General features: G+C 37.7%; 65 protein-coding genes, 1 pseudogene, 1 riboswitch and 1 other annotated feature (1 of these 68 only partly in view). Of the genes and pseudogenes, 46 read left to right on the top strand and 20 right to left on the bottom strand.

The annotated features are described in order from the left end of the window. Both metG and BR72_RS11550 read left to right on the top strand, forming a co-directional pair. A protein-coding gene (metG, locus tag BR72_RS11555; RefSeq protein ID WP_035433168.1) for a methionine--tRNA ligase crosses the window boundary here: on the top strand, positions 1-1,266 show its 3' portion. Its footprint begins 375 nt before the window's first position; only the last 1,266 of its 1,641 coding nucleotides appear in the window; its start codon lies off the left edge, out of view; the stop codon is at positions 1,264-1,266. A gap of 149 nt (positions 1,267-1,415) precedes the next feature. After that, the gene (locus BR72_RS11550) at positions 1,416-2,030 is read left to right on the top strand and encodes a DedA family protein (protein ID WP_035433166.1); all 615 of its coding nucleotides are present in this window, start codon (positions 1,416-1,418) and stop codon (positions 2,028-2,030) included. Positions 2,031-2,086: 56 nt separating this feature from the next. Here BR72_RS11550 and BR72_RS11545 read toward each other — a convergent pair whose 3' ends face one another. After that, positions 2,087-2,464, bottom strand: a complete 378-nt coding sequence (locus BR72_RS11545) for a DUF3938 domain-containing protein (RefSeq protein ID WP_035433249.1) — start codon at positions 2,462-2,464, stop codon at positions 2,087-2,089. Positions 2,465-2,798: 334 nt separating this feature from the next. Next, the gene (locus BR72_RS11540; RefSeq protein ID WP_035433165.1) at positions 2,799-3,692 is read right to left on the bottom strand and encodes a YitT family protein; all 894 of its coding nucleotides are present in this window, start codon (positions 3,690-3,692) and stop codon (positions 2,799-2,801) included. Between the two features lie 204 nt (positions 3,693-3,896). On the opposite strand from BR72_RS11540, the gene BR72_RS11535 reads away from it, so the two are divergent. The 4 genes from BR72_RS11535 (at position 3,897) to BR72_RS26720 (ending at position 7,546) form a co-directional block, all read left to right on the top strand. After that, a complete protein-coding gene (locus tag BR72_RS11535; protein ID WP_035433163.1) occupies positions 3,897-4,181 on the top strand; it encodes a hypothetical protein in 285 nt (94 codons plus the stop codon). Between the two features lie 28 nt (positions 4,182-4,209). Continuing rightward, positions 4,210-5,007: a membrane protein insertase YidC gene (yidC, locus tag BR72_RS11530; protein ID WP_035433161.1), complete on the top strand. Its 798-nt coding sequence runs from the start codon at positions 4,210-4,212 to the stop codon at positions 5,005-5,007. A gap of 483 nt (positions 5,008-5,490) precedes the next feature. Continuing rightward, positions 5,491-5,728, top strand: a binding site (T-box leader). Between the two features lie 58 nt (positions 5,729-5,786). Then, a complete protein-coding gene (locus tag BR72_RS11525) occupies positions 5,787-7,097 on the top strand; it encodes an APC family permease (RefSeq protein WP_035433159.1) in 1,311 nt (436 codons plus the stop codon). A gap of 275 nt (positions 7,098-7,372) precedes the next feature. Next, positions 7,373-7,546, top strand: a complete 174-nt coding sequence (locus BR72_RS26720; RefSeq protein ID WP_090998956.1) for a hypothetical protein — start codon at positions 7,373-7,375, stop codon at positions 7,544-7,546. A gap of 21 nt (positions 7,547-7,567) precedes the next feature. Here the strand turns inward: BR72_RS26720 and BR72_RS11520 are convergent, their stop codons facing one another. Then, positions 7,568-8,326, bottom strand: coding sequence for a TrmB family transcriptional regulator (locus tag BR72_RS11520; protein WP_035433157.1), 759 nt, complete (start codon positions 8,324-8,326; stop codon positions 7,568-7,570). 228 nt (positions 8,327-8,554) lie between these two features. On the opposite strand from BR72_RS11520, the gene BR72_RS11515 reads away from it, so the two are divergent. The 3 genes from BR72_RS11515 (at position 8,555) to BR72_RS11505 (ending at position 10,805) form a co-directional block, all read left to right on the top strand. Further along, entirely contained in the window at positions 8,555-8,857 is a 303-nt protein-coding gene (locus tag BR72_RS11515; RefSeq protein ID WP_035433155.1) for an MTH1187 family thiamine-binding protein, read from the top strand. A gap of 225 nt (positions 8,858-9,082) precedes the next feature. Further along, entirely contained in the window at positions 9,083-9,328 is a 246-nt protein-coding gene (locus BR72_RS11510; protein ID WP_035433153.1) for a YusU family protein, read from the top strand. 559 nt (positions 9,329-9,887) lie between these two features. Next, positions 9,888-10,805 (top strand): proline dehydrogenase family protein, encoded by a 918-nt coding sequence (locus tag BR72_RS11505; protein WP_035433151.1) that lies wholly within the window; start codon positions 9,888-9,890, stop codon positions 10,803-10,805. Between the two features lie 24 nt (positions 10,806-10,829). On the opposite strand, the gene BR72_RS11500 is transcribed toward BR72_RS11505, so the two are convergent. Both BR72_RS11500 and BR72_RS25585 read right to left on the bottom strand, forming a co-directional pair. Next, a complete protein-coding gene (locus BR72_RS11500) occupies positions 10,830-11,666 on the bottom strand; it encodes a D-alanyl-D-alanine carboxypeptidase family protein (RefSeq protein ID WP_035433149.1) in 837 nt (278 codons plus the stop codon). Positions 11,667-11,749: 83 nt separating this feature from the next. Next, positions 11,750-11,896, bottom strand: coding sequence for a YuzL family protein (locus BR72_RS25585; protein ID WP_020062328.1), 147 nt, complete (start codon positions 11,894-11,896; stop codon positions 11,750-11,752). Between the two features lie 220 nt (positions 11,897-12,116). Between BR72_RS25585 and BR72_RS11495 the strand changes: the two genes are divergently transcribed. From BR72_RS11495 to BR72_RS11440, 12 genes and pseudogenes are all read left to right on the top strand, one after another. Then, positions 12,117-14,498, top strand: coding sequence for a 3-hydroxyacyl-CoA dehydrogenase/enoyl-CoA hydratase family protein (locus tag BR72_RS11495; protein ID WP_035433147.1), 2,382 nt, complete (start codon positions 12,117-12,119; stop codon positions 14,496-14,498). Between the two features lie 15 nt (positions 14,499-14,513). Further along, positions 14,514-15,689, top strand: a complete 1,176-nt coding sequence (locus BR72_RS11490; RefSeq protein WP_035433144.1) for an acetyl-CoA C-acetyltransferase — start codon at positions 14,514-14,516, stop codon at positions 15,687-15,689. 240 nt (positions 15,690-15,929) lie between these two features. Beyond that, positions 15,930-17,714: an acyl-CoA dehydrogenase family protein gene (locus BR72_RS11485; RefSeq protein ID WP_035433141.1), complete on the top strand. Its 1,785-nt coding sequence runs from the start codon at positions 15,930-15,932 to the stop codon at positions 17,712-17,714. A gap of 253 nt (positions 17,715-17,967) precedes the next feature. Continuing rightward, a pseudogene (locus BR72_RS27095) lies at positions 17,968-18,621 on the top strand (MFS transporter); the annotation flags it as partial. Next, complete coding sequence (locus tag BR72_RS25580) at positions 18,540-19,229, top strand: MFS transporter (protein WP_231559710.1); 690 nt, start codon at positions 18,540-18,542, stop codon at positions 19,227-19,229. The pseudogene BR72_RS27095 and the gene BR72_RS25580, both read left to right, overlap by 82 nt. Positions 19,230-19,233: 4 nt before the next feature. After that, a complete protein-coding gene (locus tag BR72_RS11470; RefSeq protein ID WP_035433137.1) occupies positions 19,234-19,644 on the top strand; it encodes a cytidine deaminase in 411 nt (136 codons plus the stop codon). A 142-nt stretch (positions 19,645-19,786) separates the two neighbouring features. After that, a complete protein-coding gene (locus tag BR72_RS11465; protein WP_035433136.1) occupies positions 19,787-20,509 on the top strand; it encodes an MBL fold metallo-hydrolase in 723 nt (240 codons plus the stop codon). 3 nt (positions 20,510-20,512) lie between these two features. Beyond that, positions 20,513-21,070 carry a TetR/AcrR family transcriptional regulator gene (locus BR72_RS11460; RefSeq protein ID WP_035433135.1) on the top strand — a complete coding sequence of 186 codons (558 nt, stop codon included), beginning with the start codon at positions 20,513-20,515 and terminating at the stop codon, positions 21,068-21,070. A 96-nt stretch (positions 21,071-21,166) separates the two neighbouring features. Beyond that, positions 21,167-21,352, top strand: coding sequence for a hypothetical protein (locus BR72_RS11455; RefSeq protein WP_035433134.1), 186 nt, complete (start codon positions 21,167-21,169; stop codon positions 21,350-21,352). Between the two features lie 13 nt (positions 21,353-21,365). After that, a complete protein-coding gene (locus tag BR72_RS11450; protein WP_035433132.1) occupies positions 21,366-21,614 on the top strand; it encodes a spore coat protein in 249 nt (82 codons plus the stop codon). Positions 21,615-21,934: 320 nt separating this feature from the next. After that, positions 21,935-22,885 (top strand): L-lactate dehydrogenase, encoded by a 951-nt coding sequence (locus BR72_RS11445; RefSeq protein WP_035433130.1) that lies wholly within the window; start codon positions 21,935-21,937, stop codon positions 22,883-22,885. 20 nt (positions 22,886-22,905) lie between these two features. Next, the gene (locus tag BR72_RS11440) at positions 22,906-23,919 is read left to right on the top strand and encodes a PTS sugar transporter subunit IIC (protein WP_035433128.1); all 1,014 of its coding nucleotides are present in this window, start codon (positions 22,906-22,908) and stop codon (positions 23,917-23,919) included. 98 nt (positions 23,920-24,017) lie between these two features. Here BR72_RS11440 and BR72_RS11435 read toward each other — a convergent pair whose 3' ends face one another. Then, positions 24,018-24,659 (bottom strand): phosphatase PAP2 family protein, encoded by a 642-nt coding sequence (locus BR72_RS11435; protein ID WP_035433126.1) that lies wholly within the window; start codon positions 24,657-24,659, stop codon positions 24,018-24,020. 657 nt (positions 24,660-25,316) lie between these two features. Here BR72_RS11435 and BR72_RS11430 point away from each other — a divergent pair. The 14 genes from BR72_RS11430 to BR72_RS11360 all read left to right on the top strand — a co-directional run bounded on the left by BR72_RS11430 (position 25,317) and on the right by BR72_RS11360 (position 37,997). Further along, positions 25,317-25,682, top strand: a complete 366-nt coding sequence (locus tag BR72_RS11430) for an arsenate reductase family protein (RefSeq protein ID WP_035433125.1) — start codon at positions 25,317-25,319, stop codon at positions 25,680-25,682. Positions 25,683-25,723: 41 nt separating this feature from the next. Further along, a complete protein-coding gene (gene gcvH / locus BR72_RS11425; protein ID WP_035433123.1) occupies positions 25,724-26,107 on the top strand; it encodes a glycine cleavage system protein GcvH in 384 nt (127 codons plus the stop codon). 442 nt (positions 26,108-26,549) lie between these two features. Then, complete coding sequence (locus BR72_RS11415) at positions 26,550-26,894, top strand: toprim domain-containing protein (RefSeq protein ID WP_035433119.1); 345 nt, start codon at positions 26,550-26,552, stop codon at positions 26,892-26,894. Positions 26,895-26,905: 11 nt separating this feature from the next. Then, the gene (locus BR72_RS11410) at positions 26,906-27,205 is read left to right on the top strand and encodes a thioredoxin family protein (RefSeq protein WP_035433117.1); all 300 of its coding nucleotides are present in this window, start codon (positions 26,906-26,908) and stop codon (positions 27,203-27,205) included. Positions 27,206-27,359: 154 nt separating this feature from the next. Continuing rightward, entirely contained in the window at positions 27,360-27,704 is a 345-nt protein-coding gene (locus BR72_RS11405) for a hypothetical protein (RefSeq protein WP_035433115.1), read from the top strand. A 126-nt stretch (positions 27,705-27,830) separates the two neighbouring features. Further along, a riboswitch (SAM riboswitch) is annotated at positions 27,831-27,938 on the top strand. 264 nt (positions 27,939-28,202) lie between these two features. Next, positions 28,203-29,228, top strand: a complete 1,026-nt coding sequence (locus BR72_RS11400; protein WP_035433112.1) for a methionine ABC transporter ATP-binding protein — start codon at positions 28,203-28,205, stop codon at positions 29,226-29,228. Continuing rightward, on the top strand, positions 29,221-29,886 hold the full coding sequence (locus tag BR72_RS11395; protein WP_035433110.1) for a methionine ABC transporter permease: 666 nt from the start codon (positions 29,221-29,223) through the stop codon (positions 29,884-29,886). The genes BR72_RS11400 and BR72_RS11395 overlap by 8 nt, the downstream gene beginning before the upstream one ends. Before the next feature lie 78 nt (positions 29,887-29,964). After that, positions 29,965-30,777, top strand: coding sequence for a methionine ABC transporter substrate-binding lipoprotein MetQ (gene metQ, locus BR72_RS11390; RefSeq protein ID WP_035433108.1), 813 nt, complete (start codon positions 29,965-29,967; stop codon positions 30,775-30,777). A 236-nt stretch (positions 30,778-31,013) separates the two neighbouring features. After that, positions 31,014-31,799: a Fe-S cluster assembly ATPase SufC gene (sufC, locus tag BR72_RS11385; protein WP_035433106.1), complete on the top strand. Its 786-nt coding sequence runs from the start codon at positions 31,014-31,016 to the stop codon at positions 31,797-31,799. Positions 31,800-31,814: 15 nt separating this feature from the next. Then, on the top strand, positions 31,815-33,107 hold the full coding sequence (gene sufD / locus BR72_RS11380; RefSeq protein WP_035433104.1) for a Fe-S cluster assembly protein SufD: 1,293 nt from the start codon (positions 31,815-31,817) through the stop codon (positions 33,105-33,107). Next, complete coding sequence (sufS, locus tag BR72_RS11375) at positions 33,107-34,327, top strand: cysteine desulfurase SufS (RefSeq protein WP_035433102.1); 1,221 nt, start codon at positions 33,107-33,109, stop codon at positions 34,325-34,327. Before sufD ends, sufS begins: the two co-directional genes overlap by 1 nt. Then, positions 34,317-34,748, top strand: coding sequence for a Fe-S cluster assembly sulfur transfer protein SufU (gene sufU / locus BR72_RS11370; protein ID WP_035433100.1), 432 nt, complete (start codon positions 34,317-34,319; stop codon positions 34,746-34,748). The genes sufS and sufU overlap by 11 nt, the downstream gene beginning before the upstream one ends. Before the next feature lie 49 nt (positions 34,749-34,797). After that, positions 34,798-36,195, top strand: a complete 1,398-nt coding sequence (sufB, locus tag BR72_RS11365; RefSeq protein ID WP_020063240.1) for a Fe-S cluster assembly protein SufB — start codon at positions 34,798-34,800, stop codon at positions 36,193-36,195. A gap of 299 nt (positions 36,196-36,494) precedes the next feature. Next, complete coding sequence (locus tag BR72_RS11360; RefSeq protein WP_051957304.1) at positions 36,495-37,997, top strand: thiol-activated cytolysin family protein; 1,503 nt, start codon at positions 36,495-36,497, stop codon at positions 37,995-37,997. 118 nt (positions 37,998-38,115) lie between these two features. Here BR72_RS11360 and BR72_RS25575 read toward each other — a convergent pair whose 3' ends face one another. The 4 genes from BR72_RS25575 to BR72_RS11345 form a co-directional block, all read right to left on the bottom strand. Further along, positions 38,116-38,340, bottom strand: coding sequence for a VanZ family protein (locus BR72_RS25575; protein WP_231559709.1), 225 nt, complete (start codon positions 38,338-38,340; stop codon positions 38,116-38,118). A gap of 83 nt (positions 38,341-38,423) precedes the next feature. Next, positions 38,424-39,029: an ABC-2 transporter permease gene (locus BR72_RS11355; protein WP_035433095.1), complete on the bottom strand. Its 606-nt coding sequence runs from the start codon at positions 39,027-39,029 to the stop codon at positions 38,424-38,426. Then, the gene (locus BR72_RS11350) at positions 39,022-39,888 is read right to left on the bottom strand and encodes an ABC transporter ATP-binding protein (protein ID WP_035433093.1); all 867 of its coding nucleotides are present in this window, start codon (positions 39,886-39,888) and stop codon (positions 39,022-39,024) included. The genes BR72_RS11355 and BR72_RS11350 overlap by 8 nt, the downstream gene beginning before the upstream one ends. A gap of 5 nt (positions 39,889-39,893) precedes the next feature. Beyond that, positions 39,894-40,265, bottom strand: a complete 372-nt coding sequence (locus BR72_RS11345; protein ID WP_035433092.1) for a GntR family transcriptional regulator — start codon at positions 40,263-40,265, stop codon at positions 39,894-39,896. A 226-nt stretch (positions 40,266-40,491) separates the two neighbouring features. On the opposite strand from BR72_RS11345, the gene BR72_RS11340 reads away from it, so the two are divergent. The 3 genes from BR72_RS11340 (at position 40,492) to yunB (ending at position 43,058) form a co-directional block, all read left to right on the top strand. Beyond that, positions 40,492-41,898, top strand: a complete 1,407-nt coding sequence (locus tag BR72_RS11340) for a bifunctional metallophosphatase/5'-nucleotidase (RefSeq protein WP_331280394.1) — start codon at positions 40,492-40,494, stop codon at positions 41,896-41,898. A 67-nt stretch (positions 41,899-41,965) separates the two neighbouring features. Further along, complete coding sequence (locus BR72_RS11335) at positions 41,966-42,268, top strand: YunC family protein (RefSeq protein WP_035433091.1); 303 nt, start codon at positions 41,966-41,968, stop codon at positions 42,266-42,268. 52 nt (positions 42,269-42,320) lie between these two features. Beyond that, on the top strand, positions 42,321-43,058 hold the full coding sequence (gene yunB / locus BR72_RS11330; RefSeq protein ID WP_035433089.1) for a sporulation protein YunB: 738 nt from the start codon (positions 42,321-42,323) through the stop codon (positions 43,056-43,058). A gap of 23 nt (positions 43,059-43,081) precedes the next feature. Here yunB and BR72_RS11325 read toward each other — a convergent pair whose 3' ends face one another. Then, positions 43,082-44,071 (bottom strand): M23 family metallopeptidase, encoded by a 990-nt coding sequence (locus tag BR72_RS11325; RefSeq protein WP_035433087.1) that lies wholly within the window; start codon positions 44,069-44,071, stop codon positions 43,082-43,084. A gap of 189 nt (positions 44,072-44,260) precedes the next feature. Here BR72_RS11325 and lipA point away from each other — a divergent pair, with 189 nt between their 5' ends. After that, complete coding sequence (gene lipA, locus BR72_RS11320; RefSeq protein WP_035433085.1) at positions 44,261-45,157, top strand: lipoyl synthase; 897 nt, start codon at positions 44,261-44,263, stop codon at positions 45,155-45,157. A 77-nt stretch (positions 45,158-45,234) separates the two neighbouring features. Beyond that, on the top strand, positions 45,235-45,567 hold the full coding sequence (locus tag BR72_RS11315; RefSeq protein ID WP_035433083.1) for a DMT family transporter: 333 nt from the start codon (positions 45,235-45,237) through the stop codon (positions 45,565-45,567). A 29-nt stretch (positions 45,568-45,596) separates the two neighbouring features. Here BR72_RS11315 and BR72_RS11310 read toward each other — a convergent pair whose 3' ends face one another. The 5 genes from BR72_RS11310 to BR72_RS11290 form a co-directional block, all read right to left on the bottom strand. Next, entirely contained in the window at positions 45,597-46,064 is a 468-nt protein-coding gene (locus BR72_RS11310; protein WP_035433081.1) for a YbaK/EbsC family protein, read from the bottom strand. Between the two features lie 22 nt (positions 46,065-46,086). Next, entirely contained in the window at positions 46,087-46,779 is a 693-nt protein-coding gene (locus tag BR72_RS11305) for an N-acetyltransferase (protein WP_081904868.1), read from the bottom strand. Between the two features lie 58 nt (positions 46,780-46,837). Continuing rightward, positions 46,838-47,404 (bottom strand): histidine phosphatase family protein, encoded by a 567-nt coding sequence (locus BR72_RS11300; protein WP_035433079.1) that lies wholly within the window; start codon positions 47,402-47,404, stop codon positions 46,838-46,840. Between the two features lie 137 nt (positions 47,405-47,541). Continuing rightward, the gene (locus BR72_RS11295; RefSeq protein ID WP_035433077.1) at positions 47,542-48,318 is read right to left on the bottom strand and encodes a YhfC family intramembrane metalloprotease; all 777 of its coding nucleotides are present in this window, start codon (positions 48,316-48,318) and stop codon (positions 47,542-47,544) included. A 124-nt stretch (positions 48,319-48,442) separates the two neighbouring features. Continuing rightward, positions 48,443-49,015 carry a YhcN/YlaJ family sporulation lipoprotein gene (locus tag BR72_RS11290; RefSeq protein WP_035433075.1) on the bottom strand — a complete coding sequence of 191 codons (573 nt, stop codon included), beginning with the start codon at positions 49,013-49,015 and terminating at the stop codon, positions 48,443-48,445. Positions 49,016-49,318: 303 nt separating this feature from the next. On the opposite strand from BR72_RS11290, the gene BR72_RS11285 reads away from it, so the two are divergent. Then, positions 49,319-49,621 (top strand): YutD family protein, encoded by a 303-nt coding sequence (locus tag BR72_RS11285; RefSeq protein ID WP_035433073.1) that lies wholly within the window; start codon positions 49,319-49,321, stop codon positions 49,619-49,621. A 55-nt stretch (positions 49,622-49,676) separates the two neighbouring features. Here the strand turns inward: BR72_RS11285 and BR72_RS11280 are convergent, their stop codons facing one another. The 3 genes from BR72_RS11280 to glpX all read right to left on the bottom strand — a co-directional run bounded on the left by BR72_RS11280 (position 49,677) and on the right by glpX (position 51,800). Next, positions 49,677-50,177 carry an Hsp15 family protein gene (locus BR72_RS11280; RefSeq protein ID WP_035433071.1) on the bottom strand — a complete coding sequence of 167 codons (501 nt, stop codon included), beginning with the start codon at positions 50,175-50,177 and terminating at the stop codon, positions 49,677-49,679. Positions 50,178-50,546: 369 nt separating this feature from the next. Then, entirely contained in the window at positions 50,547-50,813 is a 267-nt protein-coding gene (locus tag BR72_RS11275) for a DUF3055 domain-containing protein (protein ID WP_020063086.1), read from the bottom strand. A gap of 15 nt (positions 50,814-50,828) precedes the next feature. Continuing rightward, on the bottom strand, positions 50,829-51,800 hold the full coding sequence (glpX, locus tag BR72_RS11270; RefSeq protein ID WP_035433069.1) for a class II fructose-bisphosphatase: 972 nt from the start codon (positions 51,798-51,800) through the stop codon (positions 50,829-50,831). Positions 51,801-51,948: 148 nt separating this feature from the next. Here glpX and hepT point away from each other — a divergent pair, with 148 nt between their 5' ends. The 5 genes from hepT to BR72_RS11250 all read left to right on the top strand — a co-directional run bounded on the left by hepT (position 51,949) and on the right by BR72_RS11250 (position 55,568). After that, positions 51,949-52,389 carry a type VII toxin-antitoxin system HepT family RNase toxin gene (hepT, locus tag BR72_RS11265; protein ID WP_035433066.1) on the top strand — a complete coding sequence of 147 codons (441 nt, stop codon included), beginning with the start codon at positions 51,949-51,951 and terminating at the stop codon, positions 52,387-52,389. A gap of 67 nt (positions 52,390-52,456) precedes the next feature. Further along, on the top strand, positions 52,457-53,092 hold the full coding sequence (locus BR72_RS11260; protein ID WP_035433064.1) for a helix-turn-helix transcriptional regulator: 636 nt from the start codon (positions 52,457-52,459) through the stop codon (positions 53,090-53,092). A 92-nt stretch (positions 53,093-53,184) separates the two neighbouring features. Then, on the top strand, positions 53,185-53,949 hold the full coding sequence (locus BR72_RS11255; protein ID WP_035433244.1) for a TIGR01457 family HAD-type hydrolase: 765 nt from the start codon (positions 53,185-53,187) through the stop codon (positions 53,947-53,949). Positions 53,950-54,090: 141 nt separating this feature from the next. After that, complete coding sequence (locus tag BR72_RS27660) at positions 54,091-54,153, top strand: tetracycline resistance efflux system leader peptide (protein WP_141771655.1); 63 nt, start codon at positions 54,091-54,093, stop codon at positions 54,151-54,153. Positions 54,154-54,227: 74 nt separating this feature from the next. Then, positions 54,228-55,568, top strand: coding sequence for an MFS transporter (locus tag BR72_RS11250; protein ID WP_442852845.1), 1,341 nt, complete (start codon positions 54,228-54,230; stop codon positions 55,566-55,568). Between the two features lie 298 nt (positions 55,569-55,866). On the opposite strand, the gene BR72_RS11245 is transcribed toward BR72_RS11250, so the two are convergent. Next, the coding region (locus tag BR72_RS11245) for an IS4 family transposase (protein WP_035433060.1) at positions 55,867-56,757 on the bottom strand (891 nt) is incomplete at its 5' end.

Genomic DNA, 56,757 nt, shown 5'->3' with positions numbered 1-56,757 from the left:
GAGACTTGTGTACAGTTTTTGCCAGATCGTTATGTGGAAGGAACTTGTCCACATTGCGGTGTAGGTGCGCGTGGTGATCAGTGCGATGCGTGTTCTGCTATTTTAGATCCGATAGATTTGCTCGGGAAAACATGTAAACTGTGCGGCAAGGCGCCGACAATTAAGGAAACAGAGCATTTTTATTTTGCATTAACTTCATTACAAAAGCAGTTAGAAGAGTATGTAGAAGCGGTGAAACAAAATGGAACGTGGCGTGAGAATGCAGTGCAATTAACGCTTCGCTACTTACAAGAAGGTTTACAAGACCGCGCTGTTTCAAGAGATTTACCAATTGGCGTGAGCGTTCCCGTTTCTGGATATGAGGATAAGAAGGTGTATGTGTGGATTGAGGCTGTGTCTGGTTATTATTCAGCAAGTAAGCAATGGGCGCAAGAAACAAACGGTGATGATTCACCATTTTGGCGAGAGGATACACGGACGTATTATGTGCATGGTAAAGATAATATTCCGTTCCATACAATTATTTGGTCAGCTATTTTGCAGGGGGTACAAGCAGAAGCATTGCCTCAATATATTGTTTCGAATGAATATTTAACAATTGAAAAAAGAAAGTTATCAACAAGTAAAAACTGGGCTGTTTGGGTTCCAGACATATTGAAGGAATATCATCCGGATTCAATTCGTTATTTTTTAACTGTAAACGCACCTGAAAATCGAGATACGGATTTTTCGTGGCGGGAGTTCATTTATAGCCATAATAGTGAATTGTTAGGAGCGTACGGAAATTTTGTAAACAGGACGCTGAAGTTTCTTGAAAAATATTATGAGAATGCTGTGCCGACTGGTCAAATAAATAAGGAATTGGATGAAAAGCTAAAGGGAATATACGTTGAAGTAGGAGAGTCTATTGAAAAAGCGCATTTTAAACAAGCGCTGGAGACAATTTTTGAACATATTCGCTATGCGAATAAATATTTCGATGAAAGGAAGCCGTGGACACAAATAAAAGAAGATAAGACAGCGTGTGATGACACGATGAGAAACTGTATTCACCTCATCGTGAATTTTGCACAAGTGTTGGCACCGTTTCTTCCATTTTCGTCTGTACAAGTAGAGCAAATGTTAGGAGTTTCAAAGAGAGGTTGGTCTTATACGACTGAATGCCCAGTTCGTATTTCAAATGTGTCACCGTTATTTGAACGTGTTGATGTGAAGAAGATTAAGGAAGAAGTGGAAAAACTGAATGAGTCTATGAGCGGTATATGAGAAGTGGGGGAAACAGCCAGTCTCCTTACAAAAATGTAAGCTTATTGTAAGTAATTAAGATAGTACTTCTCGTGTAATTTTTATACAATTAAAATACGAGATAAGAACGTTTAGAAGATTGCATATCAGCAAGAAAAGGAGAGATCAACATGGAATGGGTTCACGAATTATTTCAACAGTACGGCTACTACGTTGTACTTGTTGGACTGCTGTTAGAATATATTGCACTTCCGTTTCCGGGAGAGCCAACATTAGCTTATGCAGGATATTTAGCACACACAGGTGAGTTACACTTACCATTATTAATCCTTTTCTCTTTCTTAGGGACAAGCGTTGGGATGACAATTCAATATTTGGTAGGAAACAAGCTTGGGATGCCATTTATTCAAAGGTACGGAAAATATGTCTTTTTAACGCAACGTAAAATTGATTTAACGCGAAAATGGTTTGATAAGTATGGGCATTCTTTAATCTTTATCGCCTTTTTTATTCCTGGTGTACGTCATTTTACAGGATATTTTGCGGGTATCATTAATTTGCCATTTCGCCGCTTTGCGATAACAGTTTATTGCGGGGCGTTATTTTGGGTATCGTTCTTCTTAGTAGGCGGTTATTGGTTAGGTGGCAACATAGATGCTATTTTTGGATTGCTTGAAGATCATATCGGGAAGATTATTATCGGTGTTGTTGTGATTGTGGCGGTAAGTGTAGCTGTACGATTCCGTAAAGAAATTAAACGTGTGTTTGTACAATCAGTAAATTAAAATGATCCATTTCATGTTGAAAAAGGCAGTGCTTAAAGAGAAGCACTGCCTTTTTATTATGAATTACTTTCCACCTGAACATGACTGTCATCTTGTAGTAACTGAAAGATATCTGCCATGCAAAATGCGATAAACCAAGTCCAAAGACCGTGAAAGAAAGCTGTGCTAAGTTGCAGTGGTAAGTCATAATTTGTTGTTGAAAATGAGATACAAGCACCGACGATGCCGATCATTGTTAAAAGCGTCGTTTTTCGAGTGTTTTCTGTCCGGTTGAAAAAGAAGAAAATAAACGAACCTAAAACGGAAGCGCTTACAATGGAATCAATTCCATTAATATATAAATTTTCACCAATAAGAGTATTTGTCCAAAAGCATAAGAGACCGCCTGCTATGGAAAATAACGTTGCGATAATAAGTCTAATATTCTTGTTCATATGTTTTGCTCCTTTATCACTATAATTTGAATAGGAGAACCAATATATAAATCCATTTTGATTTTCCGACATCTTTGTCGAGCTCCACCGACTGTTCTGAGCGAGCCGCCTCCGCTTTTCTTTATAAGTCGCTGCTATGCAGAATACAACGTGACTTGCACGTGCTTTCTCCTTTTGTTTTAAACCTTTTCTGTCGTATATATATTTATTTCTTATTTTTATAATACATAGTATAACATGTTTTAGATTCGAATAAAAATAATTATCAGATATTTTGAATTTTGGAGGATGTTATCTAAAAATAAAAACGCAAGGACATCATCCTTGCGTTTTGTTATATACGTTTAAATCGTCCGACTACTTCTACTGTTTCTGTGATGTTAATAAAAGCGTGCCTATCAACATGCCTTACCAGACGTTTAATTTCTCCTAGTTCATAGCGCGTAACAACTGTGTAAATCATTTTTTTCTTATGGTTTGTATATCCACCGACAGCATCAACCATTGTTACACCGCGAATTCCGTGTTGAAGCAAAGCTCTTTTCACGATATCTCCTTTTTCTGTAACTGTCATCACTGTTAATTTAATGTGCTTTGTATGAATGGAATCGATTACTTTACTTGCTACAAATCGGCTAATCAGTGTGTAAAGTGTAATATCCCATCCAAAAATAAAACCAGCGATTACAAGGAGAATAAGGTTAAAGACAAAGATGATAGATCCAATTGAAATATCCCGATGTTTTGCAACAAGTAACCCAATAATATCGAATCCGCCTGTTGAAGAAGCGAACCGGAAAATGATTCCTGTCGCAGCCCCGCACAGCACACCACCAAAGACAGAAGATAATAAAATATCATCTGAAATTTGATGAACGGGAACAACGTTCATAGCAAACGTCGATACAGTAACGAAATATGCTGTTAAAAAAGTTGTTTTCTTTCCTAAGTAAAAATAACTAAGAAAGAGAAGTGGAATGTTTAATAAAAAGATGAGTGCACCAATGTTGTAGTGCATTAAATAACCGATAATCATCCCAACACCAGTAAAGCCGCCACTAATCATGTGATGTGGAATAAAAAACATATTCATTGAAACTGCATAGAAAATTGAAGCAACTAAAATAACAATCAGTTGAATTACAAATTCTAAATGCCATGTTTTTGCAGCTGGGAATGATAAAAAGGCGGTATCGGGAACGAAATCGGCGTCTCCTAGTTGGCCCATGTCTGTTTTCATCTCCATATTCATTTTTGATTACAAGAAGAGGATAATGCTTTTTTCAACAACTGACAATAGTTTTATTATTATGCAAAAATTTTATAAAATTTCTACAACTTAAACGCATGTATAATAACATGAATATGTCAAATATAAGGAATTTACATGTTGAAGCATTATGATATAATCCTGTCATAAGGATGTGAAGAGATGGAATTTCTGTTGCAAGATGCAATGTTGTATATATCTGTTGTAACAACGGCACTTTGTTTATTAGAAGTTTTGTTTCTCACTAATGTTTCGCGTTTTGTACGCCAACAAACATATAGAGGGAGACAGAAAGCTTTCGCATTTGTGGAAACGTGCGAGAAGCATGTAGGGAATATTTCGTTTTTCTCTATTTTTTATAAACATGGAATGGCCCACTCAGTCCGCAGGCAAGAAGCAAGTGGAGAGAGTGATGATGTAGGTCCGTATATACCAATGTTTCGCTAACGAATTATGAAACATTGGAGGAAGATATATGTTGAAATCATACCGAGCTTGGCTCATAAGTTTATCATTATTATTTGTTGTTGTTTTATCAGGGTGTGCTAATGCAAATGCGAGTGCAAATGCAGCACCAATTGATGCGACTAGTCCTGGATTTTGGAATCACTATATTGTATATCCAATTTCTGTTATGCTGCAGTTTGTGGCACACCATTTGCCGAATCATAGCTTTGGGATTGCCATTATTATTATTACGATTGTAGTTCGTACGATATTATTGCCACTGACGATTACGCAATATCGCAGTCAATTAAAAACAAAGAAAATGCAGCCAGAGCTTCAGAAGTTGAAGGAAAAGTATGGCGATACGACGAAAAATCCGGAGAAACAAAAGCAATATCAGCAAGAAATGATGATTTTAATGAGAACGAACGGTGTGAACCCGGTGATGGGTTGTTTACCATTGTTACTTCAAATGCCAGTCTTTTCGGCATTGTACTATGCTATTAGTCATACGGAAGAGATTCGTTCAGCTTCTTTCTTATGGGTAAATTTGGGACATGCAGATCCATATCACATTTTACCTGCCCTTGCTGCTATGGCAACATTTCTACAGATGAAAATATTGCAGTCCAATATGACAGGAGAACAAAGTCAAGCATTGAAAATCCAGCAATTTATGATGCCGGCAATGATTTTATTTATGGGATTTGCCGCACCGTCAGGACTTGTCTTGTACTGGATTACAAGTAACTTATTTACTGTCGTTCAAACTGTGCTATTAAAGAAAGTAATGGATCGTGAAGGTGGACAGTTGCAAGAGGCGTAGGAGAGAAGATTGTTGTTATAATATAATTAAGGAGTTAACCTGAAATACTGCTTTAGCGGGGTTTTGGTTAACTCTTTTTCTTTGTGAATAACCCCTTCTTTTTTAGATGGGCGAGAGCGGCTGGTCATGTGTAGGAGCGGTCAGTGCCCTTTACTGCCACAGGCGAGGTTTAAAACAAAGAGAGGGAGCGAGTGAAGAGCATATTATGTTTAGCGTTGCGTTGGTGTGCGCGTTGAAAAAGTAAACTTAGTTTCTATATAAAGAAAAGCGGAAAGTGCAAAATGAAAAATGATAAAAAAGCGCTTTTTTAGATGGGCGAGAGCGGCTGGATATGTGTGGGGGTAAGAGAAGTATTTGCTATATTTGTTTTATTTTTATATAACTGTTATATTATAGTATGATAGTTTTATTATGTACTATAAAACAAGCTTGATTTTTTTGAAAAATTCAATATAATGAACATTAATAGTAAATTTCGACATTATAAAAGTATTGATAAGGACATGATCTATTTTTTACGATTTTCAGAGAGGGAAACCTTTGGCTGTGAGTTTCCTAATACGAAAGAATAGTTTACCACCTTTGAACTGCAGCAGTGAACGAGTATCTAGTAATTGTTTGCCGGTAATCGCCGTTATCTGAAACTTGAGCAATTGGTGCTTTATGTCTTCATGCCAATTGGAACAAGGGTGGAACCACGAATATAACACTCGTCCCTTTTATAGGGATGAGTGTTTTTTATTTAAATCAAACTAGGGTTAGAGGGAGGACACATAGTTATGCATCACGATGACAAAAACAAAATTGGCTTAACGATCGCATTATCAATCGTTGTTGGAACAATTATTGGATCTGGCGTGTTTATGAAGCCAGGTAAGGTATTGGATTATGCCGGAAGTTCTAACATGGCAATCTTAGCTTGGGTAATAGGGGGGATTTTAACCTTAGCAAGTGGCTTAACGGTTGCAGAAATTGGAGCACAAATTCCGAAAAATGGTGGTTTGTATACATATCTAGAGGAGATTTATGGTAAGTTTTGGGGCTATTTATCTGGATGGATGCAAACACTTGTATATGGACCAGCAATTATTGGGACGTTGGGATTGTATTTTAGTTCATTAATGTTAAACTTTTTCCACATTGATAAAGTATGGAATTTACCAATTGCGATTGGAACAGTTGTGTTCCTTGGTGCTATAAATAGTGTGGGAACAAAGTATGGGGGCATTGTTCAAACGATAACAACAATTGGAAAAATGATTCCAATTATACTTATTGTTGTAATGGGATTTTGGAAAGGAAATAGCGATGTATTTAACGTTATTGTACCAGAGTCTGCAAATCAAAGCATGGGGATGGCAATTTTAGCAACATTATTTGCATATGATGGCTGGATTCTACTCGCGTCTATCGGCGGTGAAATGAAAAATCCGACAAAGCTATTACCAAAAGCAATGACAGTTGGGATCCTTATTGTAACAGCAGCATATGTATTAATTAACATGGCTCTATTAAAAGTTTTACCGGCACCACAAATTGTTACCTTAAGTGAGAATGCAACAGCAACAGCAGCTGATATGTTATTAGGCCAATATGGCGGAAAATTGATTAGTATAGGTGTTATTGTTTCGATATTCGGATGTTTAAATGGAAAGATTTTAACATTCCCACGTATCCCAGTATCAATGGCAGAGCGTGGTCAGCTTCCGTTCTCAAAATTTATTTCAAAAATTAACGATAAGTTTCAAACGCCAGCAAACGCAATCTTTGTTGAGATTTTACTCGGTATTATTTTAATGTTGATTAGTGATCCGAATGAACTGTCTGAGATTTCCGTATTTATTATTTATATTTTCTATGTTATGACATTTATCGGCGTGTTCATTTTAAGAAAGCGTAATGCAGGACAAAAACGTGAATATAGCGTACCTTTATATCCAATCGTACCGGCATTAGCAATTTTAGGATCATTATTTGTAATTGGAAGTGCGATTATTAATGAGCCAACTAGATGTTTCCTATCAATTGGTATCGTGTTAACAGGATTACCAGTGTATTGGTATTTAAATAAGAAGCAAGTGAATAAATAGAGGTTTGGAAAATAGGCATCTTTTGAAGGTGTCTATTTTTTGTGCAAGGATATGGGAAGAGATTGTGGAATGTGTATATATAAGTAAAAAAACGATATAACCCCCCTTTTTTTAGGTGGGAGACGAGAGCATCCGGCCGTGTATGGAAGCGGTCAGTGCCTATTTCTGCCACGGTCGGTGTTTGAAACAAAGGGAGTAAGCAAGTAGCGGGCATGTGGTATTCTTCATAGCAGTGACAAAATAGATCTATATAAAAAGAGGAGGTGGTAGTTAGGATGGTAGGATCTATGATTGGTGCTCTATTTACTATGCTTCCTATATTTGTGCTTGTCTTTGTACTTCGCTGGATTCGATTTATTTATTTAAACTCAGAGGAACAAATCAAACAAAATGAGCAAATCATCTCATTATTATCGGATATTAAGAAGCAAAATGAAGAACGGACATGAGTAGGAGTACATGTCCGTTTTTTAATAGCGTAGTTTCATTAAGAGGTTTCGGATTTCCTCATCATTCATAAATAAATCATGATGTTTCTCAGTAATTTTCGCAAGGGCAACGTCATGATAGAAAAATTCAGTGAAAAATTTAACGAATGGCTGGGACATTGTTTTCATTGCTTGCCATGCGTTTTGCTCAGCACCCGCAAATAAAATTTCACGATCATCAATAATGATGAGTAAAAAGCGCTCAAGTGCATGGTGCTCTTCTGTTGGGATGAGAAGGTGGATGTTTTCTAATGTTGTATCAAGTCCTCCGACAATAAGTGCTTCTATCTCTACGCCTTGTTTTTTCTTTTCTTCTAGAAACGGCACATAGTCTAAAAATGTATCATTCCACGCTGACATCCGAATCGATTTTTTTGCGCTTTGCACAAGTTGTTTACATTGTGCGTGAATAGAAGATTGTACTTTTAAGCTCCATACACGGTCATCTGTAAATCTTTTTTTCGATACGTTGTTTTGTAACTCTTCAATATTCGCTTGAAATTCTGTCGTTAATTTTTCGATAGCAAGTTGCAGTGGCAGAGCTGTATATAGCTTTTTCTTTTCTGAAACAGAATCCATTACCATGCCTTTGTCAACAAGGCGTACTAATACCTCGTATATTTTTGCCTTTGGAACACCGGAATACTTTACGATGCTCGTTGCATCAAGCGGTTCCTCGCTTGAAACGAGAACTTCATATGCTTGACTTTCATATTGTGAAAAACCGAATCTCTGTAACATAAGTCCTCCCGAACGAAAAAATTCTTATGTCTTAAGGATAAATAACTCTTCATCGGAATACAAGTATAGCTGTTTCATGGCGTATGTTGTCGAGAAGTCTTTATATTGTGTCGAAGCGCCGATAAATTCCGCATTTCCGCCGATATATTGTAAAAAGCGCTGATATATTTTTAAAGAGGAAAAAAATCTTGTACAATGGTAAGGAATCTATAAAAGAGGTGAACAAACATGGCAATTGTTGATGTTACCATTATTCCAGTTGGAACAGGTACTACAAGTGTAAGTGGATATGTAGCAGAAATACAAAAAGTACTTGAGAAAAATGCAGATCGCGTGAAATATCAATTAACACCGATGAATACAATTATTGAAGGCGAACTTCCAGTATTATTTGAAGTCATTCAACAAATGCATGAAGTCCCGTTTTCTAAAGGTGCAGGCCGCGTAGCAACTAATATTCGCGTTGATGATCGCCGTGATAAAGTTAGTTCAATGGAGAAGAAATTACAATCTGTACAATCGAAGTTATAGAGTGTAAGAGAAGCAGCTACATTAGGCTGCTTCTTATTTCATATATAAATACAATTGAAAATCACTTTTATTAGATGGGCGAGTTCTTGGAGCGGTCAGGTCCCTTTCCTGCCCCGTGCAAGGGATTTATATAGCATGACTTAAAAAAGTAGGATAGGAAATTTGTTTCTATCTTTCAATTTCTTTAATATTAAATATAAAAAAGTCTAAAGGGAGATCAAAAGAATGAGCGATAAATTTCAAGAACAATTCGATGGCTTGTTAGAGAAGTATACAGAACTGTTACTAGGAGAGAGCAATGAAGAATATAAGCAAAAGATAGAGAAATGGGCGTTATATTCGTATATCGCGAAAACGATGCCAGCTCTTGTAAAGCATTGGAATGAAACGTATCCAGATGCGAAAGAAGAAATGGTCCAGTTAATTACAGAAATCAAAAAGTTGAACGACGAGCATAGACAGAAGAAGTAAGAAAGCAAACATAAAACCGCCCTTCTTTTTAAGGGAGAGCGAGAGCGGTCAGTGCCTTTTCCTGCCCCGTGCGAGGTGTAAACCAAGCGATCATGTTGTATCCTCCATGGCAGAGGTTTGAATGTTAGTAAATCAAAATGAATATATAAGTTGAGACATAGGAAAAAAATAGGGTACCTGGCTGTGCAAAGAAGCGGCCAGGCCTTTTTTTGGTCACATATAGAGAGAAAAAGCGATTATGCTAATGAATTATTTTTATATAATGTTCATTTGTCATATGAAAGCGACGTCGTATCTTCGTCTTGGCTATAGGATGGAAGACGCAAACCATTTGTCGAATTTATTACTGAGAGATGTAACTGACTATTCACCCCTTAACATTTCGGGATGTCGAAAATTTTTTTGTATGATTTTTCCTTTTGGAATTCGGATATGTAAACATTCTCGTATTATTATGTTAATTATCAAAATAATTATTTGTATCAAATAATTTTAAAGAGTGATATAATTTAGAAGAGGGGTAAAAAACAGACAAAGTACAGTCATAGGGGTGAAAGACATGGAACAATTAATGCGTAATTCTTTCCTGTTTTTATCAAAAAATAAAGCGTTAACAAAACTGGCGAAAAAGTACGGCTTACGCTTTGGAGCGGGGCGCTTTGTTGCGGGAGAAACGATTGACTTAGCAGTAGCTGCCATTAAAGATTTAAACAAACAAAACCTTTGTGTTACGATCGACTATTTGGGGGAATTTGTCGATAACGAAGCAGAGGCAAATGAGATGGCGGATGAATCGATTGAAGCAATTCGTGCAATTGGTCGCGAAAAGCTAGATTCTCAGCTTTCATTAAAAATGACATCTATGGGTCTAGATATTTCAGAAAATCTAGTTATGAACAACATGCGCCGTATTTTAGATGCAGCGAAAGAAAACGGTGTGTTTGTAACAATTGATATGGAAGACTATTCACGTTGTGGGAAAACAATCGACATCTTCAAGAAGTTAAAAGAAGAATATGACAATGTTGGTACAGTAATTCAAGCATATTTATATCGTACTGAAAAAGATATAGATGATTTGAATGCGTATACACCAAATTTACGTCTTGTAAAAGGCGCATATAAAGAGCCAGAGGAAGTTGCATTCCCAGAAAAAAGAGATGTAGATGAAAATTATAAAAAAATTATTAAAACGCACTTATTAAATGGCAATTATACAGCGGTTGCTTCACATGATGATGCAATTATTGAATATACAAAAAAGCTAGCTGAAGAATACAACATTTCGCGTGATCAGTTTGAATTCCAAATGTTATACGGCATTCGCACAGAGCGTCAACTTGAGCTTGTGAAAGAAGGATATAAAATGCGTGTGTATGTACCATATGGAAATGATTGGTACGGCTATTTCATGCGCCGCTTAGCAGAACGTCCAGCTAACGTAGCATTTGTATTAAAAGGAATGGTTAAAAAATAACCAAGGAAGTTTAAACTTCCTTGGTTATTTTAATTGTTCAAAAGCGTATTCTGCCATTTTCTTGGCATCGGGATACACTGTTTTACGTCCAGTAGAGAGCACAACACTAATTACTCTTTTCCCATCTTTTTCATCTATTGTAACGACTGTATATTCTGCTAGTGCAGAAAGACCGCTCTTGCTTCCAATCGCATGTGAATCAGCGTACAGTTCTTCACGTCCATAGTTTGCGATTTTTTTCGTTTGCATAGATGTGTGCACTGTTGTGTGAATAGTATTCATATCTTGTAACACGATTGGGTATTTTAATGCTTCTTTTGTAATAAGTGCTAAATCGTATGGTGAAATTTTATTACCAAGTGCATCAGCTCCGCTTGCGTTTTTAAATGCTGTATGTATTGCTCCCAGTTGTTTTGCGCGTTCATTCATCATTTTTGTAAACTTTTCTTTGGAACCGGCGATATGCTCTGCGATTGATTCGGCAATTGGATCGGCGCTAATGACAAGCATGAGCTTTAATGCTTCATCGCGCTTTAATTTTTCTCCGGCGTGCAGTGTAATTTTTTTGCTTTGGCTTTCTGTTTTTACCGCATGTTCTGTCACGGTAATTTCTTCATCTTCTTTTACATTCTCCAGCAATAGAAGGGTGGTCATCATTTTCGCTATACTCGCTGGATAGGAACGTTCATGTTCACGTTTTCCGTATAAAATGTCTCCTGTTTTTGCATCAATGGTCACGCCATATTTCCCGGATATATCAGGCTGATTGGCTTTAACGATTTGCCTCTGCTCATATAAAGAAAAAATCATTGCAATAAATAATGTAGCTGAAATAACAAGTAGTGTAATGGTTCGTTTCATTATGTACCCTCTTTTATGTATGAAATAGACAGCGATATGGCCCATTTTTCATTATGCCATGTTCGCTGTCTATATTTGTACTATTATTTTTCACCCATGTTTTGTTTCTTATATTGCTGATTATTTCCTTGGCGGCCTTTTTCGATGCCGCGATCAACTGGGCCGGCATTTCCTGTTACGCTTGTTGAGCTAATACCTGCTTTTGATGGATTTCTCTTCATTTTAGCCATAAGTTATGCCTCCGTTTGAACAAGTGTTTGAAGAAAGGAAGTTCACTACATATCATGCCCAAAATGTAAAAAAAGAAATAAGTTCAGAAAATTTTATTTTTAAATATATTGCGAAAATTTTGATGTTAGCATATATTTATTAGTAGAGGCTCAATCATTGATTGCGACGTTTGTCGAAAAATTGAATGAGCATTCATTCAAGAATAAGGGGGAGAATTGGATGTTCCAAATTAAAAAGGCTGCAGTTCTTGGTTCTGGTGTAATGGGTTCTGGAATTGCTGCACATTTAGCTAACATCGGTATACCGACATTATTGCTTGATATTGTACCACCAACGCTGACGAAGGAAGAAGAGGCGAAGGGACTTACATTAGAACATAAAAGTGTACGAAATCGTTTCAGTAGCGGAGCGCTGCAAAAGTTATTAAAGCAAAAACCAGCTCCTCTTACAGTAAAAGGAAACTTAGCGTTAATTGAAGCGGGCAATATGGAAGATGATATGGAACGCCTTGCTGATGTTGATTGGATTATTGAAGTTGTTGTTGAAAATTTAGATATTAAAAAGAAAGTATTTGAAAAGGTAGAAGCTGTTCGTAAACCAGGCTCTATTGTTAGCTCAAATACATCGGGTATTTCCGTTGAAAAGATGATCGAAGGGCGTTCAGATGACTTCAAAAAACATTTCCTAGGAACGCACTTTTTTAATCCACCACGATATTTAAAACTTCTTGAGATTATACCAACAAAAGATACAGATCCACATGTGTTAGACTTCATGAAATTATTTGGCGAAGATGTACTTGGCAAAGGTGTTGTTGTTGCAAAAGACACACCAAACTTTATTGGAAACCGCATCGGTACGTACGGACTACTTGTAACGCTGCAAGAAATGGTAAAACGCGGCTATAGCGTTGGAGAAGTAGATTCTGTAACAGGCCCGTTAATTGGTCGTCCGAAAAGCGCAACGTTCCGCACATTAGATGTTGTCGGATTAGATACATTCGTTCACGTTGCAAATAACGTATATGAAAATGTACAAGAAGAAGAGCGCGAAGTCTTTAAAGTACCAGCTTTCATGCATGACATGTTAGAAAGAAAATGGCTTGGAAGTAAAACAGGTCAAGGCTTCTTCTTAAAACAAGGAAAAGAGATTTTAGAGTTAAATCCTGAAACGATGGAATACGAAGCGCGTAAAAAATTAAAAGCAGCTTCTGTTGAGTTAAGTAAACAAGAAAAAGGATTAGCGAATAAATTGAAAGCGCTTGTATATGCAAAAGACCGCGCTGGTGAATTATTATGGAACATTATTACACCAACTCTTCTATATGCAGCAAAGCTTACGAAAGAAATTGCTGATGATATTGTCGCAATTGATAATGCGATGAAGTGGGGCTTCGGCTGGGAGCAAGGTCCGTTTGAAATTTGGGATGCAATTGGTGTTGAGAAGTCCGTTCAGAAGATGGAAGAGAACGGCCTGGCTGTTCCAAATTGGGTAAAAGAAATGATTGAGAACGGTGTTACATCATTCTATAAACATGATAATGGCGAGAGCTATTACTATGATAACGGTGAGTACAAACAAATCGTTCGTAATAAAAAAGCAATTTCTCTAAAACAATTGAAAGAGAAAAATGGCGTATTAAAGAAAAATAGCGGTGCAAGCTTAATTGACTTAGGGGACGGCGTTCTTTGCTTAGAGTTCCATTCTAAGAGCAATGCAATTGGCATGGATATTACGCAAATGATTAACTATGCTGTTGATGAAGTAGAGAAGAATTATAAAGGGCTTGTTATTGGGAACCAATCGAAAAACTTCTGCGTAGGTGCAAACCTTGCGATGATCTTAATGGAAGCACAAGATGACAACTACTTTGAAATTGAGTGGGTCGTGAAAAACTTCCAAGATGCAATGATGAAAATGAAGTACTCCTCAAAACCAGTTGTGGCAGCGCCTTACGGTATGACACTTGGCGGCGGTACAGAAGTTTGCTTACCGGCAGCTAGTATTCAAGCTTCTAGTGAAACATATATGGGATTAGTAGAAGTTGGTGTTGGTTTAATCCCTGGCGGAGGCGGTAACAAAGAGTTATACATTAAACACCTGAACAAAATGGCAAATGGTGTTGAGTTTGATCTGCAAAAAGTCGCAAACAAAGTGTTTGAAACAGTAGCGATGGCGAAAGTTTCAACATCTGCGCAAGAAGCAGTTTCTCATAACTTCTTAGGCGATAAAGATGGCATTAGTGTCAATGGTGATCACTTACTATACGATGCAAAACAAAAAGCACTTGCTTTATATGAAGCTGGCTATAAAGCACCGATTCGTAAAAAGATTCCAGTTGTTGGGGAAACAGGATATGCAACGCTTGCGCTTGGAGTAGAAGCAATGCATTTATCCGGCTACATTTCCGAGTATGATCTGCACATTGCGAAAAAACTCGCATATGTCATTGCTGGTGGAAAAGTCCCATACGGAACAGAAGTGGATGAGCAATATTTATTAGATATTGAACGCGAGGCGTTTATTAGTTTAGTGAGCGAAATGAAATCACAAGCAAGAATGCAACACATGCTTGTAAAAGGAAAACCATTACGTAACTAAGGGGGAAGATTGTTCATGAGAGAAGCTGTTATTGTTGCAGGAGCAAGAACGCCTGTTGGGAAAGCGAAGAGAGGATCATTAAATACAGTGCGTCCTGATGACTTAGGAGCATTAGTTGTAAAAGAAACGTTAAAACGTGCAAATAACTATGACGGTCCAATTGATGATTTAATTTTTGGCTGTGCGATGCCAGAAGCAGAGCAAGGCTTAAATATGGCGCGTAATATCGGCGGACTAGCAGGACTTTCTTATGACGTTCCAGCTATTACGATTAACCGCTATTGTTCTTCAGGTCTGCAAAGTATCGCTTACGGTGCAGAGCGTATTATGCTTGGTCATTCAGAGTCGGTATTATCAGGCGGCGCTGAATCAATGAGTTTAGTACCAATGATGGGGCACGTTGTTCGTCCGAATAGTCGCCTTGTTGAAGCGGCTCCAGAATATTATATGGGCATGGGACATACTGCTGAACAAGTCGCTGTAAAATATGGCATTTCCCGCGAGGAGCAAGATGCATTTGCGGTAAGAAGTCATCAACGTGCAGCAAAAGCATTAGCAGAAGGAAAGTTTGCTGATGAAACAGTGTCTGTTGATGTAACGCTTCGCACTATTTCGGCAAATAACAAGCTGCAAGAAGAAACAATTGTGTTCGCGCAAGATGAAGGCGTAAGAGCAGATACGACGTTAGAAGTACTTGGAAAACTGCGCCCAGCATTTAATGTGCGCGGCAGTGTAACTGCTGGTAACTCATCACAAATGAGTGACGGCGCAGCAGCGGTACTATTAATGGATCGTGAAAAAGCAGTAAGCGACGGCTTACAGCCACTGGCGAAATTCCGTTCCTTTGCAGTCGCTGGTGTACCGCCAGAAGTAATGGGAATTGGTCCAATTGCAGCGATTCCGAAAGCATTAAAATTAGCAGGCTTAGAATTATCTGATATCGGCCTATTTGAACTAAATGAAGCATTCGCATCGCAATCAATCCAAGTTATTCGCGAACTTGGACTAGATGAAGAAAAAGTAAACGTAAACGGCGGAGCGATTGCCCTTGGACATCCACTTGGCTGTACAGGATCAAAATTAACATTATCTCTTATTCATGAGATGAAACGCCGCAATGAGCAATTCGGTATTGTAACAATGTGTATCGGCGGCGGAATGGGTGCTGCTGGAGTGTTTGAATTACTATAAAAGTGGAAGCGACTCGCTCAGAACGGGAACGGTTAGGGCCCATTTCTGTCACGTGCAAGAGTTTTAAAACAAAGGGAGAAAGCAAGGTGCGGTCATCTTTTGTTTCACATTATACGGTGAATAAACAAAACAGATTTATATAGATAAAAAGCAGATGAAACAAGAGGGTAGGAAAAAAGAAGGCTAGCTTCTCTTAGAACAAGAGAAGCTGCCTATGAAAATATGAAGGAGGAATTTTTCATGGAAAAAACAGTAGGAAGTGCAGTAAAAGGCGGTAGCTTTTTAATTGATGATATTACATTTGAGCAAGTGTTTACGCCGGAAGATTATAGCGATGAGCATAAATTAATTGCGAAAACGACAGAAGATTTTATCGTAAATGAAGTATTGCCAGAGCTTGAATATTTAGAGCAACACGAATTTGATCGCTCTGTTCGCTTATTAAAAGAAGCTGGCGAGCTTGGTTTATTAGGTGCTGATGTGCCAGAAGAGTACGGCGGTATTGGTCTTGATAAAATTAGTTCGGCATTAATCTCAGAGAAATTTTCTCTTGCAGGCGGCTTTGCAATTACGCACGGTGCGCACGTTGGGATTGGATCGTTACCAATCGTATTATTCGGTAATGAAGAGCAAAAGAAAAAATATTTACCAGCGCTAGCAACAGGCGAAAAGTTAGCTGCATACGCATTAACAGAGCCAGGTTCTGGATCTGATGCATTAGGCGCAAAGACAACGGCTCGCTTAAATGCAGAAGGTACACACTACGTATTAAACGGTGAAAAACAATGGATCACAAACTCTGCCTTCGCTGATGTATTTGTTGTATATGCAAAAGTAGACGGCGAACATTTCTCAGCGTTTATCGTAGAGAGAGAATACCCAGGCGTATCTACAGGCCCAGAAGAAAAGAAAATGGGTATTAAATGTTCTTCTACTCGTACATTAATTTTAGAAGATGCATTAGTACCAAAAGAAAATGTACTTGGTGAAATTGGTAAAGGTCATGTTATTGCCTTTAACATTTTAAATATCGGCCGTTATAAATTAGGTGTTGGTACAGTTGGTTCTTCAAAACGTGCGTTAGAAATTTCAGCGCAATATGCAAATCAGCGTCAACAATTTAAACAACCAATTGCTCGTTTTCCATTAATTCAAGAGAAACTTGCGAATATGGCAGCGAAAATCTATGCAGCAGAAAGCTCTGTATATCGTACAGTTGGTTTATTTGAAAGCCGTATGAGCACATTATCCGAAGAAGAAGTAAAAGACGGAAAAGCGGTTGCAGCTTCTATTGCTGAATATGCAATTGAGTGCTCTTTAAACAAAGTATTCGGTTCTGAAGTACTAGACTACGTAGTTGATGAAGGTGTCCAAATCCATGGTGGTTACGGATTTATGGCAGAGTACGAGATTGAAAGAATGTACCGCGACTCTCGTATTAACCGTATTTTCGAAGGTACGAACGAAATTAACCGCTTAATCGTACCAGGAACATTCCTACGTAAAGCAATGAAAGGCGAATTACCACTTTTACAAGAAGCACAAAAATTACAAGAAGAGTTAATGATGATGATGCCAGAAGAAGTAGGCGATGAGCCATTAGCAGCTCAAAAACATTTAGTAAAAAATGCGAAGAAAATCGGCTTAATGATTGCTGGTTTAGCTGCTCAAAAATACGGTAAAGCCTTAGACAAAGAGCAAGAAGTTCTTGTGAATATTGCAGATATCGTAAATAACTTATACGCAATGGAATCAGCTGTTCTTCGTACAGAAAAAGCAATCAAAGCAACTGGCCTTGAGAAGAACAAACAAAAAGTTCTTTACACAGAAGTATTCTGCCAAGAAGCGTTCAACCAAATCGAAGCAGACGCAAAAGAAACAGTTATCGCAGTTGAAAATGGCGACATGCTGCGCATGATGTTATCTGCACTTCGTAAGCTAACACGTCACACACCAATTAACGTTATTCCGAAGAAGCGTGAAATCGCGGCGAAAGTATTAGAGGATGAGCGTTACACAGTTTAATAAAAATGGAGGAGCTGCCTTTTGTGGCTAGCTCCTTTTTTCGCGTTTGATAATATATCAGCGCAAATGGCGGTTTTATCGGCGACCTTTGTGATATATCGTCGATTCGACACGGGAGTGGTTATCTGAAAATTAAGTAAACAACCACTATATTTATGTTATCCTATAAAAAATGGAAAAGAAAGGTTGAAGATATGTACCACTATATTACGGATATATAACGTCTCATTCGGCCGCCGCCTTTACATTGGTTATGTATATTAAACAATGTAAAGGAGCGAAATTGGATATGATGAACAAAAATATACTTACGTTACTTTTTGTACGAATTGTTGCTAATTTCTCGGATAGTCTTTATTACATGGCAACGATATGGTTTGTAAAAGAAACGATGAGTTCTAATACGTGGATTGGGATTGCTAGCTTTGTGACGCTGTTACCTGTTGCATTGCAAATTTTTTACGGACCAATTATTGATAAATATTCGAAAAAGACGTTGTTGTTAATAGCGATGGGAATACAAGCTGTTATTTTGACGTTAATAGTACTTTTATACTACGTCAATCAATTACATCCGCCAGTATTACTTTGGCTTATATTTATCGCAACGCTAGCAGCAGATCTTGGTTATCCAACTGAAAGCGCGTTGATTCCATCTTTAGTAGAAAAAGAGCAGTTAGGTAAAGTGAATTCTGTTTTTGCCTTTACCTACAACAGTTTAGATATTATTTGTAATGCAGTTTCCGGTCTGATTATAGCTACAATTGGAATCGGCATGGTGTATTTCTTTAACTCTATTACGTATGTGATTCTCTTTTTTGTTCTATGGATACTATTGAAATTGCCACGACTGAAACAAAACGAAACGAATCGAATCAGAAAGTTGCGTATAAAAAAGAATTTTTGGAAGGCCTTCGTTATTTTTGGAAACTCGGAGAACTGCGTACATTTATTTGTGTTTTTACGATTATTAATATGCTCATGTGCATTCCGCTCGGGCTTATGCCAATATTGGCACATACAGAGAAAGAATATGGAATGTGGATGACAGCTATATCGATTGGAACTTTATTGGGGAGTATGTTGTCTGGAAAGCTATTCCGTTATCGTTTGAAAAGTGTTTTTGTTACAGTTAATTTTATCGGTGGAAGTGCTTGGTTTTTATCGTATTTGTTTTTATCAAGCTCTTTACTTTCGGCACTTGTTCTACTTGCTATGTCGTGGATGATGATTGGTGTAATGGGTGTGCAATTTCAAACGATACTGCAAACAAGTATTGATGGGGAGTATTTAGGGAGAGCATTAACAGTTGTGTATGCGATTCAAGGTGCGCTGGCTCCTTTAGGATACTTACTTGGCGGCGTATTAGCTGATTATGTACCAACATCTCAATTGTATAGTATAGGGGCAATTACTCTATTATTAGCGGGAATGTATTTTACACAAAGCCCATTTTTGTCTTATAAGATAGAGGAAGCGGCCTTTAGAGAAAGAGATAATGTAGAAAGGTATTGATGTCATGTCAATTGAACAAGAATTATATGAAGCAGCCATTCAATTTGTGAAGAAACGCTATCCTATAGGTTGGGGAGGGGCGGCAGCAATGTGTACGGAAGATGGCGATATATTGATTAGTGTTGCTCCTGAAGTTATTAATGATTCAACTGAATTATGTATGGAAACTGGGGCGATATGTGAGGCGCATAAGTTAAATAAGAGGATCACACATAGTATTTGTGTGACAAGAGATGACGAACATGATGAATTTAAAGTATTGACCCCATGCGGCGTTTGCCAAGAGCGTTTATTTTATTGGGGCTCGGATGTGAAAGCGGCAATTTATTCTCGAGAGGGAAAACTTATTTTCAAGACGTTACAAGAAATACAGCCGTATCATTGGTATGAGGCATACAAAGATTGCAAAGAGTAATTTAATTAGGGGAAAGGAAGTAGTCATATAAAACGACTACTTCTTCTTTTTTTGCCCAAAAATGGAATTTCTAGTGACAAAAACTAATGGCATTAGTATAATAAAACTAATACCATTAGTTTTCGGAAAGGGAGCTGGAAATATGAGAATGATGCACGAAAAAACAGTATATCAATTGTCATTTTTACCAAGAGTGTTTCCTGTGAATTGTTACTTTGTGGAGGAAGAAGAGGGGTTAACTTTAATTGATGCGGCACTTCCATATAGCGCAAAAGGTATTTTACAAGCGGCTCAGAAAATAGGAAAGCCGATTACGAAAATTGTATTAACGCATGCACATGATGATCACATCGGTGCACTAGACGCATTGAAGGAAGTACTGCCTAATGTTCCTGTTTATATTTCTAAGCGGGATGCTAGGCTGTTAGAAGGAGATACGACATTACAAAGAGATGAACCGAATACGCCAATAAAAGGCGGTGTCCCGAAACAAGTGAAGACAGGGCCAGATGTTTTATTAGCGGATGGGGACCGAATTGGATCGCTTCTTGCGATTATGACGCCGGGACATACACCAGGATCCATGTCGTTTCTTGATACGCGAAATAACGCTCTTATTGTGGGGGATGCCTTTCAAACAAGAGGGGGCATGGCTGTTTCGGGACAAATGAAATTTTGGTTTCCGTTTCCTGCGATGGCAACGTGGAGTAAAGAAGTAGCATTGCAGAGCGCAGAGAAGCTAAGATCCTATGAACCTTCCTTACTTGCAACAGGGCATGGAAAAATGATAAAGGATCCAGGCGCTGCAATAGAGCTTGCTATTAAGGAAGCAAAGCGAAATGTAGAAAGTATGAAGGAGGGTTAATTTATGTCACCGAGAATCGGACTTACATTACAGAAAATTGTAGATACAGCGGCAGAAATCGCAGATACAAATGGCATACAAGAGGTAACATTAGCGTCATTATCGCAAAGGCTCGGAATACGTTCCCCCTCTCTATATAATCATGTGAAAGGGTTACAAGATGTACGGAAAAATCTTGGTATTTACGGAATAGAGCAGCTACACGGGGCGCTGAAAGAGGCGGTAGAGGATAAAAGTATGGACGAGGCAATTTACGCATTAGGAGAAGCGTACGTATCGTTTGTCCGAAAACATCCTGGATTGTATGAAGCAACTTTTTTACGAGATGAAGAAGTGCAGCAAACGGGGGACGGAATTGTAGAGCTTTGCCTTCAAATTTTACAGCAATACGGATTAGAAGGAGAGAAAGCATTGCATGCGACGCGCGGAATAAGAAGTATTTGTCATGGTTTTGCTTCGATTGAACAGCAAGGTGGATTCGGGTTGCCGCTGGATTTAGATGTGAGCTTACATTTATTATTGGAAACATTTATTAAAGGACTGCATGTGATGAAAGAATAAAACCTTAGAAGCGATTCTAAGGTTTTTTCGTGCATACAAATTCCCAAAAAAATAAATACTAAATCGTGAATGAACAAAGAAAGGAAGGCTGTTACAATGCAAAATTTAACTGAACTTGAAGTAGAGAATTTACGTCATCTGATTGGCGGGCATGCAACAGTTATTAACAAATTACAAGAGTATGCACAGACATGTACGGATCCGCAGCTTAGGCAGATTCTGCAAAAAGATGTGCAAGATGCCCAAAATACGAAACAACAATTAATGTCTTTTTTAGGATAGGGGTGTAGAGAACATGAATGAAAAAGATATGGTAAATGATTATTTAGCTGGGTTAAATGCAAGTTTAACGGGTTATGCAAATTATATTGCGCAAGCGAATAATGAACAATTACATCAAACGTTAATTCAAATTCGTAATCAAGATGAAGTAAGGCAGCGCAATCTATATGAGTATGCGATGCAAAAGGGCTATTATCAGCCAGCAGCGCCAGCTAATCCAATGGTTGTTCAGCAGTTAAAGAATCAATTAAGCGCGCAATAAAGTGAAACTTCCATTAGTGACGCTTTTCTCACTGCTGGAAAGCCCGCCTATCTTCTTTGTTTCTCTCTCAATCTTGAGGTGAGGGTCTAGCGGGATAAGAACAGACATATTTCAAAACGGGTAACGTAATTGAGACGTTACTCGTTTTTTTGTGAAGGTATCGGGGCTTTGTCGAAATTATGTGAAAAGGGACATAAAATGTCCATAATATTGTGAAATAGTTCACAAGTTGTACATGGTTTTTACGGTGAAAACTTTTATAATAAAAAGTGTAAGATACATAAAACAAAGAAGATTACATAGAAACAGGAGAGATGGTTATGAATAGAAGTACAAGAAAAATTGCAATTATAGGTACAGGATTAGTTGGATCTAGCTGTGCGTACTCTATTGTGAATCAAGGAATCTGTGAAGAGTTAGCGTTAATTGATATTAATCATGAACGAGCAGTTGGCGAAGCGATGGATTTGTCTCACTGCATTAATTTTACAAATACAAGAACAAAAGTATATGCAGGCGATTATGAAGACTGCAAAGATATGGACATTGTCATTATTACAGCAGGAGCTGCTCCAAAGCCAGGACAAAGTCGTCTTGATACTTTAGGAGCAAGTGCAAAAATTATGGAAAGTGTCGTATCAGGAGTTATGGAAAGCGGCTTTCAAGGTATTTTCTTAATTGCTTCTAATCCAGTTGATATTATTACTTACCAAGTTTGGAAGTTATCAGGTCTTCCGAGAAACCGTGTGATTGGTACTGGGACATCTTTAGATTCTTCTCGCTTAAAAACAATTTTGTCTGAAATATTTGATGTGGATCCTCGTAGCATTCATGGTTACTCATTAGGAGAACATGGCGATTCACAAATGGTTGCTTGGTCTCACGTAACAGTTGGTGGAAAACCGATGCTACAAATTTTAAAAGAGCAAAAAGAACGCTTTGCGGATATTGATTTAGATTCGATTGTTGAACAAACATCAAAAGCAGGTTGGGAAATTTATAAACGAAAAGGAACAACATACTACGGTATTGGGAACTCCTTAGCTTATATTGCACGTTCCATTTTTAATGATGATTATCGTGTTATTGCGGTATCAACAATCCTAGATGGTGAATATGGTGAATATGAAATTTGTACAGGTGTTCCAGCCATCATAACAAGAGATGGTGTGAAAGAGATTGTTGAGTTGAATTTAACAGAAGATGAAGAAAGAAAATTCGCAGCATCAAATGATATTTTACGTGACTATATGAAAGTAATTGGTTACTAAACTAGAAGAAGGTGAAACAGATGAAGGAATACATCATGCCTCGCATATTTAAAGGATCTGCAGGAATTGCACAAGGTATTTTCGTAACTCTTGGAATTGGTCTACTTATTGAGAATATAGGAAGAATTGTTGATATTCCGATGTTAATTACAATCGGAGTTGTTGCAAAATCACTTATGGCGCCAGCAATTGGAGCAGGAATTGCTTTTATGCTCGGAGCAAATGGACTTGTCATTTTCTCCGCGATGGTTGCAGGAGCGATTGGGGCTGGAGCGATTTCGATTACTGCAGCTGGTTTAATGATTAAAACTGGTGAACCAATCGGTGCGTTAATAACAGCGACATTAGCGGTTTATATCGGTAAACGTTTGAGTGGAAAAACAGCATTAGATATGATGCTCGTTCCATTTGCGGCAATATTAGGTTCAGGTTTAGTCGGTATTTGGTTATCTCAAAATATTACTCCGGTCTTAAATACAGTTGGCGCATTTATTAAGGATAGTTCAGCTGGTAGTCCGTTTATCGCGTCTATTGTACTTGCAGTTGTTTGGGGATTGTTATTAATTTCACCAGCTTCATCAGCAGCTTTAGCAATTGCACTTAGCTTAGACGGCGTAGCGGGCGGTGCGGCACTTGCAGGATGCGTCGCTCAATTTATCGGATTCGCTGTTATTTCTGCTAAGGAAAATAATTTAGGCGGTATTTTAGCACAAGCTCTTTGTACACCGAAAGTACAACTTCCGAACATTACTAAAAATCCAATGATTCTTGTACCAACTGTTGTTGCGAGTGCGATTGTCGGTCCTGTATCAGCACTTGTCTTCCAAATTACAGCAGGAAAAGAAATTGCAGGCCTTGGACTTAGTTCTTTAATCGCACCAATTAACTTAATTTCAAGCAAAGGATTAAGCGTTGTTCCAGCGATCGTGATTACTTATATCGTAATTCCAGTAGCTGTTTCTTATGTACTGTATATTATCTTGAAAAAAGCAGGTCGCATTAAACCTGGCGATATGACTGTACCACAATCTTAAAACTAGTAAGAGTGTTACAAATATGCCAATTTGAAAATCTCCTCTTATATAGAGAAAAGCAGACTGAAGAAGCCACAGTCTGCTTTTTTAGTTATAGATTATGCCTCGGCTTGCACCGTAATCTTTTGTTCACGTGATTCAAATACATAGTGCATAGCAGCATAGAGGAAGCTCCCTAGTACAGCACCTGCTACAGCATCTACAAAGGCGTGTTGTTTTGTAAATAAGGTAGATAAAATAATGAGCACACCAACAAATGTTAACAGGGCGTACACCCATTTATTTTGTTCCTTTCGCTTGTAGGCTGTAATCATAATGACAAATGTTGTGAGTACGTGAATGCTAGGAAAACAATTCACCGGTTGATCGATACTATAAATATAGCGCACTAAATTCGCAAATACATCATTGCCGATGACTTCAGGGCGTGTTACGGTTGTTTGCCACATATAATAGACGCTAAAGGAAGTGAGTTTTCCAAATAGTACACTACTTAATGTAACGTAATAGAGCTTTCGATCTGCAAAGCAGTAATAAATAAGAGCCCCATATAAATATGGAAACCAAAGTAAATAGGGAACGATAAATTCTTTTGTAAATGGAATCCATTCATCTATTTTTGTTGTTACATTTACAGCACCTACAGTGGATTGATTTAGCACGTCATAAAGAGCACTTACAGGTATGAGTAGGAGTAGATAAAATAATGGAATAAAGGCTGAAAACTTATTGTTTTTCATAGTAATTCTCCTATTTGTAATGTAATAACTTGGAACTTGAAAAATTATAATATAAAACATGTAAATGAACCATTGATTTTTCTAACATTTTTTGCAAATAAGCTTACAATTTTGTCACTGTACAAATTGAAAGATTGATTAAAAACCCTTTTCTGTTTAGAATGGCGAGGGCATCTGGCCATGTGTAGTAGCGGTCAGGGCCTTTTTTTGCCACGTGCAAGCTATGTTGTGTTCTGCATAACTGCGATTTATATTTATCATATTTGCAGGTATCGATATGGGTGAAGCGATTTTTAAACAAACGTTTGTTTAACATGTATGTTCTGTTTGGCTGCATTAATCAAACGTTTGTTTAATATGTATGTTCTGTTTGGCTACATTAAACAAACGTTTGTTTAAAAGATTAGAAATAGGAATTTCACCGTTTACATACCTTTTCTTTATGTGCTATAACGTATAAAGCAGAAGAATGAATATAAAGTTTCAAGTGATACATTAGGTTAATTTTTTCGCGGTAGTAACATGTTTTTAAGGATTTATAAAAAAATAAAAATTTTGAAGGATAAAATAATTTTTTAGCGAAATAAGTAAAAGTTTGAAATAAAAAAATATTTTTTATATGATAAGGGTAAAGGTTAGTGAAAAGTAGGTGAATGTATGTCAGTAACATTTTATTCATATCCAAAATGTGGAACATGCCAAAAGGCAAAAAAATGGTTAGACGCAAATGATGTAGCACATGAAATGGTTCATATTGTCGAAAATCCACCATCTAAGGAGGAACTTCGCAGTATATATGAAAATAGTGAATTGCCATTAAAAAAATTCTTTAACACAAGTGGGATGCGATATCGCGAGCTTGGGTTAAAGGACAAGCTAAAAGATGCAAGTGAAGAGGAAATGTTAGACATGCTTGCTTCTGACGGCATGTTAATTAAACGACCAATTGTAACAGGCGGTAATGATGTAACGGTTGGCTTTAATGAAGAGCAATTTGAAAGCGTGTGGAAAAGGTACCAATAAGGTGCTTTTACATAATTAATACATTCATTGGAGGTACAGACATGAGCATTCCAAAACAATTACGTTACTCTGAAGAGCACGAGTGGGTACAAGTTGAAGGCAATCAAGTTACTATCGGTATTACAGATTTCGCACAACACGAATTAGGAGATATCGTATTCGTAGAACTTCCTGAAGTTGGTGCAACAATTGCAGCTGACGAGCCATTCGGTAGCGTAGAGTCTGTTAAAACAGTTTCTGAATTATACGCACCTGTAGCAGGTAAAGTTGTAGCAATAAACGAAGACTTAAATGACAAGCCAGAGCTTGTTAACGAATCTCCATACGAAGGTGCATGGATGGTTAAAGTTGAGCTTGAAGATGCAGGTCAAGTAGAGAAATTATTAACTGCAGAACAATACGAAGAAATGATTAATCAAGACTAATCTGAAAAGGACAGCTGTGAGCTGTCCTTTTTTATTTGTGCTGTTTTTTAAAAGTGATTGAAAAATAAGCAAAAAAACCTGTCTTTTTAGGTGGGCGAGAGCATCTGGTCATGCATAGGAGCGGTTAGGAGCTTTTCCTGCCACATGCAAGGATTAAACCTAAGGGAGAAATTGAGTGCAGGTCATCTTTGTTCTACATAATAGCGACTTAGCTGTTGGAAAATCAAAATGGATGTATATAGAACATAGTTTTTTTCTACTTAGAAATGATAGGAATGGAGCTTTTCTTAAATATGTTTCGGAACGAGCCACTTATGCTTTTCTTATTGTCCAGCTCCGCTTTTCTTTACAAAAATAAACAGGAAACAACATTGAAATATCGAATATACTATATACTAAAGCTAATGTTATATCATAGTATACGGTGATCGGGTGATGCCAAGTGGTCTATGTAGAAAAAGTAATTATTGTTGAAGGTAAGTCAGATAAGCGAAAGATTGAAACAATTATTAGAGAACCGGTGGAAATTGTTTGTACAAATGGTACAATTGGTTTGTCAAAAATGGATGAGCTCATTGACCAGTTGTATGATAAAGAAGTATATGTTCTTGTGGACGCGGATGATGCTGGAGAGAAATTGCGCAAACAGTTTCGGCGAGAATTTCCACATGCTGAACATATTTACATTGATCGCTCATATCGAGAGGTTGCGACTGCACCACCATCTCATTTAGCGAACGTTTTATGGGGAGCCGATATTGACGTCTATACAGAATTTTTACGGTAAGGAATGGTACGATGATAGATTGGACAGGACATGAAGCAGAAGTTGCAGTTAGAGACCAAGAAAAAACGGTGTTATATGTATATACACCAATGTGTGGTACGTGCCAGCTTGCGAAAAAAATGCTAACGGTTGTTGAAGTAGCGTTGCCTCATTTAGAAATTGGAATGCTGAATGTAAATTATGCACCGCATTTTGCGCGGGAGTATCAAATTGAAAGTGTTCCGTGTTTACTTATATTTGAGAAGAATAAACTTGTAAAGAAAATATATGCATTTCAATCTGTGGAATATTTATATATGGAATTACAATAGGCGGCAAAAAAATTGCCGCCTCGACATATTTCTTGGGAAATAGTGAGAGATAAATGGTTTTTTATACAGCATTTGTCGAGAGAATGATACAGGAGAGTGCGTAATAAAGATGGAATGGTAATATGTAAAACGTGATATGGGGAGTGTGATAAAGATGACATTGTATTCACTGCTTCAATCATTTGTAACATATGCCAATACGCAATATCACTTAGAACCACTATTACCACAATTTGAAAAGGTTGTTTGTTTTACTTTCCAAGATGAATGTTATTCATTGAATATTTCAAGAGAGAAAATTGAACTTATAAATGGTGCGGTGGGAACTGAAGAACTTGTTTGTTTTCAAGAAACAGATTTGCGGTTGTTGATTACAGGGCAAGTACGCTTGCAGTCACTCTTGCGCAGAAATGCAATTACATATAAAGGGACATATCGAACGATGCTATTATTAGAATCTGTATTTCATATTTGTAAACCGCTACAAATGGGTGCTTAAATTTCAGAAAGTTTATTCTTTGCGAAAATTTCTGTTGACATCTATTTCATGCGTTGATACAATTCAAAACATAAAATAACGAAAACTTAATAACGATAAAATCAGACGAAATTTATATCTGATTTTCTCTTATCAAGAGAGGTGGAGGGACTGTGCCCTGTGAAACCCGGCAACCGTCAACTTATGTTGAAATGGTGCCAATTCCTGCAAAGCGAATGCTTTGAGAGATGAGAGGAAAGGATAATGGTAATTTGTGTATAAAAAACCTTTCTGCTCATTTTCAAGCAGAAAGGTTTTTTTTGTTGTTTCGGTGTAGGAGGACACTTGAACGACAAAACTTTTATAGAGTGATAGCGGGAAGCCGCTTACGCTTTTTATGTAATCCAGCTTCAGCGGCTAGAATCTCCGGTCGTTTCGCTCTCTCGGTCGAGAGCTCCAACGTCCTGCGATTCTGAACGAGCCGCTTACGCTTTTTAATTTAAAAAAGGGGTGACATCGATGATTATATTAGAAAATGTAAGGAAGATATATCGTTCTAAACACGGTGATGTTACCGCTGTGGATGATGCGAATTTACAAATAGAAAAGGGCGAGATTTTCGGGGTGATTGGCTATAGTGGCGCTGGAAAGAGTTCGCTAATTCGTTTGTTTAATCAATTGGAGAAACCAACGTCTGGAAAGATTACGGTTGGAGCACGTGTGATTTCGGCAATTACAGGTAAGGAACTTCGAGAAGCACGTCAAGAAATCGGGATGATTTTTCAGCATTTCAACTTACTGTGGTCACGAACTGTTCGTGAAAATATTGCTTTCCCGCTTGAGATTGCTGGGGTGGCAAAAGAGAAACGAAATCAGCGCGTAGATGAATTAATTCGTCTTGTTGGTTTAGAGGGACGAGGAGATGCATATCCATCTCAGCTAAGTGGCGGACAAAAGCAGCGCGTTGGTATTGCAAGAGCATTAGCGAATAATCCGAAAGTATTATTGTGTGATGAAGCAACGTCAGCATTAGATCCGGAAACGACAGATCAAATTTTAGATTTGCTTCTCGATATTAATAAGCGTCTTGGGTTAACGATTGTACTTATTACGCATGAAATGCATGTCATTCAAAAAATTTGTAACCGCGTTGCTGTTATGGAAAAAGGGAAGATTGTTGAAAGTGGCAGCGTGTTAGAGGTATTTCGTAATCCGCAGCAAGAAATTACAAAGCGCTTCATTAAACAAATAACAGATTTTGAAGATGCAGATGAGGCAATTGAACATTTAGCAGAGAAATACCCAGAAGGAAAAGTAGTGAAATTACAGTTTGTTGGTGAAGCAGTAGAAAGACCAGTTTTACAGGAGTTAATGAAGCAAGATGGAGTGGAAGTGAGCATTCTACAAGGGAATATTGCCCAAACGACAAGCGGAGCGTATGGAAGCTTAATCGTTCATTTAAATGGCAAAGAAGATGTGATTGCAAAAGCAATTGCAACGATTCAACAGGAACAAGTCGAGCTGGAGGTGATTGCACATGGATAATCTATTTCAAAATGTTGATTGGGATAAAATGCTAGTGGCTACTCAGGATACACTATACATGGCGGCAGTTGCCACACTTGCAACGTTTGTATTGGGGCTTATTCTTGGATTAGTACTGTTTCTTACAAGTAAAGATAATTTATGGGAGAACAAACCAGTCAATGTTGTAATTGGAGCATTTGTAAATATTTTTCGTTCCATCCCGTTCATTATTTTAATTATTTTACTCCTTCCATTTACGAAGTTTTTTGTAGGTACCATTCTTGGAGCAAGTGCTGCATTGCCAGCATTAATTATTGGAGCAGCGCCGTTTTATGCGAGATTGGTTGAAATTGCGCTTCGTGAAATTGATAAAGGTGTCATTGAAGCATCGAAAGCGATGGGAGCAAAGACGAGTACAATTATTTTTAAAGTATTAATACCAGAATCTTTGCCAGCACTTGTGTCAGGTATTACTGTAACGGCAATTGCCCTTGTCGGTTATACAGCGATGGCTGGAGCAGTTGGTGCCGGCGGCCTTGGTACACTTGCTTATTTAGATGGATTCCAGCGGGGCAATAGCGATGTAACTCTCATGGCAACAATTCTTGTGCTTGTGATCGTATTTATTATTCAAGTGTTTGGGGACTTCTTTACGAAGCGACTTGATAAAAGATAAAAAGGAGTTTTCGTCTCAGCCAAAGACTTTCTATAGATTTACTATTTTGAATATTGGGAAAAGGAAGGGTGTCATTATATGAAAAAGGTATTATTTTCAGCACTTATTGCTGTATTTGTATTTGCATTAGCTGCTTGTGGTAGCGGCGGAAAAGATGAAAAGAAACTTGTGATTGGTGCTTCTAACGTACCGCATGCAGTTATTTTAGAAAAAGCGAAACCACTATTAGAGAAAAAAGGAATTAAATTGGATATTAAACCATTCCAAGATTATGTATTACCAAACAAAGCGTTAGCTGATAAAGATATTGATGCGAACTATTTCCAACACATTCCGTATTTAGAGAAAGAAATTCAAGATAAAGGCTATAATTTTGAAATAGCAGGGAAAATTCATTTAGAACCAATTGGTGTGTATTCTCAAAAATATAAAAGCTTAAAAGATCTTCCAAATGGGGCAACAATTATTATGAGTAACTCTGTTACTGATCATGGACGTGGGTTAGCAATTCTACAAAAAGAAGGCATTATAAAAATTAAAGATGGTGTAGACCCTGTTAAAGCAACGACAAAAGATATTGCAGAAAACCCGAAAAACTTGAAGTTCAAAACAGACATTGAGCCGGGCTTGTTACCACAAGTGTATAACAATAAAGAAGGCGATGCGGTTTTAATTAACTCAAACTATGCAATTGATGCGAAATTAAACCCAGAAAAAGATGCGATTGCGATTGAAGGCAATGATTCTCCATACGCCAACGTAGTTGTTGTTCGTAAAGGTGACAAAGATAAAAAAGAAATTAAAGCACTTATAGAAGTGTTACATTCAAAAGAAATTCAAGATTTCATTAAGAAAGAATACAAAGGAGCTGTGCTTCCTTTAAGTGAATAAGGTGAAAAAAGGGCTGGAATTTCTTGGCCCTTTTTTCTTTATATAATTAGGAAGAAAGGTGTATCATAATATAATGTGCAGAATATTCCTGTTCGGATTTGTAGAAAAATTGTTACATTTTTTCAACGTTTGCAGTATCATTTTATTTGATATAAAATTAGAATGAGAATAAAATGAGAATGTGAACGTTTTAGGAATTTTTAAAATGTATATATAGAATTATTGGAGGTATTGAGATGGCTGGTTCTACATTAACGATTAAAGATTTACATGTATCAATTGATGGAAAAGAGATTTTAAAAGGTGTAAACCTTGAAGTAAAAGGTGGAGAAATCCATGCAATTATGGGACCTAACGGAACAGGTAAATCAACTTTATCTTCTGCAATCATGGGTCACCCAAAATATGAAGTAACACAAGGCAGCATCATCATCGACGGTGAAGATGTATTAGAAATGGAAGTAGATGAGCGCGCACAAGCTGGTTTATTCCTAGCAATGCAATATCCAAGTGAAATTAGCGGAGTAACAAATGCCGACTTCTTACGTTCTGCAATTAATGCACGACGCGAAGAAGGCGATGAAATTTCTCTTATGAAATTTATCCGTACATTAGATAAAAACATGGAATTCCTAGAAATGGATCCATCAATGGCACAACGTTATTTAAATGAAGGTTTCTCTGGCGGTGAGAAAAAACGTAACGAAATTCTTCAATTAATGATGATTCAGCCAAAAATCGCAATCTTAGACGAAATTGACTCTGGTCTTGATATCGATGCATTAAAAGTTGTATCTAAAGGTATTAACGAAATGCGCGGCGAAGATTTCGGTTGCTTAATGATCACGCACTACCAACGTTTATTAAATTACATCACTCCAGATCATGTACACGTTATGATGAATGGTCGTGTTGTGAAATCTGGCGGCCCTGAGCTTGCACAACGTTTAGAAGCTGAAGGTTATGACTGGATTAAGAAAGAACTAGGTATTGAAGACGAAACAGAAGAGCAAGAAGCGTAAGAGAGGAGCATAAACATGACAATTGGTACATTACCTTTCGATCAAGATTCTATCCGTCAACTTGCAAGCGAAGCGAATGAAGCTGCTTGGTTGACTGAGTTCCGCTTACAAGCTCTTGCAAAGGCAACTGAACTTCCAATGCCAACACCAGATAAAACGAAAATTGATAAATGGGATTTTATCGGCAAAGGTAAAACTGTAAAGCAAGAGCCTGTAGGTTCTTTTGAAGAACTTCCAGAAGCAGTGAAAAATATAATTGATGAAAATAATAACGTACTTGTACAGCGTAGTGGTACAACTGCATTCGTTTCTTTAGCAGAAGAAGCAAAAACAAAAGGCGTTATTTTTACAGATATCGTAACAGCTGCAACTGAGCATGCTGAACTAGTGCAAAAGTATTTAATGAAAGATGGCGTGAAAGTTGACGAGCACCGTTTAACAGCTCTTCATGCTGCACTAATCAACGGCGGTGCGTTCGTATACGTTCCGAAAAACGTTGTTCTTGAAACACCACTTCAAGCTGTATTCTTAGTAGACGGCGAAGAAGCAAACGTTTATAACCACGTATTATTTGTTGCAGATGCAAATAGTTCTGCAACATATGTAGAAAACTACGTGGCAAATGAAACTGTTACAGGTATTGCAAATATCGTGGCAGAAGTTATTGTAGAGCAAGGCGCACAAGTGAAATTTGGTGCGGTTGACTTATTAGCGAAAGACGTGACATCTTACGTAAACCGCCGCGGCGTAGTAGGACGAGACGGACGTCTTGAGTGGGCATTAGGTCTTATGAACGATGGAAATACAATTTCTGAGAACGTAACGAACTTAATGGGCGACGGTTCATTTGCTGATACAAAAACAGTAACAATTGGTCGTGGGTCTCAAACGCAAAACTTTACAACAAAAGTTGTTCACTTCGGTAAACATTCTGAAGGTTTCATCTTAAAACATGGTGTTCAAAAAGATAGTGCAACATCTATCTTTAACGGAATTGGTAAAATTGAGCACGGTGCATCTAAATCAAATGCACAGCAATCTTCTCGCGTTCTTATGTTAAATGAGAAAGCGCGCGGTGATGCAAACCCAATCCTTTTAATTGATGAAGACGATGTAATGGCAGGTCACGCAGCTTCTGTAGGACGCGTAGATCCTACACAACTATACTACTTAATGAGCCGTGGTATTCCGAAGAAAGAAGCAGAACGTTTAGTCATCCATGGATTTTTAGCACCTGTAGTAAATGAGCTTCCAATCGAAGGAGTAAAGGCACAGCTTGTTGAGGTAATCGAAAGGAAAGTTCGCTAATGGATATTCATGAAATACGCAAACAGTTTCCAATTCTTGATCAAAAGGTGAACGGCAAACAACTTGTTTATTTCGATAGTGCGGCAACTTCTCAAAAACCGATTCAAGTCATTGAAACGTTAGAACGTTATTATAAAGAGTACAATTCGAATGTGCATCGCGGTGTTCATACGCTCGGTACGAAAGCGACCGATGCGTATGAAGGTGCACGCGAGAAAGTTCGTAAGTTTATTAATGCAAAATCAATGGAAGAAATTATTTTTACGCGCGGTACAACAACGGCGTTAAATACAGTTGCGGCAAGTTATGGTATGGAAAATGTAAAGACAGGCGATGAAATTGTCATCTCTTACATGGAGCACCATAGTAATATCATTCCTTGGCAACAAGTTGCGAAGAAAACAGGTGCAACGTTAAAATATCTTCCGCTTCAAGAAGACGGAACAATTTCATTAGAAGATGTTCGTCAAACGATTACGCCAAATACAAAAATCGTTTCTATTATGTACGTATCAAATGTGCTTGGAACGATTAACCCTGTAAAAGAAATCGCAGAAATCGCACATCAAAACGGTGCCATTATGGTCGTTGATGGTGCACAAAGTACACCGCATATGAAAGTGGATGTACAAGATTTAAACTGTGATTTTTACACTTTATCCGCTCATAAAATGTGCGGACCAACAGGTATCGGCGTATTATATGGTAAGAAGGAATTGCTTAACAATATGGAGCCGGTTGAATTTGGCGGTGAGATGATCGATTTCGTAGATTTACAAGAATCTACGTGGAAAGAGCTTCCGTGGAAATTTGAAGCAGGTACACCGATTATTGCGAATGCAATCGGGCTTGGAGCTGCGATTGATTTCTTAGAAGAAATTGGTCTTGATCATATTGAAAAGCATGAGCATGAATTAGCGCAGTATGCTTTAGAAAGACTATCAGAAGTAGACGGTGTTACAATTTATGGTCCAAAGAAACGTGCAGGCCTTATTACATTCAATATTGATGAAGTACATCCGCATGATGTAGCAACAGTATTAGATGTAGAAGGAATTGCGGTTCGTGCCGGTCATCACTGTGCACAACCGCTGATGAAGTGGCTAAAAGCTTCTTCTACAGCACGTGCAAGTTTCTATTTATATAACACAAAAGAAGAAATTGATACATTTGTCGAAGCGCTGACGAAAACAAAGGAGTATTTCACAAATGTCATTTAATAATTTAGATACGTTATATCGCCAAGTTATTATGGATCATTATAAAAATCCACGTAACCATGGCGTATTAGAAGATAGTGTTACGGTTAACTTAAACAATCCAACTTGCGGCGATCGCATTCAACTTACGATGAAAGTAGAAGATGGGATTGTGCAAGAAGCGAAGTTTGAAGGAGAAGGTTGTTCCATCTCTATGTCTTCTGCTTCTATGATGACGCAAGCAGTAAAAGGAAAGAAAATTGAAGAAGCGCTTCAGCTTTCGAAAATTTTCTCTGATATGATGCTAGGAAAAGAATATGATGACAGCATTGATTTAGGAGATATTGAAGCATTACAAGGTGTATGCAAATTTCCAGCGCGTATTAAGTGTGCAACATTAGCTTGGAAAGCGTTAGAAAAAGGCTTGAACGAGGAGAAGTAATGCAGATCACTTCCTAAAGAAGAGGTTATCCAAGGAGGGACATACGAACATGGCGAAACAGCTGCCAGATATCGGCGATTATAAATATGGTTTCAAAGATAAAGACGTTTCGATTTTCCGTGCTGAGCGCGGTTTAACAAAAGAAATCGTAGAAGAGATTTCACGTATGAAAGAAGAACCACAGTGGATGTTAGACTTCCGTTTAAAATCTCTGGATCACTTCTATGAAATGCCAATGCCACAATGGGGCGGAGACTTAAATGATTTAAACTTTGATGAAATTACGTACTACGTAAAACCATCTGAGAAATCTGAGAAGTCTTGGGATGAAGTACCTGATGAAATTAAAGCAACATTTGATAAATTAGGTATTCCAGAAGCAGAGCAAAAATATTTAGCGGGTGTATCTGCACAGTACGAATCTGAAGTTGTATACCACAACATGAAAGAAGACCTAGAAGCACTAGGAATCGTATTTAAAGATACAGATAGCGCATTAAAAGAGAACGAAGATATTTTCCGTGAGCATTTCGGAAAAGTAATTCCGCCAACAGATAACAAATTCTCTGCATTAAACTCTGCAGTTTGGTCTGGTGGATCATTCATCTACGTTCCAAAAGGTGTGAAAGTTGATACACCACTTCAAGCGTATTTCCGTATTAACTCTGAAAATATGGGACAATTTGAACGTACGCTTATTATCGTAGACGAAGGCGCACATGTACATTACGTAGAAGGTTGTACAGCACCTGTTTACACAACAAACTCACTTCACAGTGCGGTAGTAGAAATCATCATTAAGAAAGATGCATATTGCCGTTATACAACAATCCAAAACTGGGCAAACAACGTATACAACCTAGTTACAAAACGTGCGGTTTGTGAAGCAAACGCAACGATGGAATGGATTGACGGTAACATCGGATCAAAATTAACGATGAAATACCCAGCTGTTATCTTAAAAGGCGAAGGCGCTCGCGGTTTAACATTATCAATTGCGATTGCTGGTAAAGGCCAACACCAAGATGCTGGTGCGAAAATGATTCACTTAGCACCAAATACATCTTCAACAATCGTTTCTAAATCGATTGCAAAACATGGTGGTAAAGTAACATACCGTGGTATTGTACACTTCGGACCAAAAGCGACAAACTCTCGTTCTAACATCGAATGTGACACATTAATCATGGATAACCAATCTACATCTGATACGATCCCTTACAACGAGATCAAAAACGATCACGTTTCACTTGAGCACGAAGCGAAAGTATCAAAAGTATCAGAAGAACAATTATTCTACCTAATGAGCCGCGGTATTTCTGAGCAAGAAGCAACAGAAATGATCGTAATGGGCTTCATCGAGCCATTCACTCGCGAACTTCCAATGGAATACGCAGTAGAAATGAACCGTCTAATCAAATTTGAGATGGAAGGTTCTATCGGTTAATATTTAAAATTAGAAGCGCCCTGTTTACAGGGCGTTTTTTTCATGGCCATAAATATATCGGCGATTTTTCCGATATATCGGCGCAACTGCAGCATTTATCAGCGACTTTTATGATATATCAGCGCTTCGACATGAAATAAAGATTTTTCGATGTGAAATAAAGATTAGTCGACGATATTCGACGCGTGAAAAACGGTCTATAAAAAAATTTATCAATATACAAATATTAATATAGTATGATATGATTTTCAATATAAAAAGGAGGGATTATTTTGAAAATTCTAAACAAAACTGAAGGAATGAAAGTATTAGCATGTTTATCAATTGGTTTATGCACTTTTAACTATTCATCTATTTCTTTCGCTGAAACACCTAAAAGCAATTCAGCTGATGCAACGAAAAATGTTATTGGTATTGATACTGGTATAGGAAATCTAAAGTATAATAATCAAGAGGTTTTAGCAGTAAATGGTGATAAAGTAGAGAGTTTTGTTCCGAAAGAGGGTAAAAATTCAAATGGTAAATTTGTAGTGGTTGAACGTGAGCGTAAATCACTTACAACTTCACCAGTGGATATTTCAATTATTGATTCTGTGGCTAATCGTACTTATCCAGGGGCAGTACAACTTGCAAATAAAGCTTTTGCAGATAATCAACCTGATTTATTAGTGGCTAAGAGAAAACCTTTGAATATTAGTATAGACTTACCTGGTATGAAAAAAGAAAATACAATAACTGTCCAAAATCCAACATATGGTAATGTGTCTGGAGCAGTAGATGAGTTAGTATCTACTTGGAATGAAAAGTATTCAAAAACACATACGTTACCTGCAAGAATGCAGTATACAGAATCTATGGTGTATAGTAAATCTCAAATCGCAAGTGCTCTTAATGTTAATGCTAAATATCTTGACAATTCACTGAATATTGACTTTAAGGCGATTGCAGATGGAGAGAAAAAAGTGATGGTTGCGGCATATAAGCAAATCTTTTATACCGTAAGTGCAGAACTACCAAACAATCCATCAGATCTTTTTGATAATAGTGTTACGTTTGACGAGTTAAATCGTAAAGGGGTAAGCAATGAGGCTCCGCCTGTTATGGTGTCAAATGTAGCTTATGGTAGAACAGTTTATGTGAAATTAGAAACATCATCTAAGAGCAAAGATGTACAAGCTGCTTTTAAAGCCTTAATTAAGGGTCAAGGCGTTGAAGCGAGTGGACAGTACAAAGATATTTTTGAAGACAGTACCTTTACTGCTGTAGTATTAGGCGGAGATGCAAAAGAGCATAACAAGGTTGTTACAAAAGATTTTAATGAAATCCGAAATGTAATTAAAGATAATGCAGAATTAAGTCCTAAAAATCCAGCATACCCAATTTCATATACTAGCTCTTTCTTAAAAGATAATGCAACTGCTGCTGTTCATAACAATACAGATTATATTGAGACTACAACTACAGAATATTCTAGTGCGAAAGTGACGCTTGATCATACTGGTGCATATGTTGCTCAATTTGATGTATCTTGGGATGAATTCTCGTATGATGAAAATGGTAAAGAAGTACTATCCCATAAAACTTGGGAAGGAAACGGCAGAGACAGAACTGCTCATTTCAATACAGTAATCCCACTACCACCGAATGCGAAAAATGTAAAAGTTCTAGCAAAAGAATGTACAGGTCTTGCATGGGAATGGTGGAGAACAATTATTAATGAACAAAATGTTCCATTAACAAATGAAATAAAAGTTTCAATTGGAGGAACAACATTATATCCAACTGCTAATACTAGTCATTAATTAGAAGTGGAAGCGCCCTGTTTACAGGGCGCTTTTTTCATGACCAGAAATATATCGGCGCTTCGACATGGAAAAAAGATTCCTCGACCACGTTCGACACAAAAAAGCCACCTCATCATCAAAATGAGGTGACTTTATTAGTACGCTTATAGCGAATCCATAATTTTTTCATGCCGATGAAAATGCTGTAGCCGATTAATGCGCCGCTAGTATTCAGAATAATATCGTCCACATCAAAAATACCAGTAAAAGTTAGTGATTGCAGTAATTCGATAAAGAATACGATTTTAATAAAAAGCTTACAAGCTAATTTCCAGTTGTTTACTTTCGGGCATACATACAAATCCGATGAAATCTCACCGGATTTTTCTCCTTTAACAAGGATAGTGTGTTAAATTTTTGTTTTATAATATGGAAAATTTTGAATTAAAATGCTTTACGTTGATAAATGATTAATGATACTCCCCATGAAATCATATAAGCACATGCGATTATAACTGTAGCTATGCTACACAATGCAGGTATAGATAAGCTGAAAATAGCATCGGTAACTGTATTAAACTCTGTTGCAAGAAATTGTACCGCACCTGGACCAAAGAAAGTTAATACTAAAAATAAGCCCATAATAATCAAAAATAGATGATCTTGTTTAAATTGATAAAATAGTGGAAATGTAAAGGCGGCAAATAGTAAAAATAATGCATTGCTCATTATAATATGCTCTACAGTAAATGACTTTTGAAAGATGATAAGCATTGCGCTTGTTACAGTAATTGCTAGCAACATGTAAACAATTGCTCCAATATAACGTGAAGCGACAATTTCCTTACGTGTATATGGTAAAGAATTTAATAAAATATTTGTTTCTGCCTTTGCATCGTAGGCATGCGTATTAACTGGAATCAAAATACTTGCAATCGTAAATATTAAAATAGGATGCTTGTTCATCACAATAAAAAAGATAATAAAGCCTAAATAAAAGAGCAATTGTTTCTTCTGTAAAATTAAATCGCGTTTGATTAAATTAAGCATGATGCCCTACTCCTTTCGAGTAATACATAATATCTTCTAATGAGGCGTGTTCAATTATAACCTCATTACCAAAAATTTGTTCAACCTCAGCTACATTATTCGTTAATGCCTCAAAGCCAGTCGGTGCACGATGAACATGCATAAAGGCTTTTTCTGTATCGCGGTCTAATAAATCTGTACGACCTTTTACTAAGGCATAGTTTTCTTCCACCTCATGAATCGACTGATTAAACATTAATTTTCCCTCTTTTAAAAAGGCAATAAAATCAGCGATGCGATCTAAATCTGTCGTAATATGTGTAGAGAAGAAAATTGTGCGATTGCCATCAAGCATTAATTCATGTAGTAAATTGAGTAACTCACGTCTAAATATTGGGTCTAAGCCTGCTGTTGGCTCATCCATAATAATCAACTCGGCATGATGTGATAGCGCAAGTGCTAATGAAGCTTTCATCTGCATACCTTTTGAGAAGGTTTTAATCGCTTTATTCATCGGCAGTTCAAACTGCTCTACATACTGCTTAAATATCATTTCATCCCAGTTTTTGTAAGCGGGTGCGACCATTCGCTTAATATCCTTTAGATTTAAGCCCTCATAAAATACGTTACTATCAAAAACAAAACCGATGCGCTCTTTAATTTCCTTTTCGTGCGATGCGTAGTCTAAGCCGAAAATTTTAATCTCACCTGCATCTGGCTTTAATAAGTTCATCATCATTTTAATGATTGTCGATTTACCTGCACCATTTGCGCCAATGAAGCCTGTTACAAATCCTTTTTTGATTTGTAAATTTAATTGCTCTATCGAAAAACCTTGAAATGTTTTACTAACATTGTGTAGCTCTACTATATTCTCCATACATTTTACTCCTCATATAAAATAGTTAATAATTCTCGCAGTTCCGTTAAGGGTAGCCCGATTTCCTTACTATTAGTAATGACAGACAATAACTGTTCTTCAATAACTTTTAATTTTTTCTCACGTACTACATCTAAATTTTGTTCAGCAACAAAAGAGCCCCTACCTACAATTGAATAAATAAAGCCTGCTTTTTCTAACTCCTCATACGCGCGCTTTGTTGTGATAATACTGACTTGTAAATCCTTGGCGAGCTGGCGCATTGATGGGAGTGGCGATCCCTCTTTTAAATCACTACTCAAAATTAGTGATTTTATTTGATTGGTAATTTGTTCGTAAATTGGCTCCTTAGAACTGTTTGAAATAATTATTTGCATGCAAATCCCTCTTAGTCTTTATATTGTATATATACTTTATATACAATATATATATTTTGTATTAAAAATGCAATGTTTTTTCAGAAAATTTTTAAGGAGAATCTTTTGCTTTTCCCCTCAATGAGAGTACAATGTAAAATAGCAAGAAAAGACGAAAAGTATTTACAGGATTTAAGCTTATATATAGCGTAAACAAGAAGTATGAAATTGAGAGGAGGTTTTTTCTCTGCAAGAAGTAACAATTCATTTTTATCATACGAATGATATACATAGTCATTTTGAAAATTGGCCGCAAATTTCTCGTTTTGTGTTAGAAGAGAAAAAGCGTCGTCTTGCGGCTGGTGAAGCGGTCTTTACTTTAGATATTGGCGATCATGTTGATCGTTTTCATATGATTTCTGAGGCAACGAGTGGAAAAGGAAATGTGCAGCTTTTAAATGAAGCATTGTACGATTATGTAACGATTGGGAACAATGAAGGGATTACACTTGCTAAAGAGCAACTGGATCATCTTTATGACGATGCGAATTTTGAAGTGCTTGTTGCTAATTTATTTGAAAGTGATCAAACGCGTCCGAAGTGGGCAAAACCATATGTACTGCAAACGCTTGATAACGGAATTACGGTCCTATTTATCGGTTTAACAGTCGCATATCCTGATTTTTATGCGAAGCTAGATTGGCATATTGAAGATCCGTATTTACATTTAGAAGCGATTTTAGAAGAGGTGCGTTCGCAGGCAGATGTGATTGTTGTTTTGTCTCATTTAGGGAAGAATGCAGATGAATATATGGCAGAGCATTATGACATAGATGTGATTTTAGGTGCGCATACTCACCATTTATTTGAACGCGGCGTATTGGTAAATGGAACGCTTCTTTGCTGCGGAGAGAAGTGGGGGCATTACGTCGGACATGTGCAAATAGACGTAGATGTAGAGACAAAGAAAGTGACGAAAAAAGATGGACGGGCAATTAGTACGAGGCGATTAGGTGCATACGGGGACTTTCTTGCTTTATTAGAAGAGCTTGAACAAGACAGTAAACTCATCATGGCAGAGCCTGTTGTAACATTAAAAGAATCGTTAGAAATGGATTGGTTTCAGGAAACGAAATTTGCTCATATGCTTGCTGAGTCGCTCAAAGAATGGTGTGATGCTGAAATCGGTATGGTAAATGCAGGCGTTTTACTTGAAGGACTGCAAGAAGGTGTCGTGACAAGAGGAGATATTCATCGCATTTGTCCACATCCAATTAACCCGTGCCGTTTGCAGATAACGGGAAAAACATTACGAGATGTCATTTTGAAAGCGCGTCGTCCCAATATGGAACAGCTTGAAGTAAAAGGTTTAGGATTTCGCGGAAAAGTTATGGGAAAAATGATATATGCGGGCGTTGAAGTGATCCCAGATACGATTCCAGGTAATAAAATATTACTCGAAGATGTCGTGATCAACGGAGAATCATTAGACTTAGAACGAATTTACACAGTAGGGACAATTGATATGTTTACATTTGGCTATTTGTATCCAGAGCTTGCAGTTGTATCGGAAAAAGAATACTATATGCCAGAACTACTCCGTGATGTTTTGACAAATACATTACTGACATCTGTATCATCTGTAAAATTATAGACTATTGCGTTTGTATTCACATTCGTTTTTCTCTTTTCATACAGATAAAGAGAGAGGAGTGTGAGCTATGGTTAATATAGAACCTATTGTAATAAATGAGCATACGTTTATAGCAGTGAGTGTACAGCTTCCGAAAACAAATCTGTTAGCTGTTAAGAGCGATAAAGGATATATTATGTGCGGCGCTCTGGATGTGGGGTTATTAAATGAAAAGTTAAGTGATCGTGGCATTCTTGCCGGGCGCGCCGTTGGGGTGAGAACAATTGAGCAGTTGTTAGAAGCCCCCCTTGAATCGGTTACGGTTGAAGCAGAGAGATTAGGAATTACAGCTGGTACAATTGGAAAAGAAGCATTGTTAAAAATGATTTAATATATCGTCCCTCTTTTTTGCATATACATGTGTAAGAAGGAGGGATTTTGTTATGCGTGCGTTTCGCCCCCGAACTTCTCGATTTCGGAAAGGACCATTGCCATTTCGTTACGTATTGCTGATTTCATTCGCTATTTTTATTTTGCTTACCTTACAAGGATTGTGGATTGTGAATAAGAGCATTCAGCCGACTTTAATGAAATATGCAGAAATGCAAACGAAGCGGACGGCGACAGTTGTGATGACGAAGGCAGTGAAAGATAGGGTTGCAAAAGGCATCAACGTTGATTCATTAATGAAAGTGCAAACGGATAAGAACGGAAAAGTTTCGACAATGGATTTAAATACAGAAGCAGTTAATGAAATTTTAACGTCAACGACAACGTACATAGAGGAATATTTACACCAGGTTGAAAAAGGAAATACGAAAGCGTTAGGATTATCAGAAGATGACGGGACGGCACTATCTGTTCCGCTCGGAAGAATTACGGATAACGCATTGCTCGGTAATATAGGACCAGATATTCCGGTTACGTTTACAACAATTGGTCATGTAACGACAAATATTAAACAAGATTTCCAGCAGCAAGGGATTAATAATACGGCGATAAAAATTGTGATGGAAATTGAAGTGGCACTGCAAGTGATTATTCCGTTCCATACAAAAGAAGTAACTGTGAAGCAAGATATTCCAATTGCCACGCGCATCGTTCAAGGTGAGGTGCCTGATTATTATGGAAACGGAGGAGTTGTTGTTCCAGAAAAGAGCGAGAAAAAAGCGGCTAACTGAAATGAGCCGCTTTTTTAAAATCATTATTTCTTGGAGTTCATTCGTTCTTTTCGTTCCCATAAGCTTAAATGCATGTATGGATCAAATGCCCACTCTGTATAGCCATTATCTTTATATAACCCAAAGTGCAAGTGAGGTGGAAATTTACCAGCTGTCCCAGGGGGGCCATAGCCAGTGCTGCCGACAAATCCAATGACGGTTCCGGGTTCAATGATTTGTCCAAGCTGTATTTCTTTTGAAAATCCGCCTAAATGTGCGTAGTAATGGTAGTTGTTGTGTAAGTCACGAATACCGATGCGCCAGCCGCCAAGACGATTCCATCCTTTCGTTTCAATAATGCCATAGCAAGTAGAACGAACAGGTACACCGTGCCCGGCAAAAATGTCTGTTCCCTCATGCATCCGCCGTCCGCCAAAGCTTCGTTTCGCACCAAATGTGCTGCGGTAGCTATGACTGCTGTGAATGGGCAAGGGAAAGGCATTTCCTTCTAAATCAATTCGATTGTAATGTTTATACATACGAGCATACCCTAATATTAACTCTACTGTTTTAGCCCGTTGATAATATTCCCACAGCATAATTTTTAGTTGTTCGCGATCTGACCCGCGTTTTCCTAATATGGTAGCCATTGTATAGAGAACATCTTTTTCATTATTCTGGTCTGCCAATCCATCGTTATTTCCGTCTAACCCTATGCCTCCAAATAAGGAAATTGTGTACGGTCTTGTATCATGGAGGTCTGAATTTGCTGGACCGGACCATGCTTCTGGTTTGAAATAAATTGAAATCGTAGCATCTGGTTTTTTCGGAATATCGCGGCGTACAGAACGAATATTTCGCTCGTACTGATCAATGGCAGCGAAGTAGTACCATGGAATAAGAGAGACGGTCTCCATTTCTTTATATAATGTTATTCGCTTCTTATATATATCTTGCTTGTTTTCTTCCCCGTATACGATATTCGCTTGAAGAAGAAAAAAAATAACAAGCAAAAGGAAAAGTTTTCGATGCACGGTAGTAAGCTCCTTTCCGAATCACTACCTTTAGTGTGAGATATACACGATATTTCATTATAAGTAATAATTGGAAAGAATTCTTGCAATCTTCATTTGAGCAAATCGCTTTCATGCGATAGAATAGATATGTTACATTGAAAAAGGCGAACACGGTAAACTATTTCATATTGTGCGGAGTTGATGAACATGACAAAACAAACAGAATACAAGCGCAAGCCCGAATGGTTAAAAATTAAATTAAATACAAATGAAAACTATACAGGGTTAAAGAAGATGATGCGTTCTAAGAACCTTCATACCGTTTGTGAAGAGGCGAAATGTCCGAATATTCACGAATGCTGGGCTGTTCGTAAAACGGCAACTTTTATGATTTTAGGTGCAGTTTGTACACGTGCATGTCGTTTTTGTGCTGTTAAAACAGGCCTACCAACAGAGCTTGATTTACAAGAGCCAGAACGCGTAGCGGATTCCGTGTATCAAATGAACTTAAAACATGTTGTTATAACAGCGGTTGCACGTGATGATTTGAAAGACGGAGGAGCAGCTGTTTTTGCGGAAACAGTGCGCGCGGTTCGTCGTAAAAGTCCATTTACATCTATTGAAGTTTTACCATCTGATATGGGCGGGGTAGAAGAAAATTTAAAAATGTTAATGGATGCACGTCCTGATATTTTAAACCATAACATTGAAACAGTGCGTCGATTATCTGACCGAGTTCGTGCAAGAGCAAAATATGACCGTTCATTAGAATTTTTACGTCGTGCAAAAGAAATGCAGCCAGACATTCCAACAAAATCAAGTATCATGCTTGGACTTGGTGAAACAACAGAAGATATTATTGAAGCAATGGATGACCTGCGTGCAAACAACGTTAACATTTTAACGCTTGGTCAATATTTACAGCCGTCTAAAAAGCACTTACCGGTTATTAAATATTACACACCAGCAGAATTTGCAGAGCTAAAAGAAATTGCACTTAGCAAAGGTTTTAGTCACTGTGAGGCTGGTCCACTTGTGCGTTCTTCTTACCATGCTGATGAGCAAGTACAATCTGCAAAAGAGAATACAGTACAAGCAAAATAATGGGGAAATCCTTCTTAGTAAATCTAAGGAGGATTTTTTTTCGAGAAAGATTACTAGATATTGAAAGGACGGAATTCATGAAAGGATTTATATTATTAGGCTTTGCAATTGTAAGTGAGGTTTTTGGAACAACGATGCTAAAGTTATCAGAGGGTTTTACGAAAGTATGGCCAAGTATCGGAGTTGTTTTTGGCTTTGCATCTGCCTTTTATTTTTTGTCACAAACATTGCAGCATCTTCAAATTAGCACCGCTTATGCGATTTGGTCTGGAGTTGGTACAGCGTTAACGGCAGTAATTGGTGTTCTTATTTGGAAGGATGCTTTTACATGGCAGACACTCGTTGGTTTAGTACTTATTATTGGCGGGGTTGTTGTGTTAAATATGTCGGGTTCGGGTGCACATGGATGAAACAAGAGCTGAAATGTTCAGCTCTTGTTTCATCCATATTCTAATACGGTGTTTCCACATGTGGATAAAATTTTTCGTAATTCTTCTGTGGATAAAGAAATCGTAAATTCAGGAACACCAGGTGAAATTAATATTTTTTCGTGTTGATAAACAGAAGAATCCACAATAATTGTTACATCTTGTGTATAACCAAACGGAGCAACGCATCCTGGAATGCATCCGGTTTGCTCTCTTAGTTCATCAGGTGAACAAAGTGATACGCGTGTACCGATGATATCTTTCATTTGCTTCATATCAATACGAGATCCTTCTAACGTAAAAAAGACATAGTAAGCCCCAAATTTTGTTTTCATAAACAGGCTTTTACTCGGTTCGCCATCTAAACCAAGGCGATTTCGAATGAGCTGATCTGTTTCGTAATCTAAAATGGGTTCGTGTTCAAATTTCTCATATAAAACATTCGTTTTATGTAGCAACGAGATGACTTCTTCGTACATCGGAATACAAGCTCCTTTCGGCTCACTTTTGGAATGTTTTCCACAACTTTTCGAATTTCTTTTTGTTGATAATTTCATGTGTAAGAAATTGCCCATTATAAAAAGCGCTATATGTTGTAAAAGCACACGGCGCGGTTTGAGCAGCTTCTCGGTTTGAAATTTTATTGCGCTGAATGGCAATATTGTATTCTTGTTCAATTTCATTCAGTTCTTGCTGGACATAATAATCGGTAAACGGGCACTGATCTGTATAATAGACAACCAATCCTTCTTGTGTTTCAACGTGCATTTCTTTTGCGTTCGTATGAAATTTCGGAATAGGTGCCCCGGAATCAAACTTATACACAAGCAATTCAAAGTAAGGCGGCGCTGTATCACAAACTTCGAATCCTTTTTTCTTGAAATAACCGCCATCAGATAAATACGGGCGTTTCTTCTTGCTTGAAATCACAACAACACCGTGTTTACCGCCACTTTTTGCATCTTGTATACATTCGTCTAACAATGCCGCGCCGTGCCCATGTCCTTTAAAGCGTCCGGACACCCAAAAGCAGTTTATACACAAATATCCCGGAGCTATAATAGGTACCCAGGCGTATTCAGCTGGAAGGTATTCGATAAATACTTTTCCGTTTACATCTAGTTTTTTGAAGACAAGCCCTTCTTCAATCCGCTCTTGCAACCATGCTTTCTTTTGCTGGACTCCGCGTGCCATTCTCTTGTCGGATATAGCACAGCAAATATGTTCTGATTCTAAATTCTCGGTAGTTACTCTAATTTGTTTCACAATACATACCCCACAATCTGTGGATAATTGCTGCATCTTGTTCGATCGTAATTTCGTATACGTCTGGATTGCTTAAGCTTCTCCATGTGGAAAACTCAATGCTTTCGTCAAAAATCCTTAAGATGAGTGTGAATAAGTTACCGTGTGTAACGAGTAGTGTTACTGTTTGTGTATCATCTTGTAATATGCTGTGGATAAGTGATTGAACTCTCTCTGTCGCTTGGCGTGTAGATTCTCCGCCGGGAAAAGCGATATCTATGTCTGTAAATGTTTGCTCTAGCATTTGTAACCAATTACTCATTGGAGCGCCGCTTAATATACGCTCAGTTAATCGTTCATCCTTTTGGATAGGGAGTCCTATATGTGACGCATAAGGTGTAATGGATTGGACAGCACGAATAAAAGGACTAGAGATAATATTTTCGATTGGCAGCCGTTTTGTGATAAGAAAATTGGCAAGATCGTTTGCTTGTTGCTCACCTATTGCTGTAAGGGGAGCATCATGTTCTTGTCCAGTTGCTGCGCAGTGGCGCACAACAATTAATTTTTTCATAATGTATCCTCTCTTTTCTAACGGGTAGTAATCGTGTATAGGCGAACCTGTACGTACTTCGACAAATAGAGCGAAAAATCCTCTTTTTTCTAATTATTGGGAGCTAGTGACTACAAAAAAAGCTAAGCCAGATTGGCTTAGCTTGCATGTTCTAATGTGAATTTTGTTTTTATGTTACGAATGATCATGTAAGCACCGATACCAAACAGTATCATAAGTCCTTCGATTACGAACAAATGAATTTGTCCGCGTTGGTAGAGTGCTGCGAAAAAGTCAACAAACGCATGAAGGAATACCGCTAATCCTACAAACATGTACTTTTTATACTTTACACCGTATAAGACAAGCATTGTAAGAGCAATTTGCATAATAAAAGCAATGAGTCGTTCTACGCCGCCAAATAAATAGAGATAAGGCGAATTATGTACTAATGCGTCCTGGATAGCGCTAAGCCCTGGTGCCTTTTCAATCATTTTGGCGAAGGTGCCGTTATTAATAGCGAAAGCAAATACAAGAGTTTGGGCGCTGACAGTTGCTCCAATTAATAATGATTCAATTCCCCCGTGACCAATTCCATAAGCGAGACCGTCTTTATATTCTTGATACTTTTTGAGCAGGAAGTAAAAGGCGATAAAACGTCCAAGTTCTTCAAAAATGCCAGCTGTTAATCCGCCATATAGGGCATAGATAAACGAATTTTTTAACAGGGAAGCTGTCGCTGGATTCCCAAATATAAATACATGTAATGTTTTCTCTAAAATTTGTGAGAATCCAATAAAAAATACAATTCCGACACCGACAATTTTGAAAGAGATGCTATACTTTTTCCGAAAATAAATGAGAGCAATAATCGGAATAAGAACAGAAATCGCGATTTGGACGATTATACTCCCAATTGCTGCATTTGAAACCATAATTTTCACCACTTTCTAATATATATACTATACATTATGCATGAAAAACGGTGAAATGTTTAGGAAATAACCTGAGATTATCTTCCCAGGTTATTTAACGCACCCCGTTCTAACGGGCCGTACTTTACTTCATCGTATTAGGCATTGTATCTGTTTGCGTATTATTTAAATGTGGTTTTTTGCTCATCTCATGTTTGAGCATATCAATTGTTTGGGCATATTCTTTATCGTTTAATGTTCCTGATTTTAGCCCTTGAATTTGTGATATTAATTTTTGTTCTGTTGATACATATGCTTTGTAATAGCGGGGAACGATAGACAATGCTGTTTTTTGGACTTGATCAGCAACTAAAGCTGGATCTGTTGTGTTTGCTCGGTAGACAATAAACACTTCGTCATCTGTTACAAGTGTTGCGGCGTTCATTACATCTGGTAGTTTCACGGTTAAATCTGTAATCATTTCTGCTAATCGTTCCTTGTTAATGGAACCAACTTGGCGATTGGACACTTCATCTTTTTGTTTGTGAGAATAGCCAACCCTTGTTAACATTCGGTTTGGGACGTCCTTCCCGTATAAGTCTTTATGTTCTGACACGAGTACACGGCTTCCTTCTTCACGTTCCATTTCTGCTTTCTTTGTTTGACATCCAGTAAAGATGGAAAGAGTGAGAAGGGTTAAAAGCAGTTGTTTTTTCATGATGATGTTCTCCTTATTTGATGTAAGCTCGATTAGTTCAACTAACCTTTTGGAGAAGAACGCTCCAAAAGAAAGTTTCACCTTACCCCGCTCTAACGGGCAGTAAAAGTTAGAGAAAGCAAAGAAGCATTAACTGCCCGTAAGAGCCCGATTGGTTCAACTAACCTTTTGGAGAAAAGCGCTCCAAAAGGAAGTTTCACCTTATAGCATTTCCCACTAAGAAGGTTTTTTGTATTTGAAATTGTTGGTTTTGTGGCTTTATGATACGATAAAAAGAAGAAAGAATAGGAAAGGGATTGGAAAATGGAGCAGAAACAGGAGATTCGCACTACAGTTTATGTGAATAATATCCATTATGAAGTAATCGAAGAGAACCGAAATGGATTTAATGAAGAAGCATTTAAAGCTCGTTATGCAGAAATTTTAAATAAATATGATTATATTGTGGGCGATTGGGGTTATGATCAGCTTCGTTTACGCGGCTTTTTTGATGATAGTAATCAGCGCGCGACGTATGATACAAAAATTAGTACGTTATCAGAGTATTTATATGAGTACTGTAATTTTGGATGTTCCTATTTTGTATTGAGAAAAGTGAAGAAATAAAAAGAAGGAGCTGGCTTTAAAAGTCCAGCTCCTTTTTGCTTGGATAGGTTTCAAATTACATGTATATAGAAATGAAGTCACCAGCTGCAAGTTTGGCATTTGGTTTAATTTGTTGCCCGTTTAGTTGAATAGCGCCTTCTTTAATTTTTTCTGTAATGATGGTACGGCTCCATTCTGAAATGTAGCTGGCAAGTGCTTTGTCGATGCGAAATATGCCGTACACGGATTGTAATAGAATGGTTAGTTCAGTTGTTCCCGCAGCTTGATAGGGCGTGATTGAAATGTTGTTGATTGCTTCTTGTTGTTCTTCTTGAAAGGTATTAACTGTTTCGACGTGCTCAGTATAGGTTTTATAAATACGTAACTTTTTGTTCCACGTATGTCCTTTTTCGCATTTGTAAATCGCAAAGCGGTAAATGTTTTTACCGTTCGCGTTATGTCTGCGAATCTGTGTATCCGTAAAAATAACTGTGTAACCACAATTTTTACAATGTTTTTCGATAGTTGTTTCTAATTCAGTTTTATATAAGTTCCAAGAAAGTTGTACGTTCTGCATTTTCCTTCACCTCGTATTTAGATAAAGGAACGTGAGACATCTATTTGGATGTCTTGCGGTATGAAATATAGAAAAAAGAGAAAAATAAAAGAAGGTTCCCCTATGAGGAACCTTCGTAACCATCATACTGCAGATGTGCTACGTTCCTTTGTAATGGGAATTGGGCAGACTACTCCCTTGAAAAAGCATTGTGCTTTTTTGAGAGTAATGCTATCCAGTTGCTGATCCATTACAAAGTATATGTTGGCATACGTAGTGTAACATCCTTTCCATCCAAATAGATTTGTTATTAGTGTACCACAGTAAACTGAAAATTCAAAACGAATAATACAAAAAATTACCAGCTCTATGATAAGCTGGTAATTTGGATTACATCAGTTCAAATAAAAATGAGCGTAATTCTTCTGCGTTTTCTTCAGAAATCGAAAATGCATGTTCTAAGTAGCCAGGTTCTTCTAAATCGTCACGACCGATAATTGCAAATTTATTGCGCTGCATATCAAGGACGATTGTTTTGCCATAATGACGATCGGAGTACAAAAGCGCTAAATCGTGGCGCTCGTTTTCTCCCATAAAGCTTACGAAACGCGTTTTTGTTTCTACTGTGTCATCGTAAAGAAAAAAACGTTCTTCCATGAACATGACTCCTTTTTAAATATCTAAATTTAAGTGTGGTTTATGATCTAAATGATGGTGCGTTTTAATAAAGCGCACTGTTCTTGTTTTATAGCGCATAACGATTGAATATGTTTCTGCTAAATCGCCGCCAAGGAATTTCACACCGTCTAATAACTCGCCAGCAGATACACCTGTTGCTGAGAAGATGGCATCATCACCAGATACTAAATCATCTAGCATTAGCAGTTGACGCGGGTTTTCTAAGCCCATTGTTAGGCAGCGTTCTTCTTCTTCTTTATTCATTGGGACGAGACGTGCTTGCATCTCTCCGCCAAGGCATTTTAGTGCAGCCGCAGAGATAACGCCTTCTGGGGCACCACCAGTACCGATAAATAAGTCGATTCCTGTGCCTGGAAGAGCTGTTGCGATAGATGCACCAACATCACCATCACCGAATAATTTTACGCGTGCACCTTTTGCGCGAACACGGTCAATAATCTCTTGATGACGTTCACGTTCTTGGATAATAATTGTTAAGTCACGAATTTTTTTATTGTTTGCTTCTGCTACAATTTCAATTGTTTTTTCGATTGGATCATCTAAGCTAATTTTACCAGCTGCATTTGGGCCAACCGCGATTTTTTCCATATACATATCAGGAGCATGTAGAAGGTTTCCTTTATCAGCGACAGCGATAACAGCCATTGCGTTTGCAAGACCTTTCGCTACGATATTTGTTCCTTCTAACGGGTCAACGGCAATGTCTACTTCTGGACCGTTTCCTGTTCCGAGCTTTTCCCCAATGTAAAGCATCGGTGCTTCATCTAGTTCCCCTTCGCCTATCACAACAGTACCTGCCATGTTAACAGAGTCAAACATTGTACGCATTGCAGTTGTTGCAGCGTCATCTGCTTCATTTTTCTTCCCGCGGCCCATCCATTGTGCTGATGCAAGGGCTGCTGCTTCTGTTACACGGACAATTTCTAATGCGAGTTCACGTTCCATTGTGACATTCCTCCAATTTCGAAAATCATACAAATATAACTATAACAAAGAACGTGAAAAAGGTGAATTCGAAAAATTGTCGATTTTTTTTGAATAAAGGGTTACAATTGGGAATGAAAATGCTTTAATTTCCAGGTAGGTGACATATATGTATTTTGTAGACCGTAAAAAAATTGAACAAATGTTACAGTGTTTAGAGAAAGTTGTTGCAGCATTTCAAGCAAATCAAGAATATAAGGGAGCGCTTGAGGAATATGCGTTAGAGCGTATGGCGCATCTTATGATTGATTGTATTTTAGACGTAGGTAATGCCATGATTGATGGATTTATTATGCGCGACCCGGGTAGCTATGAAGATATTATTGATATTTTAATGGATGAAAAAGTGGTTACAAATGAAGAGGGAGAACGTTTAAAAGAAGTCATTCGTCTTCGTAAAATGATTGTGCAGGATTATATAAGTATGAACCATGAAGAAGTGTATCATACAGTGCAAAAGCATATTGATATGATCAAACAATATCCTATTAATATTCGCCGTTATTTGGAACAAGAGCTTGGTCCTGTATCTGCGTTTGTGGGAGAATAGATTATTTTTAGCTCTAATGGACCATGATGTATGCTGTCCATTAGAGCTTTTTAGAGGGGAGTAAACAATGGGGGAAGCGGCACGTTCCACAAGGGAGGAACTTATCCAACTTTTGAAAGTACGAGGAGAACAAACTGTTGCGTTATTAGCAGAAGCGTTGCAAGTTACAGAGATGGCCGTACGTCGTCATTTAAGTAAGCTTGAAAAAGATGAGCTCATTGAAATGAAAATGGTACGGCAGCATGTCGGAAGACCAATGTATGTCTACTGTTTAAGTGAAAAAGGCGAGGACTTGTTTCCGAAGCAGTATAAGCAGTTTGCAGTCGAAATGCTAGAAGATTTACAACGTATTGGTGATGAAGAACTTGTTAATGTACTTTTGCGGGCGCGAACAGACCGTATGGAAGAACAATTAGCGAAACGTGTAAATCGAAAGGAAACAACATTAGAGCGCTTAAAAGAAATTGCAATTATGCAAGAAAAAAATGGGTATATGGTACGCGTAGAACAAGAGAGTGAGCATTCTTTCATCCTACAAAAGCAAAATTGTCCGTTAATAGAGGTAGCTGAAAAGTTTCCGCAAATTTGTCATGATGAGAAAAGTATGTATAATAAGCTATTGCCAACCGCTGATGTAAAAGTATTATCGAGTATGTGCGGGGGAGACTGTTTCTGTTCGTATCAAATCATGGAAAAAAAATGAACTTTATGGGACGCTTTTTGAAAAAGCGTTTTTTTCTTTTGGAAAAGAGGATACGATAAGAAGCGAGTATGTATCAAGAAGGAGTGACACCTGTGTATAAAGGCTATTTAATTGATTTAGACGGAACAATGTACCGAGGCGAAGAACGAATTGAAGAGGCGAGCGATTTTGTAAAGGCGCTGCAGGAGCGTAACTTACCTTATTTATTTGTGACAAACAACTCAACACGTAAACCAGAGCAAGTTGCAGACAAGCTTATGCAGTTTGATATTCCGGCCACGCCAGAGCAAGTCTTTACAACAAGCATGGCCACAGCGAATTTTATATATGAAAGAAAACAAAATGCTTCTGTATATATGATTGGAGAAGAAGGGTTACGCGTTGCGCTTGTGGAAAAAGGATTCACACTTGTGGATAGTAATCCGGATTTTGTCGTTGTTGGGTTAGATCGAGAAGTTACATATGAAAAACTAACAAAAGCATGCTTAGCGGTTCGAAACGGAGCGACATTCATTTCAACAAACGGTGATATTGCCATTCCGACAGAACGCGGCTTATTACCAGGGAACGGTTCCTTAACATCCGTTGTAACAGTATCCACAACAGTAAATCCGATTTTCATTGGTAAACCAGAATCCATTATTATGGAGCAAGCATTAAAAGTGCTCGGAACAACGAAAGAAGAGACTTTAATGGTTGGGGATAACTACGACACGGACATTTTAGCAGGCATGAATGCGGGCATGGATACATTACTTGTCCACACAGGAGTCACATCTGTGGAAAAACTAACTGAATATGACGTGCAACCAACGCATGTTGTCCACAGTTTGACGGAGTGGATTGAGAAGATGTAAGAAGAGATAGGCAATCGTAAATGATTGCCTATTTTTTATTACAAAAAAATTCATGTGGTCGAATTGTGTGAGATTTTCTTTCTTTCTTGTTGAATAGATGAATGGTATAATTTGGAACAAATATGATGAGGAGGCGTACATATGAAGTGCACAAAAATGATGAGGGTACAAATTCAAGGGGATAACGTATCATTTACCCTATAAACTGCGTGGTTCCCCTTTAATATGGGGGTATCATCCTGATGGAAAAAGATTTGTCGAATTATTTGTTTACTGATATGAAGAAGGCTTTTTTATGGCTTGGTTTTCTTGCTTTCTTCAGTGTATTGAACGAAATGGTATTTAATGTAGTTTTACCTGATATCGCCAAAGACTTTGGTATACCACCGTCTTTGGCTAACTGGGTAAATACAAGTTTTATGATTTCATTTGCGATTGGGTCAATCACGTACGGAACATTAAGTGATAAATATAGTGTGAAGAAATTACTTGTCTTTGGTTTGCTAGCTTATAGTGGTGGATCAATTTTAGGGGTGTTGGCACATTCTCATTTTTTTGCTGTAATTGCTGCGCGTTTTATTCAAGGTGTTGGGGCATCGGCAGTGCCAGCGCTTATTATGGTAATTGTTGCACGCTACGTGAAATCAGAAGACCGCGGGAAAGCATTTGGTATAATCGGCTCGTTAGTAGCTATGGGGGAAGGAATAGGCCCAGCTCTTGGCGGGATGATTGCCCATTATGTACAATGGCCCGTTCTTTTTCTGATCCCGATAATAACACTTTTCACGATCCCTTTTTTTCTAAAAGAACTTCCGAATGAATCCACAAAAGAGAAGAGGGTAGATACTTTTGGGATAGCGTTACTGTCCTGTGGAATTGTCACATTCACTATATATACAACGCAATATAATTGGTTGTATTTGGCGATTAGTTTTGCATTGTTTGCAGGTTTCACTTGGCATATACACAAGGCTGAACAGCCTTTTATAGAACCAAGATTATTGATGAACCGAAAGTTTATATTTGGAGTTCTAACTGGTTGCATTCTTCTAGGTACTGTGGCGGGTTGTATATCAATGATTCCTTATATGATGAGAGGTGTACACCAACTGTCTGCAAATATGATTGGGTGGGTGATATTCCCGGGAACGATGAGTGTCATACTATTTAGCACTGTTGGTGGCAGTCTAGTTGATAAACGAGGAACGACATTTGTTCTATGGCTTGGCTCATCTTTCATTCTTGCAAGTTTTTTTATCCTTTCATTATTTGCAGATCAAACACCATTGTTAGTTTCAGGTATGTTAATTGTAATGTTTGGTGGACTCTCTTTCGTTAAAACAGTAATTTCTACGAGTGTTGCGGCTGCTTTAGGGACGAAGGAAGTCGGTGCGGGTATGGGATTTCTCAGCTTCGCCTGCTTCTTAGCAGAAGGATTAGGGATGGCTCTAGTTGGCGGGTTATTAACAAAACATATACTAGAATATCCGTTACTTTCCACTATACAAAATGCGAAAGCGTACTTGTATAGTAATTTACTACTCGTTTTTATTGTTGCCGTATTAATTGGGGCAACCATCTATACGGTAGCTTATAGCCGAAGAAGAAATGAATTGTAATGGATGTTGAGAAGCCGAACAAAGTGTTTGGCTTCTTTTTAATTACTTAGTCATTCCATGAAAAACCGATAGAAAAGCATTTTTTTAAGTGGTCTGGGTGGGACTGACGATGTATAGTAACGGTCAGTGCCTGTTCTTGACACGCGCAAAATTTTAAAACAAATAGGGGTACCGCCCCATTGCCATCAACTTAAGGGTACTAAGGGGTTATATGTGAGGATTATTCCTTTAAATTACTACGACTGTATTAAAGATAGGCATAACAAATAAACCTATTAACTAGGCATTTTAAAAAATATTATGCAGCCTTGAAACTTTTTGACAACATATAATCATACACAACACCTAAGATATCAAAGACGGTTTTCTTTTCGTACCGGTGCGATTTTCTTCCGTTTTTTTCTAAAAGGTAAAACAAACGCAGTAAAACTTTTAATAATTCATGGCTGCCCTTCTGTAGTCCCTCATAAAACATTAGATAATAATTCTTTATCATATAGATGGATTTGTATTCACTTAACTCTTTCTTTTTCTTATCCAAGAGTAATTGACGCATTTTAAACATCGTCGATGAACAGAGTAAAATACTAATGAGTTGCCCATATAAATGGCATTCTAAGCGTTCTTTTTTGATTTCTTTGCATTTGTCAATTTGAAAGAAAGATTTCCATGTTTTGAACAAAATTTCAATTTGCCAGCGTAATGAATACAAGTCATGGATATGTTCCGTTGGAACATTTTCTGCAGGAAGATTCGTAATATACACATTGATCCCACTCAATCGCTTACTTCGTTCTTTGTAGGTAATACCTTTCTTCTTTTCTTTTTTGGCTTGTTCCTTCAACCTTTTCTCTGTTTGTTCCTTTGTTAATCGATGAATAATAACACGAGCTGGTAATTTTTGATACTGTCCAATGTATGCCTCTGAAATCTCCATTGTTTGACCAGGGGACAATTGATTCATGAGTTCTTCCATATCTAACTGAATATAGAGTGATCCTTTCTTCACGGTTCCATTTCGAAAATACTCTGGCTTATCATTCTTACGATAGATTCGAGAATTTAATTTCAAACGTGAGATATAGTAAGCTCCTTTATCATGGATCTTCTGTAAGTCATGTAAGTCGAAATAGCCTAAATCTCTTATATACAAGTCTTTTGGTCGAATGGTTTGTAGGCTTGTTGAACC

This window comes from Bacillus sp. UNC322MFChir4.1 (assembly GCF_000746135.1).
Taxonomy (GTDB): Bacteria; Bacillota; Bacilli; order Bacillales; family Bacillaceae_G; genus Bacillus_A.
This window is presented reverse-complemented; position numbering and strand designations above follow the sequence as displayed.

Coding starts and splice junctions, on each gene's coding strand:
- BR72_RS11550 (WP_035433166.1), top strand. CDS start 1,416: ATGGAATGGGTTCACGAATTATTTCAACAGTACGGCTACTACGTTGTA.
- BR72_RS11545 (WP_035433249.1), bottom strand. CDS start 2,464: ATGAACAAGAATATTAGACTTATTATCGCAACGTTATTTTCCATAGCA.
- BR72_RS11540 (WP_035433165.1), bottom strand. CDS start 3,692: ATGGGCCAACTAGGAGACGCCGATTTCGTTCCCGATACCGCCTTTTTA.
- BR72_RS11535 (WP_035433163.1), top strand. CDS start 3,897: ATGGAATTTCTGTTGCAAGATGCAATGTTGTATATATCTGTTGTAACA.
- yidC (WP_035433161.1), top strand. CDS start 4,210: ATGTTGAAATCATACCGAGCTTGGCTCATAAGTTTATCATTATTATTT.
- BR72_RS11525 (WP_035433159.1), top strand. CDS start 5,787: ATGCATCACGATGACAAAAACAAAATTGGCTTAACGATCGCATTATCA.
- BR72_RS26720 (WP_090998956.1), top strand. CDS start 7,373: ATGGTAGGATCTATGATTGGTGCTCTATTTACTATGCTTCCTATATTT.
- BR72_RS11520 (WP_035433157.1), bottom strand. CDS start 8,326: ATGTTACAGAGATTCGGTTTTTCACAATATGAAAGTCAAGCATATGAA.
- BR72_RS11515 (WP_035433155.1), top strand. CDS start 8,555: ATGGCAATTGTTGATGTTACCATTATTCCAGTTGGAACAGGTACTACA.
- BR72_RS11510 (WP_035433153.1), top strand. CDS start 9,083: ATGAGCGATAAATTTCAAGAACAATTCGATGGCTTGTTAGAGAAGTAT.
- BR72_RS11505 (WP_035433151.1), top strand. CDS start 9,888: ATGGAACAATTAATGCGTAATTCTTTCCTGTTTTTATCAAAAAATAAA.
- BR72_RS11500 (WP_035433149.1), bottom strand. CDS start 11,666: ATGAAACGAACCATTACACTACTTGTTATTTCAGCTACATTATTTATT.
- BR72_RS25585 (WP_020062328.1), bottom strand. CDS start 11,896: ATGGCTAAAATGAAGAGAAATCCATCAAAAGCAGGTATTAGCTCAACA.
- BR72_RS11495 (WP_035433147.1), top strand. CDS start 12,117: ATGTTCCAAATTAAAAAGGCTGCAGTTCTTGGTTCTGGTGTAATGGGT.
- BR72_RS11490 (WP_035433144.1), top strand. CDS start 14,514: ATGAGAGAAGCTGTTATTGTTGCAGGAGCAAGAACGCCTGTTGGGAAA.
- BR72_RS11485 (WP_035433141.1), top strand. CDS start 15,930: ATGGAAAAAACAGTAGGAAGTGCAGTAAAAGGCGGTAGCTTTTTAATT.
- BR72_RS25580 (WP_231559710.1), top strand. CDS start 18,540: ATGGATACTATTGAAATTGCCACGACTGAAACAAAACGAAACGAATCG.
- BR72_RS11470 (WP_035433137.1), top strand. CDS start 19,234: ATGTCAATTGAACAAGAATTATATGAAGCAGCCATTCAATTTGTGAAG.
- BR72_RS11465 (WP_035433136.1), top strand. CDS start 19,787: ATGAGAATGATGCACGAAAAAACAGTATATCAATTGTCATTTTTACCA.
- BR72_RS11460 (WP_035433135.1), top strand. CDS start 20,513: ATGTCACCGAGAATCGGACTTACATTACAGAAAATTGTAGATACAGCG.
- BR72_RS11455 (WP_035433134.1), top strand. CDS start 21,167: ATGCAAAATTTAACTGAACTTGAAGTAGAGAATTTACGTCATCTGATT.
- BR72_RS11450 (WP_035433132.1), top strand. CDS start 21,366: ATGAATGAAAAAGATATGGTAAATGATTATTTAGCTGGGTTAAATGCA.
- BR72_RS11445 (WP_035433130.1), top strand. CDS start 21,935: ATGAATAGAAGTACAAGAAAAATTGCAATTATAGGTACAGGATTAGTT.
- BR72_RS11440 (WP_035433128.1), top strand. CDS start 22,906: ATGAAGGAATACATCATGCCTCGCATATTTAAAGGATCTGCAGGAATT.
- BR72_RS11435 (WP_035433126.1), bottom strand. CDS start 24,659: ATGAAAAACAATAAGTTTTCAGCCTTTATTCCATTATTTTATCTACTC.
- BR72_RS11430 (WP_035433125.1), top strand. CDS start 25,317: ATGTCAGTAACATTTTATTCATATCCAAAATGTGGAACATGCCAAAAG.
- gcvH (WP_035433123.1), top strand. CDS start 25,724: ATGAGCATTCCAAAACAATTACGTTACTCTGAAGAGCACGAGTGGGTA.
- BR72_RS11410 (WP_035433117.1), top strand. CDS start 26,906: ATGATAGATTGGACAGGACATGAAGCAGAAGTTGCAGTTAGAGACCAA.
- BR72_RS11405 (WP_035433115.1), top strand. CDS start 27,360: ATGACATTGTATTCACTGCTTCAATCATTTGTAACATATGCCAATACG.
- BR72_RS11400 (WP_035433112.1), top strand. CDS start 28,203: ATGATTATATTAGAAAATGTAAGGAAGATATATCGTTCTAAACACGGT.
- BR72_RS11395 (WP_035433110.1), top strand. CDS start 29,221: ATGGATAATCTATTTCAAAATGTTGATTGGGATAAAATGCTAGTGGCT.
- metQ (WP_035433108.1), top strand. CDS start 29,965: ATGAAAAAGGTATTATTTTCAGCACTTATTGCTGTATTTGTATTTGCA.
- sufC (WP_035433106.1), top strand. CDS start 31,014: ATGGCTGGTTCTACATTAACGATTAAAGATTTACATGTATCAATTGAT.
- sufD (WP_035433104.1), top strand. CDS start 31,815: ATGACAATTGGTACATTACCTTTCGATCAAGATTCTATCCGTCAACTT.
- sufS (WP_035433102.1), top strand. CDS start 33,107: ATGGATATTCATGAAATACGCAAACAGTTTCCAATTCTTGATCAAAAG.
- sufU (WP_035433100.1), top strand. CDS start 34,317: ATGTCATTTAATAATTTAGATACGTTATATCGCCAAGTTATTATGGAT.
- sufB (WP_020063240.1), top strand. CDS start 34,798: ATGGCGAAACAGCTGCCAGATATCGGCGATTATAAATATGGTTTCAAA.
- BR72_RS11360 (WP_051957304.1), top strand. CDS start 36,495: ATGAAAGTATTAGCATGTTTATCAATTGGTTTATGCACTTTTAACTAT.
- BR72_RS11355 (WP_035433095.1), bottom strand. CDS start 39,029: ATGCTTAATTTAATCAAACGCGATTTAATTTTACAGAAGAAACAATTG.
- BR72_RS11350 (WP_035433093.1), bottom strand. CDS start 39,888: ATGGAGAATATAGTAGAGCTACACAATGTTAGTAAAACATTTCAAGGT.
- BR72_RS11345 (WP_035433092.1), bottom strand. CDS start 40,265: ATGCAAATAATTATTTCAAACAGTTCTAAGGAGCCAATTTACGAACAA.
- BR72_RS11335 (WP_035433091.1), top strand. CDS start 41,966: ATGGTTAATATAGAACCTATTGTAATAAATGAGCATACGTTTATAGCA.
- yunB (WP_035433089.1), top strand. CDS start 42,321: ATGCGTGCGTTTCGCCCCCGAACTTCTCGATTTCGGAAAGGACCATTG.
- lipA (WP_035433085.1), top strand. CDS start 44,261: ATGACAAAACAAACAGAATACAAGCGCAAGCCCGAATGGTTAAAAATT.
- BR72_RS11315 (WP_035433083.1), top strand. CDS start 45,235: ATGAAAGGATTTATATTATTAGGCTTTGCAATTGTAAGTGAGGTTTTT.
- BR72_RS11310 (WP_035433081.1), bottom strand. CDS start 46,064: ATGTACGAAGAAGTCATCTCGTTGCTACATAAAACGAATGTTTTATAT.
- BR72_RS11305 (WP_081904868.1), bottom strand. CDS start 46,779: ATGGCACGCGGAGTCCAGCAAAAGAAAGCATGGTTGCAAGAGCGGATT.
- BR72_RS11300 (WP_035433079.1), bottom strand. CDS start 47,404: ATGAAAAAATTAATTGTTGTGCGCCACTGCGCAGCAACTGGACAAGAA.
- BR72_RS11295 (WP_035433077.1), bottom strand. CDS start 48,318: ATGGTTTCAAATGCAGCAATTGGGAGTATAATCGTCCAAATCGCGATT.
- BR72_RS11290 (WP_035433075.1), bottom strand. CDS start 49,015: ATGAAAAAACAACTGCTTTTAACCCTTCTCACTCTTTCCATCTTTACT.
- BR72_RS11285 (WP_035433073.1), top strand. CDS start 49,319: ATGGAGCAGAAACAGGAGATTCGCACTACAGTTTATGTGAATAATATC.
- BR72_RS11280 (WP_035433071.1), bottom strand. CDS start 50,177: ATGCAGAACGTACAACTTTCTTGGAACTTATATAAAACTGAATTAGAA.
- BR72_RS11275 (WP_020063086.1), bottom strand. CDS start 50,813: ATGGAAGAACGTTTTTTTCTTTACGATGACACAGTAGAAACAAAAACG.
- glpX (WP_035433069.1), bottom strand. CDS start 51,800: ATGGAACGTGAACTCGCATTAGAAATTGTCCGTGTAACAGAAGCAGCA.
- hepT (WP_035433066.1), top strand. CDS start 51,949: ATGTATTTTGTAGACCGTAAAAAAATTGAACAAATGTTACAGTGTTTA.
- BR72_RS11260 (WP_035433064.1), top strand. CDS start 52,457: ATGGGGGAAGCGGCACGTTCCACAAGGGAGGAACTTATCCAACTTTTG.
- BR72_RS11250 (WP_442852845.1), top strand. CDS start 54,228: ATGAAGAAGGCTTTTTTATGGCTTGGTTTTCTTGCTTTCTTCAGTGTA.